The following is a 44026-nucleotide window of genomic DNA, read 5'->3' as shown; positions in this document are numbered from 1 at the left end:
TATTTAGCGGGCAAGATGCCCGCACTACAAGAGTTTCATCATTCAACTTTGTACCTCATAAGATCAGAAACCGCTGTATACAAAATGTATTAATAAAGTTACTTTTAATTTGTGAATATTTGTGTTTTGACATAACACATTTTTTATGATATTTTACGCTGTGTAGTTATGTAAAATATCTTATTAGTAAGTAAGATTTGTATTAAGTTTATTAAAGTATGCCTACATTACAAAAATTTGATAATTAATGTTTGTATTTTATAAGATATGTAACTACTGTATTTTATTAAAAAATTTACTATAGTAAATACTAAAGATACGTAAATATCAAATAAGATGTGTTATGAGTATAAAATAATTTGTGAATCTGAAAAATTAAAAATTAGTTATGATATATTTTATTATTTAACTGCGTTACGCTGACGCTAACACACCCTACTTTTTAGCTATAAATTAAAATAGTTCTTCCTTATCGAAATCATAATAACATATATCTAATCACAAGTCAATAGTTTTATAATTTTATTTTTGGAATGTTTAGCGAGTGGAATGTATAATTGTTTGTATGTATTACTATTCACTCCTTCTGTTAACTATTGCAACATTTTAAAAATAAATGACAATAGAATAAGATTACTATTGAGTCTTGCTAGTTTTTGTAAAAATATTTTTGTATTAAGTCCTGAAAGATTTGTGAATGTTATCAAAATTTAAAGAGTAGATAACAATCTTTCTGGATTGCAATACAGAAGAATTGTTGTAGTTACAATTTAGTTAATTTTTGCAGCAATCTTTAACAACAATGAATAGATTGTTAATTTTTTGACTGCTGCTGATTATGGATGTGATGATAGTTAATTAGGATAAAAAAATCATGTTTTTATTCACTAACGTCATTGTTAGCATTATTAAAAGTTTTTAATTGACGAAAAGAATGTAATTTTTCAAAAAACTTATTACTATCAAAACTTAAAGGATCAACTTTTCTACCTGCCACATCTACAGCACGATGAGTAGTAATTCTATCATCTGGGACTTGACTTTGAGCAATTAACCAAGCCAAAGAATCATATTGAGCCTCAGTATAACCGCTATGTTGATTGATATTATTCTTTCCCCAAGCATCAGGAGGAGTTTCTAGAGAGACATGATAAGCAAAATTATTCACAGATGGTGGTAAACTAGGATTAGTCTGAACAGTTTCCACGCCATTAACACCTTTAAATACTGAATTACCAGCCCCAAAAGCGCGTTTTTCTGGAGGAACTAAATAAACAACCGTTCCCTGTAAAGTAATTAAAGCGTGATAACTAGCTTGAACACTTTGATCATCATGAGGAGTTTGAAAAAAATTAATGGCGCTAGAAGCCGAATTACTGGTTTCATGAAGGACTATAATAGCTTGATGATTGAGAGGTAGACCATGAATATCTGTGGTATAGCGATCGCCATAATTGCTAGGATCAACCTGAAACTGTTTAAAATCCGGTTTATATTTGCTAAATTCCTTAGTAGTTGTGTATACAAGATTAACTTGATGATTGTTGACTGAAGATGGTGTGAAATTTCTTTTCCTTTCCCTCATGGTTAATACTGACTGTAACTGCGGTGGTAGATATTGATTCCAGGATTTATCTGGCAAATTTCGTGAATTTGTCTGATTTTGCGGATTTCTTGCCCCACCAATGAATAGTGCCAAAATTAACGCAGCCAACATCAGAAAAATCAGTAAAACTCTAGTCGCCCAAGCTCCAAATTTCATATTTTTCAATACTGATAATATAGCTAATATTACTTCTGGTAGTTTTGCGCCCTTGCTTCTTTGCGCCTTTGCGCGAAACATAGCCATCAAAATCTGAGAAGATCATAAAATAAGTCTAAGATAACAAAACCAACATTATTTTTTTAACACAATTATGACCCATCCCTTTCTCAAACATCTACATAGTCCAGAACGTCCCGTAATCGTTTTTGACGGTGCTATGGGAACAAACCTACAAAGCCAGAACCTCACGGCTGAAGACTTTGGGGGGGCGCAATATGAAGGTTGTAACGAATACCTAGTTCATAGTAAACCGGAAGCCGTCGCCAAAGTTCACCGTGATTTTCTGGCAGCTGGCGCTGATGTCATTGAAACTGATACCTTTGGTTCTATGTCCATAGTCCTAGCAGAATACGACCTAGCAGACCAGGCTTATTATCTCACCAAAACTGCCGCCGAACTAGCCAAAAGCGTCGCTGCGGAATTTTCCACCCCAGAAAAACCTAGATTTGTCGCTGGTTCTATTGGACCGACAACCAAACTCCCCACCTTGGGGCATATTGATTTTGACACAATGAAAGCCTCCTTTGCGGAACAAGCAGAAGCCTTGTTCGATGGTGGTGTGGATTTATTCCTAGTAGAAACCTGCCAAGACGTGCTGCAAATTAAAGCTGCATTAAATGGAATTGAGGAAGTTTTTGCCAAAAAAGGGGAAAGAAGACCATTAATGGTGTCTGTCACCATGGAAAGCATGGGAACAATGCTGGTAGGTACAGAAATCAACGCCGTTCTCACGATTTTAGAACCTTACCCCATTGATATTCTGGGTTTAAATTGCGCCACCGGTCCCGACTTGATGAAACCACATATCAAGTATTTATCAGAACATTCCCCATTCGTAGTTTCCTGTATTCCCAACGCAGGTTTACCGGAAAACGTCGGTGGTCAAGCACATTACCGATTAACACCCGTTGAATTACGGATGTCGTTGATGCACTTTATCGAAGACTTAGGTGTCCAAGTGATTGGGGGTTGCTGTGGGACACGGCCAGCACACATTCAACAATTGGCGGAAATTGCCAAGGAGTTAAAACCGAAAGTTAGACAGCCGAGTTTAGAACCAGCAGCCGCATCAATTTATACCACTCAGTCCTACAACCAAGATAATTCTTTCTTGATTATTGGTGAACGTCTTAACGCCAGTGGTTCTAAAAAATGCCGTGATTTACTTAACGCCGAAGACTGGGATGGTTTAGTCTCAATGGCGCGGAGTCAAGTCAAAGAAGGCGCACATATCCTAGATGTTAACGTTGACTATGTGGGACGGGACGGCGTGCGTGATATGCACGAATTGGTTTCTCGTATTGTGAATAATGTTACACTACCTTTGATGCTTGATTCCACCGAATGGGAAAAAATGGAAGCGGGGTTAAAAGTCGCTGGTGGTAAGTGTTTACTCAATTCTACTAATTACGAAGACGGTGAACCACGATTTTTAAAAGTGCTAGAATTAGCAAAAAAATACGGTGCAGGTGTAATTATTGGCACAATTGATGAAGATGGCATGGCCCGGACTGCGGACAAAAAATTTCAAATTGCCCAACGTGCTTACCGTCAAGCTGTAGAATATGGTATTCCGCCCACAGAAATATTTTTTGATACTTTAGCCCTACCTATTTCCACTGGGATTGAAGAAGATCGGGAAAATGGTAAGGCGACAATAGAATCAATTCGTCGGATTCGCCAAGATTTGCCCGGAAGTCATGTCGTCTTGGGTGTTTCTAATATTTCCTTTGGCTTAAATCCAGCAGCGCGGATGGTACTAAATTCCATGTTTTTGCATGAAGCCATGAATGCGGGCATGGATGCAGCAATTGTCAGCGCGAGTAAAATTTTACCACTTACTAAAATCGAACCTCAACATCAAGAAGTTTGTCGTCAGTTAATTTACGATGAACGCAGATTTGATGGTAATGTCTGCGTTTATGATCCTTTAGGAGAATTAACAACAATTTTTGCAGGAGTCAAAACTAAACGTAATACGGGAATTGATGAAAATTTACCAATTGAAGAACGTTTGAAACGGCACATTATTGACGGTGAACGTATTGGTTTAGAAACCCAATTGACAAAAGCTTTAGAACAATATCCTCCCCTAGAAATCATCAATACTTTCTTATTAGACGGGATGAAAGTTGTGGGTGAATTGTTCGGTTCTGGACAAATGCAATTACCTTTTGTGTTACAATCAGCGGAGACTATGAAAGCTGCGGTTGCCTATCTAGAACCGTTCATGGAAAAATCGGAATCCGGTAATAATGCTAAGGGAACTTTTGTGATTGCTACTGTCAAAGGTGATGTGCATGATATTGGTAAAAACCTGGTAGATATCATTTTATCTAACAATGGTTATAAAGTGATTAATCTGGGCATTAAACAATCTGTAGAAAACATCATTCAAGCTTACGAACAGTATCAACCTGATTGTATTGCCATGAGTGGATTATTAGTAAAATCCACCGCTTTTATGAAGGAGAATTTACAGACTTTTAATGAAAAGGGTATTACTGTACCAGTGATTTTAGGTGGCGCTGCTTTAACTCCTAAGTTTGTTTATCAAGATTGCCAAAATACTTACCAAGGTAAGGTAATTTACGGTAAGGATGCCTTTTCTGATTTGCATTTTATGGATAAACTCATGCCAGCCAAAATAGCTGGTAATTGGGATGATCTCCAAGGGTTTTTGGATGAAGTTAACGAGGAAAATGGCCATGAATCTGTTGGGGAAAAGGGCGGGCAAGATGCCCACCCCACAGTAAATGATGTTGATATTAAAAAAGAGGCTGATACGCGGCGTTCTGATTTTGTGGCTGTAGATATTGAACGTCCAAAACCACCTTTTTGGGGAACGCAGTTTTTACAACCTGATGATATTTCTTTGGAGGAATTATTTTGGTATTTGGATTTGCAAGCTTTGGTGGCGGGACAATGGCAATTCCGTAAACCCAAGGAACAATCTAAGGAAGAATATCAAGGGTTTTTAGCTGATAAAGTTTACCCGGTTTTAGAGGAGTGGAAAGGGCGAATTATTGAGGAAAATTTATTGCACCCTCATGTGATTTATGGGTATTTTCCTTGTCAGTCTGTGGGGAATAGTTTATTGATTTATGAAACGAACCACGGAGGCACAGAGGACACGGAGGTAAGGGTTAGTTTTGAGTTTCCCCGTCAGAAGTCTTTGAATCGCTTGTGTATTGCAGATTTCTTTGCACCCAAGGAGTCGGGAATAATTGATGTTTTCCCTATGCAAGCGGTGACTGTGGGGGAAGTGTCCACGGAATTTGCTCAAAAGCTGTTTGCTAATAATCAATACACTGATTATTTGTATTTTCATGGTATTGCTGTGCAGGTGGCGGAGGCTTTGGCTGAATGGACTCACGCGAGAATCCGCCGGGAGTTGGGTTTTGGTGATTCTGAACCGGATAATATTCGGGATATTCTGGCGCAGCGTTATCAGGGTTCTCGGTATAGTTTCGGCTATCCGGCTTGTCCAAATATTCAAGACCAGTTTCAGCAGTTACGGTTGTTGGAGGTGGAAAGAATGAAGATGTACATGGATGAAAGTGAACAACTTTATCCTGAACAGTCTACAACGGCGATTATTGCTTATCACCCAGCAGCGAAGTATTTTACGGCTTAGTCTCACTTAATCACCCCCTCTGAAATAGAGGGGGGATTCAATACAGACTATGTTATATTTCATAAGGTGTCTGCCAGTTGGGAAATCAAACAGCTAACTGCTTGCGCGATCGCCTGTTTTGAGGATTTTAGCATTTTTGGTATTAATTAACCAATGACCACTGACCAGTAACGTGAATCTTGTCTAGATTGGGCGTTTAAATTCAATATATTCATGAGCATTTCGACTTCCGTATTGAGTGATTTACTCAAGTCACTTCCCTATCTGCGACCCCAGTTATATTTTAAGGCTTCACTAACGGCGCTCTCCCATGCCATAGAAGATCAGGTTTTGGCGGCTAATTTAGACCAACCCTTGATCATTGCTAGTTTCCAGAAAGAGCGATTCTATCGTCAAGAAGCCCATCGTTATCAACGACTTGGGGAAAAAAGTAAGCAAGTATATGTATTATCTGCACCAGAGACCGAGTTTGCTCAAGCTGCTGATGACTATGAAAAGATAGCTTTTGAGCCTGATGATGGGTTAACTCAAGAATGGCATTTAGTAGTGGTTGCTGATAACTATTCTAGCTGTTTGATCTGCCGTGAAAGTCTTGGTTCTCAGTCCAAAAATCAACATATCCCAGAGATGATTCCTAGTTTGGATATGGATACAGCGCGAAGATTTGAGGGAATTTGGACATCGGAAAAAGGAACGTGCCTCAAGGCCGCCCAATTGTTATTAAATAGAATTAAGGTGTATCGGCCGGATTTAGCGCGGAAGGTTGATCGAGTCAAGCAGCGGTTTAGAATTGGTGAATCATTCAACAAGTCAGGAGTTAATTCCAGCCATGAATATGCTTGTGATATTGATACAGATCCCTTTGTGCAAAGGTTGGTAACATATCTTCAAGCTAGTCAGTATAAACTACATAAAGCTTACCGTTCAATTGCGGCTCAAGCTCGGAAAGAAAGGTTAGTAAATTCCATTAGTACAGCAATTAGGCGATCGCTTGATCCACGGGAAATTCTGGAAGTTGCGGCTCAAGAGTTGGGTCAACAGTTACAAACCTGTCGGTGTCTAATTTATCGCGCCCAATCTACAGATGGTAAAGCCATAATTGAGCATGAATTTTTAAATTCTGATGTCACATCTGTACTAGGTCAAAGTTGGGAGTTACAACATAATCCTCTATTTCAGCAGGTAGTAGAGCGGGGGGAGGGAGTATATGTAGTTGATACACAAACAGATAGTCAATTTAAGAAATCAGCGACTTTATCGAAAATTGTCCGGCAGTTTGGGGTGCGTTCTTGGTTAATAGAACCTGTATTATATCAAGGAAGACTTCTGGGAATTGTGGAGTTACATCATTGTCATTTTCCCGCCCATGAATGGCAACCAGGGGAGGTAGATTTAGTACAAGCCATAGCGACTCAAATCGGTGCAGCGCTGATTCAAGCCGAATCTTTTGCAAATTTAGAAGAACTTAACCAACAATTAGAAGCTTTAGACCGAACCCGGAGGAATTTAATTGCTATTACAGGCCATGAACTTCGCACCCCGCTATCTACCATCCAAGTTTGCTTAGAAAGCTTGGCGGTAGAACCAGATATGCCACGGGAATTGCAACAGGTGATGTTGAATACCGCGCTTTCTGATTCGGAAAGAATGCGGAAACTGGTACAAGACTTTTTAACCCTTTCTAACCTAGAAAGTGGCCGGGTAGAATGGCATCCTGAATCATTAACCATCCAAGAATGTGTAGATTTAGCGCTGAGTCGTTTACGGACGCGCTCTAGCCAAGAAAAGCTACCGCAAATTAAAATCCAAATTCCCCAAAATTTGCCTTTAGTCAGGGCTGACGGTGATTGGTTGGTGGAAGTATTAGCCAAACTTATAGATAATGCTTGTAAATTTACTCCGGCTTCAGGAAAGATTACTATTAATGCCATTAGCACCCTTCAGGAGACCCTAGAAGTCATCATATCGGACACAGGCAGGGGAATTGAACCTAACTGCCTAGAAATCGTCTTTGACCGCTTTTACCAGGAGGAAGGGGCATTACGCCGGACGACAGGTGGAACTGGATTGGGTTTAGCAATTTGTCGGCAAATTGTCAATGGCTGGGGCGGAAAAATTTGGGCCCAGTCCGCAGGTAAAGACCAAGGTAGTCAGTTGCATTTTACAATTCCTATTGTGCTGGGTAGTTAGGAGCAGTTAATAACTAAAGTGACTAAAAACTGTTACAGTCTATAACGGAATCGCAACATAAGTCGAGTTCCGATGTTAGTATGCCCTAAAAACCTACAAGAGATAGATTATGGCAACTCTGACTGGCAAAACCCCAATCTTTGGTGGCAGCACTGGTGGTCTACTCACCAAAGCGGAAGTAGAAGAAAAGTACGCTATCACCTGGACTAGCCCCAAGGAGCAAGTGTTTGAAATGCCCACTGGTGGCGCGGCTAAGATGGTAAAAGGCGAAAACCTGCTATACATTGCTCGCAAAGAGTATGGTATTGCTTTAGGCGCGCAACTTCGCAAGTTCAAAATCACCGATTACAAGGTTTACCGCATTTTACCAAGTGGCGAAACCACTATGATTCACCCTGCTGATGGTGTCTTCCCTGAAAAGGTAAATGCTGGACGTTCTATGGTTCGTCACGTACCCCGCAGAATCGGTCAAAACCCCAATCCCGCACAAATCAAGTTCAGCGGTAAAGCTACTCACGATGTTTAATCCTTAGTGGGTAATGGGTAATGGGGAGAAAATTTTGCCCCCTTACCCATGACAAAAAACTTGTTTACGAATTTTTAATTGTTAATTGCCAATTATTTATGATATTCCCCGATTTCGAGCAGTTTGTGAAGCTGACTAGCCAAGGTAATTTTGTTCCCTTGTATCAAGAATGGATCGCCGACTTAGATACGCCTGTATCTGCTTGGTATAAAGTTTGTGCAGATCAACCTTATAGCTTTTTGCTGGAATCGGTGGAAGGTGGGGAAAAGTTAGGACGTTATAGTTTATTAGGTTGTGATCCTTTGTGGATTTTGGAAGCCAGGGGTGATCAAACTACGCAAATACATCGAGATGGTTCTCAACAAGTTTTTACAGGTGATCCCTTTGCAGTTTTATCTGAATGTTTAGCACCTTATCATCCAGTAAAATTACCAGAGCTACCTTCAGGAATTGGCGGTTTATTTGGGTTTTGGGGCTATGAATTAATAAATTGGATTGAGCCGCGTGTACCAATTCATGCTCAAGATCAGCGTAATATCCCTGATGGATTATGGATGCAGGTAGACCAGTTATTGATTTTTGACCAGGTAAAACGGAAAATTTGGGCGATCGCCTACGCGGATTTACGTAATTCAGATGATTTAAAGGTAGCATATCAAGAGGCGAGCGATCGCATTCAGGAAATGGTCAGAAAGCTATCTTTACCTCTATCACCAGAAAAGACCAAATTATCTTGGACAGCACCTAGAAACGGGGCTAAAGGGGGAATAGACGAATATACGAGTAACTTTACCCGCCCAGAATTTTGCGCTAGTGTGGAAAAAGCGAAAGCATACATTAAAGCTGGGGATATTTTTCAAGTAGTCATTTCTCAACGTTTATCCACAGAATATACAGGTGATCCCTTTGCTTTGTATCGTTCTTTACGTCAAATCAATCCTTCACCTTACATGGCCTATTTTAACTTCCAGAACTGGCAAATTATCGGTTCTAGTCCCGAAATCATGGTGAAAGCTGAACGCAATGATCAAGGGGAAATTATCGCTACAGTGCGTCCCATTGCGGGAACTCGACCTAGAGGAAATAACAGCCAGGAAGATGCGGCTTTTGCGGAAGATTTACTTCAAGACCCCAAGGAAATCGCCGAACACGTGATGTTAATAGATTTAGGACGCAATGATTTAGGGCGGGTATGCAGTAGCGGTAGTGTGAAAGTTGATGAATTAATGATCATTGAACGCTACTCTCATGTGATGCACATTGTCAGTAATGTAATGGGTAAATTAGCACCTGGTAAAACGGCTTGGGATTTACTTAAAGCGTGTTTTCCTGCGGGAACTGTCAGCGGTGCGCCCAAAATCCGCGCTATGGAAATTATTAATCAGTTAGAACCGAGTCGCAGAGGTGTGTATTCCGGTGTATATGGATATTATGATTTTGAAGGACAATTGAATACTGCGATCGCTATTAGAACTATGGTATTACATAATCAAACTGTAACTGTCCAAGCGGGTGCAGGTTTGGTAGCTGACTCGGAACCGGAAAGGGAATATGAGGAAACTCTGAATAAAGCGAGGGGGATGTTGGAAGCCATTCGTTGTTTACGATGAGTTTATTCATTTTCTTCTCTCACAGAGACGCAGAGAGTAGTTCATAATTCGTCTTGTCCAGCTTCGTTTTGCTTATACAACGAGGATAGTTCTTCCTCTTCGGTATCTAGCTTACCAGGTTTTTCGATGCTTGTCAATACTTCTTACTCTTAAACCGTGAAACTATTTTCTTGACTTATTGAGGTTAGAGGGAAAGAATTAAATTGAGTATATTTAATTCATGGGAATTTAAGAGGTACTTTTCTGTAAAAACTTTATTTCTGATTTCTTCTAAGCTATAACTTCTAAACACAACAAATGGAAATTCTCGATAATTATGACCTATTGGTAAAATATTTCCCACAGGATATAATGAACGAATATAAATAGATAAAATATCTTTAAAACGTTTATCTTCTGGTTCTTCTATGTTACTTTCAAAATAATCCTTCATCACTTCTCCACTGATAAAAGCAAATAAAGGTAAAGCATAATATTGGTCATTTTGTTGAGTTTTTTGGACAAAATTTTGAGTTTTTGGAGGTGCATTTTTGAGTTTTTCTATTAATTCTATAGCATTTCTAACCGCATAAGTGAGACTTTCTGGATAGTTTTTATTTCTACTAATACTTTGCAAATTTTTCCATAATTCAGTATTAGCATATTTTTCAATATCTAATAACCGCATTTGATAAGACTCTTCAATTTTTTTAGTCGGTACTATTAACATACCTCCACTAATATAACCTAATTCCAAAGGTTTAAAATCCAGTAATTTATCAAAAGTTTTCGCAAATTCTAAAAAGTTGTTGTTAAAATTTTCTCTAATAGTTAAATAACTTGCTTCTGTATTTTTTTCTATTACGAAATCTCCATCTTTCATTAATGATTCTAAACCGGTAAATGCTTGTTTTAATGATGAATGACTTTTATTTCTATTAAATTCTTTTTTGAGTTGAGAAATTAAATTTTCTATTTGACTAGAAAAACTCTCCCCCGCAGCAAAAACCGATTTTCCCCCAATGGGAATAAGAATATATGGTTTCCTACCAATAATACCATAGCCTTGGATTCTCGTCATAATAGATGCTTTAAGAATGAGTAAAATATTTAATAAACTTAAAGCACTTTCTTGTACAGAAATTTGAGGTTCATCTTGGTAATAAGTAGCACGTTCAGCTAAATAGAAATTAAGATATTTGTCTTGATTATCTATGATATCATTTCCTCGACCTCGATAAATGACTTGAATTATTTCCATGAGGTTTTTTTCAATTTCAAATTTAGGAATTTCTACTAAAATATGTGTTGCTTTGGGAAAGGATAAACCACGACTTGCTGAAGCAGTCATAAATACAACTTTGACGGTTTCTTGATATTGTTTAATTTCCTGTTTTTCCTGTTCAGAAATGTTTGCGTGTATTTCTAAATAATGGGTATTTTTTACAAAGTTTCCCGGTTGTAATTTTTTCTGAATTTCATCAATTATTTCTGCTAATTTGGGTTTATTTTGGATGTAAACTATAATTTGTGATATTTCCGGGTTTTGGAATAAAGTTTGAATGTCGTTAATAATTTTTTCTTGGACTATTTTTTCTAGCTGCGATAGAGATTTATCTTTAAGTTTGGTATTATTGATAAATTTACGAGATTCAATAATAATTTGATAGTTGATGGTTAAACTTTTCGCAGGATAGGTATTAGTATTAATGATGATAGATGGTAAGTTGTTAAATGTGAAATGTTCCACAGATAAAGGTTGAATATTTGACTCTGTTTTGCGAAAAAAGATTTTATTTGGTTCGGGGATACTGTCTTGTAAATGTTGACAAATGACATTTTTATCAACGATAGAAGCATCAGCAACGATAATTTTTGTATTGAAACCATTTTCAGGTTTTGTAAGTTGATAATTTTTGACTATTTTGTGAATACCTGATAAAAATTCTACTCCTCCTTCATCCCCAGTAATTTCATCTATCATAATAAATAGATGTTTGATGCGACGAGAAATTTTCTGCATTTTTTCAGGAAAAACGGTATTTTCTCTAGTATTATATGCGTCACGAAATATTTTTTCTAAGTGTTGTAAAGTATCTCCATAGTCGGTTTTTTTCAATGACTGAGTGGAACTAGTCGCAATAATTTGATTATGTGCTTCACTTTTAATGAGATGATATAAACCTTCACACACACTATTTAAAACTCCTTTGGTTTTTTGGCCAATATCCTGAAAAGTATCATCACTAATATGTTCTAGTCTGTTTTTTCTTCTTGACGTTCTTTCAATATTTTCTATGCTGAGAAAATCAACTGGTCCTAAAGTAAAATCATTTTCATAGATGTTAGATGTATATGCTACAGAATATTTACCAAAGTTATCTTGAATCAAATTACTATCACTATTGATAGCGAAAATTCTATCATCAACTAATTTTCCAGTGTGTTTATCTTTGAATTTTTCAATAATATCTAAATTGACTTGTTTTCGAGGACTAACATAGAATAATAAAAAACCTTCATCTTGATGTTGTTTGAGAAAATCTACTATGGCAGTGGTTTTTCCAATTCCTGGGTTTCCTGTGAGGAAGATATAGGTATTTTCTGAGAGTAAATATCGTTTAATTAGTTGGTTATGTGCTTGTCTAAAGTTGGAATTTTCGGGTAAATTTAAACTAGTAATTAGTTCTGGAGGTACGGGAGAAACAGAGTTATAAAAATCTGTGATGGTTTCTCTATGTGGTGGTAAAATGTTAATTTTATCTGGGGTAATTTCTAAAAGTGATTGAACTAGTTTTTTACCTTCATGGAAACTATAGAAAGCATTGCGTTTAATTTTATCTAAAACTCGACGACGTACTGATTTTAATTCTTTTCCTTTTTCTTCCTGGGTATAAATTTGATAACAAGTTTGGAAAATGTGCAGATTTTGTGCTGGAATAGAAATAGTGTTAAATGAGCGATCGCTATATCCTATAGCATTACATACTAATTTGGATATATCTGGAATTATCGTATTTTCTTGAAGAAATTGACAAAAACTATAAATATAACCAGCAGCTTGAATTAATTTCGCACTTTCTTTATCATGATATTTAAAAGCAGTAAAATATTCCTGTAACGCTGGAGAAAAATCAAGATTTAAAGGTTCTGTATCAATGCGTAAACTAGAAAATACACTTTTAGAACGAATATAATTAACATCTTTTAATAAGATACTTCTAATAATTTCCACATAGTCAATATTTTCCATATCTTCATCTGTGTGAATAGCAAATACTGATAAGTCAAGACATAAAATACGATATTGACGTTTATATTTTAAGACAATTAAACTATCAGCATTGAGAAATTCTCCTTTTTTTTGATATTTATTAATATCTGAAGCAGTAATTTCTACATTTTCTCCTAAATTTTGCAACTGAGACAGAACATTTTTAAACCATTGTTGACTATTAATTTCATAAGTACCAATACTATTATCACCATTAAAGCAACATTGATAATATAAAATTTCCACATTTTTTAATTTACTCTTTTCATACCATCCTAAAGACTTCAGATATTCTCGAAAGAAGTTTAAACCACACAAAAAACCTTTTTGTAAGAAAAATTGACACCATTTTTCTGCTAATTCTCGATTTAATTTACTGACAACTTTATCAATAATGCGTTTTTTCATTTGAGAAAACTTGAGATTTTCCAATTCTTGACGATATAAATTACCAAACCCATTTTTGATATTATTTTGTTGAATATAAGATAAAATACCAATATTAAATCCTACTTCAAATAATCTTCCTAAATTATCTCCTATTTTTGCTGTCATGATTTTACCTTTGGTTAATAATTGTGTACATTACGCTTTTTTATTCATTTGGTTTATTTAATATTTTCTTAACGTGAGTTAAAAAAGCAAGAGAATTAAAATTTCCCTTATTGCGACTGTGGGGAAATAAAGCAGCTTGACTTACTGATTCATCCCCAATTAAATTTTGATAAGGATCTAATTTTAATTGAATAGTACCTGATTTTTCATAGCGAGAAAAATGAAATAAAGTTAAACATTGCAAAATTTCATTTTTTAATTGATTATTATTATCGTCATCATAGATTAATCCCTTTCTGATATCTTCATCATCTAAAATACCATCATACATATTTAATAATGTCGCATAAGACATCACTCCATGATAATTTACATCATTCGCAACTTGTAAACCATTAAACAAATTAAAAAATATCACAGATTGTTTGTTTTTGTCCTCAGCTACACTGGTAAGTTCTAAAGTATCTTGAATATATAATGATGTGGATGTGATCTGAGTTTTCATTTTCACAACATAGTATTTTTCAAAAAACATGGGATAAATTTTAATATCAGGTTTGTCTTTCATGAATGCGGTAATTACATTTTTGGACATGAAAAATAGTTCTTCATCTTTCACACTTTGGGTAATATGTAATGTGCTACTATAGGGAACTTTCGCTATATAAATAAAGTGTCTGTACCCTTTTTGATAAAGTTTACTGACATTATCAACTATTACGGTAGGATATTCAAACATCTTTTCATGATCATCAAAATTTTCTGAAAAAGTTTTAAAAAGTTGAAATTTCACACTTTTATCTTGCATTTGTAAGGTAATAATTTCTCCCATTAAATTAGATTTTTTCTCTTTCATTCCCCATTTACTATCACTTTCTCGACTGGAAACTACGATAATTGCTAGTTTATCAATCTCTTTAAATTCAAAATTATCTGTTGGTACAAATTGGAATTTTTTAGGAACAACTGAATATAATGAATTGAGAACATTAGGAATTTTAAACTTAGCTTTATTATCAGTAATTACTATTCCCTGTTCATTACTACGGTATCCATCGTTAAATAAATGTGATAAGACCTTAGTTAAGTCAACAATGAATTTTTCAATAATCACATCATTATCCGTCTTTTGTTTAAGATGTATTCTTAACAAAGGAATAAATATTTTACTTTGTTTTTCTAAAATCACATGAAGACAAATATACGCTAATAAACTGTAGGTAATTTTGTAAATTATTTCTTGATGAGATTCTAATTTGGGAGTTTCTAAACGATGGGGAAAAATGAGTAATTTACGATGTACTAAGTTTTTGTTATAAAAATCTTGACATTTTTTATCTTCCCTCCCTAAAAATATCGCTGGTAAAATTTTAATACCTGGAGGAATATAATATTCCATATTAAAGGTTTCCTTATCTTCTGTTTCCAGAAAATGAAGTTCACTAATATTGATATTCCCAGTAAGTGTAAAAAATAGGTTTGTTTGCGTGGTTGCATTTCCTACATTGATATATTTTAAACAATCTTTAAAGTTTTTCCTCAATGCTTCTTTAAATATGGTTTCTCTTTCAACTATAGTATCAATGTCAGTTTCTAAAATACTGTTTTTGACAGAAATATGTACAGGATATTCTCTACCTATAAATGATGTTTCTCTTTTGATTAAATTTATTAAAACTTTCTTGAGAACATTAATTTTATTCTGAGTTTTATACTCATTAAAACCTTTACACAAATTTCTCAATAATTTCTTTTTTGCTTCCTCATCATTACCTTGTAAAGTTGATAAAATCATGTTTACTTTTAATAAAGGATCATATTCTAACTCTTTTCGAGGATCATAATCTACTGCGGTAGGATCTTGACGAGATGCAAATATGAAATAATATAAAAATGCGATTTTCAGGACTTTATACGCAAAACCACTTCTTTCTGAGTCATTTCCAATTGCTTGTTGATGTTCTTTACTATCTGGATCTAAAATATCGAGATTATAGTCAAAAACTTTTTTACCACCATAAGCCTGTACTTTACCATCAAATTTTAATTTTAACCCAAAGGTAAATTCTATTTTCTCTTTACTAGGATCTTCTGTTTCTCCTAAAAAACCTTCAATCTTGGGAATAATTGGTAATATATCATACGCTTCACTGCGAGAAAACATACTTTGATAATTAACTAATGTTCCTGCATAATTAACTTCATATTCTCCATCTGCTTTATTACTATCGTTAATATAGTCTTCTAATAAGTACAGTCTTCTAATTAAATCCTGTAAATATATCTTACCTTTAAAGTTGTCATCACTAGCATTTTCATCAATATTTTCTAAGAGAAATTCTAAATATTTAATTTTAGTTAATTTTTTTAATTTCCCTAATGTTTCTTGGTTGACTAGATTTTGTACACTGTAAATATCTGAGTTGGAATTTTTAGCTAAGTTGTCAATAATATCTTGTAATTCTTCTCTATCTTGTGAATTTATATCAGCAAAGTTGACATCAATATAATTATTAATTCCTGTTAATAATGTTGCAAAAAAATCACGAGGTTTATCTACAGAAATTTTGACTTTATGTGCTTTTAATAGTTGTTTATTTGGACTATTTTTGTTTCTTTTGACTGTTAATCTTTGTTTTTGGAGATTTTTCGCAGGAAGAAATGGATAGGTAAAATCTAAAAGGGTTTCTTTGGTTTTTTCATCTTTATTATATTGTCCTTTAAATGTCTGTAAATCTGTTAGTAATTGTTGAATAAATTGAAATCTATTTATTAATTGATTTGCTGGATTTTTCTGAATTGCTGTGGTTAAATGTTGCTGAATATAACCAGTAATTTCTTTAATTCTCTCAATAAATAAATCTTGGGAATTGGCGCTAAAATTCAGAGTAGCACTACGTACTGATCTTTCGTTTCCTAATGGATTAGCTGGGTTTAATTTAATTACTTCATTAACTACTTGATTAATATTAATTAGTACCCGTCTGTTATCAGTAGATATTTGAAATATCTGTTGATTTTCAATAACTTTTAATATCTTGTCCAATAAATCAGTATAATCAACATTAGCTAGGTCTGAATTTGTGATGATTCTATTCATTTATGCCCCCTGGTTTCGTCCTCAACATTACACTTATTAAATTATAAACCTTTAAGTCTTGTCAAGTCAATACATAATACCAAGAAAAATCCCCGACTTCGGTGAGAGGTCGGGTATCTGTTACACCAAAGCTGCTACCTTCCCCAACAAACCCTGAAATAAGCGTAAACCGTCGCTATTACCTAAGACTTGATCTGCTGCTCTTTCTGGATGTGGCATCATTCCTAATACATTACCTTGAAGATTGCAAATCCCCGCAATATTGTTAAGTGAACCGTTGGGATTTTCTTGATAACGAAATAAAACTTGTCCATTGGTTTCAATTTCTGCTAAAGTGGTTTCGTCACTGTAAAATCGCCCCTCTCCGTGGGCAATGGGTAAAGTTATCACTTCTCCTTGCGTATAACCATGAGTCCAAGGTAAATTATTACGCTCTACCTTCAGGGGAGAGCGATCGCAAATAAAGTGCAAGTCTTGATTTCTCGTCAATGCCCCAGGTAACAAACCAGACTCAGTTAATATTTGAAAACCATTACAAATACCGATGACAAACTTACCTTGTTGTGCATGATCAATCACTTGCTGCATAACTGGAGAGAAGCGAGCAATCGCACCACAACGTAAATAATCCCCGTAACTAAAGCCACCAGGAACAATTACCACATCTATATCAGTAATGTCTGTTTCTTGGTGCCAGATCATACGAGTTGGTTGTCCTAACAAGTCTCTAGTAACATAGGCAACATCACGATCGCAATTAGAACCTGGAAAAACTAAAATACCGAATTTCATAATTAGTCAGTGATCAGTAGTGAATTAATTACCAAATTACAATTTCAAAATGCTCCCGTTTGTGATTCCACTTCAATCAAATCAAAGCGATAATTTTCGATCACGGGATTTGATAGCATTTCGTAACAAATTTGATTTAAGTCTCGACGCGCTTTCATTTCATCTGGTGCGACAATAATTAACTCAATGTATTTACCAATTCTCACCTGTTCCACATTATCATATCCCATTTGTGTGAGGCCAGATTGTACAGCCACACCAGCGGGATCTAATACTGAATTTCTCAAGGTAACAAAAATTTTAGCTAAATATTTTCTTTGCATGAGGCCTTTGCTAAAAGCTGGGATCACTATACTATAACTTTTATGTTGCAACTGAGTGAAAATATAATTAGGATTTAGCAATCTAGGGGTAATTGATCAATTACCCCTACCATAGATACAAATTGAACAACCCATGAGAAACATTCGCACCCGTAGTCAAGAAAGGATTTTAAACCTGTTAAAAAATATTAAACACAGCATTTCTGCCCAGGATATTTACGTAGAATTACGTAATTTTAATCAAAGTCTGGGTTTAGCAACGGTTTACCGTTCCCTAGAAGCACTGAAACTAGAAGGCTTAGTACAGGTAAGAACTTTAGCAAATGGTGAAGCCCTTTATAGCTTAGTACAACGGGATAAACATCACCTAACTTGCTTACAATGCGGTATTTCCATACCCATTGATCAATGTCCTGTCCACGAACTAGAAAGACAATTACAAACCAGTCATGAATTTAAAGTTTTTTATCACACCTTAGAGTTTTTTGGACTGTGTAAGCAATGTAAGAGTAAAGCTGGATTTTCATAACTAAAATTACTTAATTAAGCCGAACCAGTTGTAACTGCGTCTGGAATTTTCGATTTCCGTGGTCGTGGTCGCCAAGTCCCCTGAGTAAAGTTTTGTATGATCAAGCACTGCAAATATCTCCAGCTAAGAACTGACAGAAACCTGACTCAAATATAAAACTGGGGTAATTTTGTTCAAAATGAGAATAATAGCTCGATGTGTTGTAAAATTGGGTTAGGCCTAAATCATGCTGGATTTGTCTTAGTCATCTATAGCTGAAAAGTAAATTCAGCAAGATAGCTATGGAGATGATTGTGGAAAAACAAAAGTTAAATACAAATAAATGATATTATGAAAGTAGGCGATCGCGTGCGTGTTAAAGAATCAGTAGTGGTTTATCACCATCCCGAACATAAAGGTCAGGCTGTTGATATCCAAGGTACAGAAGGGGAAGTAGCCGCCATTGTCACCCAATGGAACGGGAGGCCTGTCAGTGCTAACTTCCCAATTTTGGTGCAGTTTAGCAAAAAATTCAAAGCTCATTTACGCGATTTTGAACTAGAAATTATCTAAGTCACCAATTAGCGGCGACAAAACCAGGCCATAATATTTAGTTCGCCGCGCATCTTAGCTAAGTCTTGACGGTTTTGGGCTGCGGTTGTATAGTACCATTCACAATGCTTTTTAAAGTCAGAACGGGTATTAACTTCATGATAAAATTCCCGCACTGTTTGATGAACAGCAAATACTTCCTCAAATTCGGGTTGAGGTGAGGGAGCAATGTGTGGTAATTCTTTACTCATAAGGTCATGGGGGATAGGTGATTGTTAAATCCAGCCGCGTAGCCAATAAATAAAAATACCCAGATACTCTTTTAAAGCAACTGTAAATTGATGCAAATTGTCAGTATCGGGTAGTAATTTGAGAATAGCAGATTTGGGTGTGCTAGTAAGTTCTTGTAAATCATCTTGACTGACAATAAAGTCCGTGGGTGTGGGAATGACATCAATACCTTGACGCTGAAAAATTTTCAAAGCCCGTGGAGTGTGCATTGCAGAAGTTATTAATAATACTTTCTTAATTTGACGTTCTGCCAATATTTTACGGACATTAACCGCATTCTGATATGTATTCAGAGAATCTGGCTCTTGGATAATTACCGCAGAGGGGACACCAATAGATGTAAGAATAGTTGCCATATCTGCTGATTCTGGAGAACCACTACCACGCCAGTTAATACGACCCGCGCTGAGGATAATTATAGGGGCTTTTTTCTGAAAATAGAGTTGAGCAGCATAAATAATGCGATCGCCAGCTTCACTTAAATCTACCATTGGACGCGGCCAACTTGCTGATTTAGTTCCTCCACCCAAGACCACTATAGCTTCAGCCTGGGGAACTTGAGAAGAAGGGATATTTTGCCATTCTAGACTGCGTATCATGTACTTTGCCACCCAAGCATTACCACAAAGCAGTAAGATAGCTAAAGATAGAGAAATGGCTATAGTCGCAATGCGGGGACGTTTCCGCAAAGTCACCAAAGCTATGATTAAACTCACACTAGCCAATCCCAAAGGGTAAAAAAATAGTGGTAATAATTTAGACAGATATAAAAACATATTTATTTTCTTTGTTTCATCCTAGCGTCAACTTAGTGACACTAATAGTATACTGCTTGAGGATTTAGTATTATATTTGTTATCCAGATAGGATCAAACCATGACAGGGCAAAAATATCAATATCAATTTGGTGGTAGTCTTCCTCCCAATGCACCCACCTATGTTACACGCAAAGCAGATAAGGATTTATATCAAGCTGTCAAAGCCGGAGAATTTTGTTTTGTATTGAACTCTCGACAAATGGGAAAATCAAGTTTGCGAGTTCGCACCATGCAAAGATTACAACTTGAAGAAATTGCTTGTGTGGCTATTGATTTAACTACCATTGGCACATCAGGGCTAAATTCTGAACAATGGTATAATGGCATTATTAATTATATTTCTGAAAGTTTAAAATTAGAGAATAAATTTGATTTAGATGCTTTGTGGGAAGAAAATAAACGACTTTCTAACATGCAGGTTTTTGGTAAATTTATTGATCGAGTTTTAAAATTAGTTCCTACACAAATAGTAATTTTTATTGATGAAATTGATAGTATCCTCAGTTTGAATTTTCACGTTGATGATTTCTTTGCCTTAATTCGTGCCTTTTTTAACCTCAGAGTTGATAATCCTGAATATAACCGCATTACCTTTGTATTATTGGGAGTTGCTACACCATCAGAATTAATTCAAGATAAAAAACGGACTCCTTTTAATATTGGTAAAGGTATTGAATTAACAGGATTTACTTTTAAAGAATCTCAACCCTTATTACAGGGATTAAGTGTTAAGACAAATCAACCTGAAGAGTTATTAGAATTAATTTTAAACTGGACTGGTGGACAACCTTTTTTAACTCAGGAAATTTGCGATTTAGTTTTAAATTCTCCTCAATTATCGGAAAATAAAGCAGAATGGTTAGAAAATATAATTAGAACTAAGATTATTAAACAAACGCAGGATAATCATCACCATTTTGGCACTATTAAACAGCGGATTTTAAGTGATGAACAAATAGCAGGTGAATTATTAGATATTTATCAAAGAATTTATCAACAAGGACAGTTAGTTATTCAAAATACTTTAGAGGAAAGAAAGTTACAACTGTCGGGTTTGGTGGTGAAAAGAAATAATCACTTACAGATTTATAATCCTATTTATCGAGAAGTTTTTAATCAACAATGGATTGATAATCAATTAGCTGATTTACGTCCGTATTCTGAGTCTTTCAATGATTGGGTAAAATCAGATTATTCGCATAAGCACCTGTTAAAAGGTAAGGTATTAAAAGAAGCTACAGTTTGGGCAAAAGATAAAAGATTAAGCTCTTTAGATAAACAGTATTTAGATGATTCTCAAAAATTAGAATATAAAAGAAATATTAAGAATATATTTGTGGTTTTCACAAGTGTTGCCACAGGGGTGATAGTTGGACTTATAGGTGCATTTAGTTGGTATCAGTATAAATATGCTTTTTGTTCTATTGGAGAAAGAATAGAAGGGAGTGATAAATGTGTTAGAAATATTAAAACTAGTGGTGAACAATCTAAAATATTTATTGATGATATAAATTTTCATCTGGATAAGGGAAGCGAATATTTTAAAAAAGGAGATTATCAAAATGCAGAGAAATTTTTTTATTTAGCTAAAGAGGCTAATCCTAATGACCCAATTCCCCAAATATATTTGAATAATACTAAAGCCAGGTTAGCAAGTCAAGCAGGGAAAGGAAAAGCTTTAAAACTGGCAGTTGTAGCTGGAATTGATTTTTACAAATTTACGGCCGAAGAAATTTTTAGAGGTGTAGCTGATGCTCAAGATGAATTTAATAAAAGTGGAGGAAAAAATGGCAGATTGCTAGAGATAGTTATTGCAAATGATGGTAATGAACCACAAATATCAAAAAAATTAGCAGAAAAGTTAGTTAGTGAGTCAGATATTTTAGGAATTATTGGACATCATGCAAGTGAGAGTAGTGAGGTAGCAATACCCATTTACAGACGAAAAGGATTAGCAATAGTATCTCCTTCAAGTTCTAGCCACAAATTGAAAGACGATGTATTTTTTCGAGTTATTCAAACTACAACAGAAGCAGCCAAACTTTATGCAAAGTATATCAAAAATACTTTACATTCAGATAGTATAGCAATTTTTTACGATCAGAAAAGTGTTTATGGTCAAAGTTTGCAAGAAGATTTTATAAAAGCTTTTGATGATTTAGGAGGAAAAGTTGATATTAATAATACTTCTGTTTTTGATCGGGAACAAACAAGTCCAACAGATATTGATGCAGAAATTAATAATATCATCTCAAACCAAATAAAAACAGTTTTTTTAATATCTGGTGTAAAAACAATTTCAGGATTAAGAGCTTTTGCAAGAGCGAGTCAGGAAAAAACAAAAAAACTGAACATAGAAAACCTGAACATAATATTCCCTATGTCTGTTTTTGAACAGCTAACTTTAGATATAGGAGGTGATGCTGTTGAGGGTGCAAGTTTGTCCACACCTTGTGTAAACAAAACATCTTTATATATGAAAGGTGCAATAAAAAGATGGCAACAAAAAAATATTTATTGGCGTACCATGACTGGATATGATGCAACCCAAGCATTCATTGGAGCTATTAATAAATCATCGAATGAACCGACAAGATCAGAAATTCTCAAGAATTTGAAAACTCTGACACTCCCTGTTGAAAAAACCTCTGGCTATGGATTAAATTGGTCAAAGGAAAATGGCTATTTGTATCAATCTAATATTAATAGTTCATATTGTATGTATAAGATTGAAAATGGTCAATTTAAAGAAGTTTTGGTTAAGTAGTCTACCGGAAACTTATCCAAGTTATTTCACATTAGCGAAAATCATTGATTTTGTTGGGTTTCACTGCGTTCAACCCAACCTACTGATCTGAAAGTTGAGCGAGATAAATCCAAATATCTTCTAAATCTTTCTCTGCTAGTTTTGAAATCCGAAAGCGATTCATTCAGATATTTCTCCTTGTAGACGTTCCCGACCTCGTGCTTTAATTGAATTTATGAGAGTAGATAAGTTATTTTCATCGTATTCTGTGTATTCACCATTTTGAAGTTGTTGAATACCTGCGGCTATATCCTGTTTTAAGGATTCAATATTTTGTGTTTTCTGGTGTTCAGTTAGTCGAGATTGTTGAATTTTTTCAACTAAGATTTGGTATTCTTCTTGAGAAAGTGAAAGGATAATTTGAGTGAGAGAGTCAAGAAGTCGTGTATTGATTGTAGTAATGGGTTGGTTCATAAGGCAATAATAACCTGATTATCTCCATACTATACTATAAAACCTATAGCAGTAGAATGTCAGAAATATACCCCTTAATTTTCGCAATCGCAGATAAATAATATGTAATACTAAATTAGTGGAACACTATTGTTAAGTTGATGGACGAGAAAATATGTACACAGCAGTAATTAAATATTCTGGTGATTGGTGGTTAGGTTGGATTGAAGAAATTCCTGGTATAAATTGTCAAGAAGCAACAAGAGAAGAATTATTAGAAAGTTTACGAATTACACTTTTAGAAGCATTAGAATTTAACCGTCAAGATGCACTAGAAGCTGCGGGTAATGATTATGTTGAGGAAGCTATCACAATATGAAACGTGGTGATTTATTACGCCATTTACAAGAGCATGGGTGTGAGTTTATACGTGAGGGTTCTCGACACTCTTGGTGGTGGAATCCTGAAAAAAATAGGAGGTCAGCTATTCCTCGACATCAAGAAATTGATGATATTCTAGCGAAAAAGATTTGTAAAGATTTAGGCGTACCTTTTACTAGGTAAAATTTGCCTATCAACTATTTGAATCTACCTTAGTAATGATGGTAAATACAATGTTGGGTTTTGTTTTTTGTATACCAAAAGTAAGATATAATTTATGACTGATAAACTAATTTTCCCTCTAATATGGTTTTCAACTTTCTTGGTAAATTTTTAGGTAAAACCCCACAACCCAAACCCACAGAAATCACAGGTTTAATCAAAATCTCAGGATGTGAAAATCCTAAACGCTGTGGTGATATAATTTTTGTTCACGGTTTAGGTGGCCACGCAAGGTCAACCTGGCACCCTCAAGAATTAGCAAATGATGATAACTTTTGGTTAACATGGCTGGCACAAGAAAGACCAGATTTAGGGATTTGGTCTTTTGGTTATAATGCTGCACCCTTTGAATGGAAAGGTGCAACAATGCCACTTTTTGATCGTGCTAGTAATTTATTAGAATATTTGGCAGTTAATGATATTGGCAAATATCCAATTATATTTATCACTCATAGTATGGGTGGTTTATTAGTCAAAGAAATGCTGCGAAATGCTCAAACTTTTAACAAAACAGCAGTTATTAAACAAACTAAAGGTATTGTATTTTTATCCACTCCTCACACAGGTTCTCATTTAGCTAATTTCGTAAAAAACATTGGGATTTTTACGCGCAATACTATTAGTGTTGATGAATTACAATCCCATCTTCCCCAATTGCGTCAACTCAATGAATGGTATCGGCAAAATGTTGATTTAATGGCAATTACCACAAAAGTTTATTTTGAAACTAAAGCAATTTTAGGAATTTTAGTTGTAGATCCAGATAGTGCTAACCCAGGTATTAAAGATGTTCAACCTACCGCAACAGATGATGATCATATTTCTATTACCAAGCCAAAATCACCAGATAATTTAGTTTATAAAGGTGTGAGTCGGTTTATTAAAGAACAGTTATTAACTATTTCTGAAAAACCAGCAAATACTTCGTCTTATCTTTATATCCAACGTCCAGAAATTGAAAATAAATGTTATCAAAATATCCAGCAACCAGGAGCATTAATTCGCATTAAATCTCCCCATAAAATGGGTAAAACACAGTTAATTAGTCGCATTTTTACTCATGCTAAAGAAAAAGAATATCGCACCGTTTCTATTAATTTATGGAGTCCAGAAATATTAACTGACCTCGATACTTTTTTACGGAGTTTTTGTACAACTCTTAGTTTAGAATTAGGACTCGAAGAACAAATAGACCAATATTGGCATAAACGTTTAAGTAGTCAAATAAACTGCACTAATTACTTAAAAAAAAATCTGTTGCAAGTTATTGATAGTCCTTTAGTATTAGGATTAGATAATATTGATGAAATTTTCCCTTATCCTGAAATTACGCAACAATTTTCTGCTTTATTAAGAGCTTGGCACGAAAACGCCAAAACAGAAGAAATTTGGCAAAAACTACGTTTAGTAATTGCCCATTCTCAAGATGTTTATGTTTCTGTAAATGTTAATCAATCTCCTTTTAATGTTGGTTTATCCGTTGAAATAGGAGAATTTAACAACACACAAATAAAAGAATTAGTCCAACGATATGGTTTAAATTGGTCAGAGACAGAAATCAACGAATTAAAATCAATGATTAATGGCCACCCTTATTTATTAACAACCGCCCTGGAAAAAATTACCCAAGATAATTTAACTTTATCCCAATTTCTCAAAATAGCTCCCACTAATCAAAGTCCATACAGCGGTTTTTTAAAATCCTATCTTTTAGAATTAGAAAAAGATGTCCTCTTAAAAAGAGCAATGCAACAAGTAATTAACAGTAATATTCCTATTCCAATAGATTCTAAACAAGCCTTTAAATTACGCAGTTTAGGTTTAATTGAATTTAAAGGAAATGAAGTACAATGTCTTTGTAATTTATATCGGCTTTATTTTTCCAGTCGTCTTTAAACGACCTTTGCTATGAGACTCTGAACTCATTCAGAGCCGGTGATTGGGACTGGTGTAAGATATAGTCACCACTCATTACTTTTCCCAAAATCGAAAATTGAAAGTTGTAGAAGCACGACGGAAACGCCGAGTAGGTTTTCTTATGCGTCTTTTCGCACCCCTATCACTAGACTGTTCGGTATCTTCTTGTAAGACATCTTCTGGTAACTGAGTTTGTAAAGCTTCCTGACTGCGCCACCAAGCAATTATCCAGCCACCACCAACACCAGCAATACCGCCGAACAAAATACTCATGGGTGCTGAATAACCTAAGAAAAGACAACCCAGCATAAAAACTAACCAATATTTCAAACCAGCATCAATACCATCATTAGAGGCTACAGTAGTAGCCTGGGGGTTATTCTCATTTGCAAAAGTAATCCACCCCAAGGTGACACCACCCAGGATACCTATAAATAGACACAGAGGTACTGAAGCACCAGCCATTCTGGAGACAATGAATAAAAACAACCCGAATAGTAATTGAGACAGGAAGTTAGGTGAAGATGAGAAAATATCGCCGAGAAAATTATTTTTTGGTGCCATAAAATTAAGATTTAGGAGTCAGGAGAAAGAATAATTATATCTCGTTATCTCGTTTATCTCGTTCCCAGTCTCTGACTGGGAATGCTATCACGGAGGCTCTGCCTCTATGATTGTATTATGAAAAAGCAGAGCCTTTATAATTCATTGATAATTCATTCCCATACAGAGTATAGGAAAGAAGAATCTCATACCCATAGGGAGTATGGGTACAAAGAATGGGATAAGTCGGTTTTGCTTGTGTAGACGCGGTTAAAAACCGCCCTTTTAATCTAGAGAAAAATTAAATCAATCCTGATAATTGTGTGTCTAATGGTAGAGTTGTATCTACAACCGTTATATAAGGTTGTTCTTGATTTGTAAATGGTTGAGATTGGTTAATTTGGGATGTTAATAAATCAGCAGTAGCATCAGCAATATCACCAGTGCGATGCAGCAGCCTTTGTGTTAAAACTTCTACTGGTGCGGTACAATTGATGATATATAAAGGTAATTGATGCTCTGTAGCTTGAGAAATGGCTGCTGCTCGCAAATCCTGACGATCATATTTAGCATCTAAAATTACAGTCCAGCCTTGATTAGCTAGTATAATTCCCAGTGCTAACAATCGGCCATAAGTTTTTTGTGTCATTTCTGGTGTATAAATTTCATCCCCACCTCTTGCTAACAAAGAAATTCCCGCCAAATGCTTACGCACAGCATCAGAACGGAGATGAACCGCATTGAGTTTCCGGGCTAAATACTTAGCTGTGGTACTTTTTCCAGCACCAGATAACCCGGACATCAAAATCAGTTTTCCCTGTTGGGGTTTAGTATATTCCCAAGCTTGATGATAATATGCAGATGCGGTTTTTGCTGCTTCTTCCTTCACAACATCGGGTACACTAGGATCATCTAACAAAAATGAATTTACCTTAGCCCGCACATAAGCCTGACGGCTTAAATATAAAGGTAATACCTGTAAACCTTCCCAGTCTCCAGTTTGCTCCACATAAGCATTTAAAAAAGCATTTCCTAAATCCTTACGTCCTCTGGCTTCAATATCCATGACAGTAAAAGCTACATCATACATCACATCAACGAAGCGAAAAGGCTCGTTAAATTCTATACAGTCAAACAACATGATTTTATCATGCCAGAGAGCAATATTTCTGAGGTGTAAATCCCCATGACCTTCGCAAATATAATGATTGTCAATTCGGCTTTTAAATAATTCTGGATTTTGGACAAAGAAATTATCCGTATATTGTTTTGTTTCCTCAAACTGCGCTTGTGTCTGGGGTCCACCAATATATTTTTCAGCTTGCTGGTAATTTTCATCAATAGCCAAACGCACTTGTGAGACTTCCCCAAAACTGCGAATGTAGTCATTAGTGTGTGCTTCAGCATGGTATTGAGCCACAACCCGTCCTAATTCTTCTAAGTTGCTTTCCTGTAAGTTCCCAGCAGCGAAAAGTTCACTAAATAGGGATTCTTGGGGAAATTGACGCATCTTGATCGTATATTCTACAGCTTCTCCCGTTCCTCCGAGATGGTATTTTTCACCCGCGCAAGTTAAAGGGATCACTTCTAAATATAATTCACCAGCACCGCGTTGATTTAAGCGCAACTCCTCCTCACAAAAATGTTTTCTTTTTTCTAAGGTGGAAAAGTCTAAAAAACCGAAATTAGCTGGTTTTTTCAGCTTATAAGCATAATCTCCAGTTAAGAGGACATAAGAAATATGGGTTTGAATTAGTTGAATTGGTTCGGTTACACCATGAGGATAAAATCCAGGTTGTAACATTTGTTCAATTAAAGCGGGAAGATTTGTTTCTGTCATTTTTATTGGTAATAGGTAATAGGTAATAGGTAAGTAGGTTAACACAATAAAACCAAACTGTGTAAAGAAATGTAAAATCGCTGAAAACCTCTTTACTCTTGCCTCTTTTCCACAAAAAAACCAGGTTTAACCCTGGTCTTCTTAGTTATTATTATCTAAATTCTAGCCTTTAGTGCCGGCGAAAAAACTTAAATGGTAAGGTGTACCTTTAGCTGGGTGAATCTGAACTTCACGAATTACAGTTGTACCAGTCCATTCTAATTCAGGAATGCTTAATTCCACTTCTGTTTGATTAGGAGCAGCTTGCTTGAGTAAACGTTCTACAACTTTAGCATCAAGAACTAAAGAAATTGATTCAGTTCCCTTGTGACCGTACAAATTAGCGGGAATTAAACCAGAACGGCGCAAAGCTCTGGGTTTGCTACCTTCTGGACGGGTTTTAGATTCGAGTGTGATAGCCATACTATTTTTAGTTGTTAGTTGCTAGATGTTAGATGTTAGATGTTAGTTGCTAGTTGTTAGTTGTTAGCAGTCAATTCTCATTTATATCACTACTGACCACTGACCACTGACCACTGACCACTAACTAAACCGGAGTACCATTTGGATGTAACAGAGCGCGTTTTGGACCGTGAATAGGGTCTTCTACAATGATAGTCTGATCACGACTTGCTCCCAAAGAAACGATCGCAATGGGGACATCCATCAATTCTGCTAAGAATCTTAGATAGTCTAGTGCTTGCGGTGGTAACTCTTCGAGGGTACGACAGTGACTTGTTGACATTTGCCATCCTGGCAAGGTTTTATAAATAGGACGACAACGGGCGAACATCCGGGCGCTAGTGGGGAAGTGTTCGCAACGTTCACCATCAATTTCATAAGCTACACAAACATTAATTTCCTCTAATTCATCGAGAACATCAAGTTTAGTAATAGCAATACAATCCATGCCGTTAATGCGAACTGCATAGCGTCCAATGACAGCATCAAACCAACCACAACGACGTTTGCGCCCCGTAGTTGTGCCAAATTCCGCACCGCGATCGCCTAATAAGTCGCCAATTTCGCCATGTAGTTCCGTAGGGAATGGACCTTCCCCGACCCTTGTAGTGTAGGCTTTGGATACACCAATCACCCGATCTATCATTGTCGGACCTAACCCACTACCAACGCAAGCCCCGCCCGCCACTGGATTAGAGGATGTAACATAGGGATAAGTCCCGTGATCCAAGTCAAGTAAAGTCCCCTGTGCGCCCTCAAACAAGATATTTCGTCGTCTTAAAATCGCGTCATAGATTTGTAACGAAGTATCAACGACAAAAGGACGCAAACGTTCAGCATAACCTAAATACTCCTCAATTACCACTTGGGGATCAAGGGGTGGCAGATTATACAGCTTTTCTAAAATGGTATTTTTATAGTTGATCGTCCACTTTAATTGCTCACGCAGTCCATCGGTATCCATCAAGTCTAACATCCTGATGCCTGTCCGTTCGGATTTATCAGCGTAGGTCGGTCCAATACCTCTACCAGTTGTCCCGATTTTATGATTTCCCCGTACTTCCTCCGCAGCCTTATCAATCATCCGATGATAAGGCATGGTGACATGAGCCGTTTGTGAAATCAACAAGTTAGCTGTGGAAATATTTAATTGTTCTAGTTGATCCAGTTCTTTGATTAAAACCTGTGGATCTATGACTGTTCCACAGCCAATAATACATTCAGTTTTTGGATATAAAATACCAGAGGGAATTAAGTGCAGCTTAAAGGTCTGACCTTGGACTACGATTGTATGCCCAGCGTTAACTCCTCCTTGGTAACGTACCACCACATCTGCGGAGCGGCTGAGTAAGTCAGTTATTTTACCTTTTCCTTCATCGCCCCACTGGGCACCTATGACAATGACGTTAGCCAAGAGATTATATTAAAGGGTAAAGTTTCCACAAATCACCATTTTTAACAGATTTTTTATTTTTTGTCAAGGATTGGAATAACTTTTGCTTTGGGGTAAAATAAGGAGTTATACAAATTTATCGAATAGGTTGGGTTAAAATAATACAGGACATTTTATAAATAAATTCACCAACCCAGGAAGAAAAGCTGATGCAAATCATCCGTCTACCGGTACTTTCAGACAATTATATATTTTTACTGCATGATCCACAACAGAATATCGCGGCTGTTGTTGATCCGGCCGAAGCGCAACCCGTATTAGACGAATTAACAAAGTTAACAGCTAATTTAGTGGCAATTTTTAATACTCACCATCATGGTGATCATGTGGGTGGAAATACACAATTGATGAAAAAATTTCCCCAAGTGACAGTTTATGGAGGTGCCGAAGATAGAGGACGGATTCCCGGACAGCAGGTATTTTTACAAGAAGGGGATCACGTTCAATTGGGCAACCGTACTGCTAATGTGTTGTTTGTTCCTGGCCATACCCGCGCTCATATTGCTTACTATTTTCCCCCAGAAAGCCCAAGAGAGCCAGGAGAATTGTTTTGTGGTGATACATTGTTTGCTGGTGGTTGTGGTCGTTTATTTGAAGGTACACCGGGGCAAATGGTAGATTCTTTAAGTAAACTGAGGGCTTTACCTGATGATACTCGCCTTTGGTGCGCCCATGAATACACTTTAAATAATTTGCGGTTTGCTGTGACTGTAGAGCCAGAAAATGGGGACTTGCAAAAACGCTACCAAGATGTTAAAATTCTACGGGAGACTAATGAAGCCACCGTACCATCACTTTTGGGAATCGAAAAACTCACAAATCCTTTTTTGCGTTGGGATAAACCATCTCTACAAGCAACAGCGAAAAGTAACGAAGGAGTTCAAACCTTTGCCCGGATTCGAGGCATGAAGGATAATTTTTAGTCTGTACTGCATTTAATTTGTATAATGATAGCGGGCAGGATACCCGCACCACAGGATTTAGCCATATACTGACAATTTCCCATGTATAGCGGTTTTTGGTTGAGTGCAGTACAAGAACCCCAGCAATGGAAGAGGGAGCTAGGCTTAGGAAACACTATAGACCGCAATTTTAATTTTCAAATTCAAATATTTTGAAAATATTTTTAATATTTATGGGATTTAGTATTGCGATCGCTCCCCAAATTTCGCTAAAATCTATAGACTGTGGGTATGTCAAAAATCCTTCGTGGTCAAGCTACAATCTTGTCAGCCACACTGATGACATCCAAATAACTAAGATATTACAAAGAAAAGCGAAAAACAATGGCGAAACGTGTGCAATTGGTTTTAACAAAAGATGTCAGTAAACTGGGAAAAATCGGCGACTTAGTAGAAGTAGCTCCCGGTTATGCTCGTAACTATCTGATTCCTCAGAGTTTAGCAGATCGGGCGACACCGGGTATTCTCAAACAAGTAGAACGCAAACGGGAAAAAGAACGCCAAAGACAATTAGAACTCAAACAACAAGCAACGGAACAAAAAGCAACTTTAGAAAAAGTTGGTAGCTTAAAAATTGCCAAGCAAGTTGGGGAAAACGAAGCTATTTTCGGTACTGTTACTACCCAAGATGTAGCAGATGCTATTTTAAAAGCGGCTAATCTAGAAATAGATCGTCGTGGTATTACCATTCCTGATATTAGCCAATTGGGTACTTATAAAGCGGAAATTAAACTCTATTCTGAAGTGACAGCAGAAATTAACATTGAAGTCGTCTCTAACTAACGGATTTCAATTTTAGATTTTAGATTTTAGATTTTAGATTTTAGATAGACTCCAGTAATTTGGGGGCTTGTCAGTGGATTTTGGATTTACGATTTTGGATTTTGGATTGACTCCACCCTCAAGTGTGGAGCTTGGGGATTTTAGATTAGCAATTTTGGATTAGTTCTGCCCTGAAATTGTAGGGGGCAACGGCCGTTGACCCTTACTTGTACCGAAAATTCCCAATCTAAAATCTAAAATCTAAAATCTAAAATTTCTTAGTCAGGTTTGGATTTTAGATTCAGACCATACATGAATTTTCAATCTTTAATCCAAAATTTAAAATCCAAAATCCAAAATCCAAAATCCAAAATCCAAAATCCAAAATTGAGGAGATCCAGATAGCTAAAACAGTTAAGAGTTCCCTATTCCCTAATCTGATTATGGCTAGGCCTCACAGGCTATCAGCAAACCCTAAATACAAACTATAAAAAAAGCAATAAACCTAATGGCCGAGGAACTGAGTTTTGGTGATAGTAGTAATCGTTTACCACCGCAAAATATCGAAGCAGAGGAGGCGATTCTAGGGGGTATTTTACTAGATCCCGAAGCAATTGGTCGAGTGAGCGATCGCTTAGTCCCCGAAGCCTTTTATATTAGCGCCCATACAATAATCTATCAGGCCGCTTTGCGTCTTCATACGCAACAAAAACCCACAGATTTGCTTTCTATCACCAGTTGGTTAACAGACAATGATCAACTAACAAGAATTGGTGGCAGAAATAAATTAGCCACATTAGTAGACCGCACAGTTTCAGCGGTGAATATTGATGCTTTAGCAGGGTTAGTCATGGAAAAATACCTGCGACGACAATTAATTAAAGCAGGTAATGAAATTGTACATTTGGGTTATGAAACAGAAACAGAATTACCAATTGTTCTAGATCAAGCCGAACAAAAAGTTTTTAATGTCACCCAAGAAAAACCCCAATCAGGATTAGTTCATATTGGTGATACATTAATTAATACTTTCCAAGATATTGAAACTCGTCATCAAGGTATTGCTTTACCAGGAATACCCTGTGGTTTTTATGATTTAGATGCTATGACTAGCGGTTTTCAGCGTTCCGATTTAATTATCGTAGCTGGGAGGCCGTCAATGGGAAAATGTCTCAGTTATGATTCAGAAATCGTCTTAGCAGATGGACAAATTGCCACAATTGAAGAATTATATCAGCAACGGCAATGTTCATTATTAACATTAAATGATGATTGGAAATTTACCTTTACCCAACCATCTGCATTTGTAGATGATGGAATTAAACCAGTTTTTCGCATCACAACTCGCTTAGGACGGGCAATTGAAACCACAATTACTCACCCATTTTTAACTATTAAAGGTTGGCAAAGATTAGAAAACTTACAAGTAGGAAATAAGATTGCCATCCCTCGCAAAATAGATGTGTTTGGAACAGAAACTATCCGCGAGTGTGAAGTCAAATTATTAGGTTATTTAATTGGTGATGGTGGTTTAACTAATAGCACTCCTAGATTTACAAACAGCAACCCATTATTGCAAACAGATTTTTCTGAAGCAGTAACTGAATTTGGTGGTTTGTCAATAACAAGGGAAGATTACCCAGGACAACAGACACCTTCATTATGTGTTGGATTAGAAAAATTAGGTTTATCGGATAAAGATGCTCATAATAAAACTATCCCAAACATTTTCTTTAAATTAGAAAAATCACAATTATCATTGTTTCTAAATCGTCTTTTTGCCACTGATGGTTGGGCTACTGTGCTTAATAGTGGTCAATCACAATTAGGTTATTGTACAGTCAGCGAAAGACTAGGAAGACAAATTCAACATCTGTTGTTAAGATTTGGTATTATTGCTGCTTTGAAAAAGCGGTCTGTGAAATATAATAATACCCGTAGACCAGCATGGCAATTAGATATTACTGATGCCATATCTATCAAAAACTTCATTGCAGAAATTGGCATTTTTGGCAAAGAAGCAGCATTAGCAAAAGTTACAGCAGCAATATCTCAAAAAAGATATCAAACCAATCGTGACTTAATACCTGTAGAAATTTGGGAACAATTAGCAAATAGTGATGTATATTGGGATGAAATCGTTTCCATTGAATCAGTTGGTAACAAACAAGTTTATGATTTAACAATTCCCGAAACACATAATTTTGTCGCTAATGATATTTGTGTTCACAATACCGCCTTTTGTCTTAACCTTGCTCATAATATTGCTGCTGGTTATAAACTACCGGTGGCTGTTTTTAGTTTAGAAATGTCCAAGGAACAACTAGTACAAAGACTATTAGCTAGTGAAGCGGGAATTGAAAGCAGTTATTTAAGAAGTGGTCGCATTAGTCAAACGCAATGGGAACCGTTAAGCCGTGCTATTGATAAGCTTTCAGAAACACCAATGTTTATTGATGATACGGCAAATATTACAGTTACACAAATACGAAGTCAAGCCCGAAGACTGCAAGCAGAACAAAATGGAAATTTAGGATTAATAGTCATTGATTACTTGCAATTAATGGAAGGAGCAGGTGATAATCGTGTGCAAGAATTATCAAGAATTACCCGTTCTTTAAAAGGTTTAGCGAGGGAATTGTCTGTACCAGTTATTGCTTTATCACAGTTAAGTCGGGGGGTGGAAGCAAGAACTAATAAACGGCCAATGTTATCTGATTTAAGAGAATCGGGATCAATCGAACAAGATGCGGATATAGTAATGATGTTATACCGTGATGAATATTATTCACCAGATACTCCAGATAGAGGAATTGCAGAAGTAATCATAGCTAAACATCGGAATGGACCGACAGGAACAATCAAATTGTTATTTGATCCTCAATTTACAAAATTTAAAAATCTAGCGAAACAAAACAGTTGGTAATATGTATAAAAAATACTTTATTAGCCTAATATTTCTATTCATCAGTATCCAAATCAGCAGTATTCAAAAACTAGCTGAAGCACAAACAGTAGTTCCAAAAGTTACTAGTAGTAAAGCCCTTTGTCCTGCTCAATTATCATCAACAATTAATACTATTATTAACCAGCCTCAATTTAGTCGAGGACGTTGGGGAATTTTAATTAAAACATTATCATCAAACAAGATTCTTTATAGTCAAGATGCTGAGAAATATTTTATTCCTGCTTCTAATATTAAGCTATTTACCACTGCTGTAGCATTACAGAAATTAGGTTCAGATTTTCGGATTCGTACCTCTATTTATGATGATGGTAATGGTATTTTGCGTGTCGTGGGTAGGGGAGATCCGAGTTTTAAAAACCCTCAATTAAGATTATTAACAAAACAACTCTATCAACAGGGAATTAGAGAAATTAATCAGTTAATTGTTGATGATAGTTATTTTCAAGGTGAAGTAGTTCATTCCAGTTGGGAATGGGAGGATATACAGGCTGATTATGGCGCTCCTGTGAATAGTTTAATATTAAATGAGAACGCTTCTGAATTAATTTTTTTACCCCAAAATATCGGACAACCATTACAACTAAAATGGACTGAACCTACAGAAGCATATCAGTGGAAAATTGAGAATAATACCATTACTACTCAAGCAGATAAACCCGGTTTTGTAGAAATTAACCGTGATTTAAAAGGACAAATTTTAAGGATAAAGGGACAATTAGCGGTTAATTCTCAACCAAAAATTACTGCTATAGCTGTATTTGATCCAATTAGCAATTTTTTAAAACAATTTCGTCATAATTTAATTACAGTAGGAATTACTGTTAAAGAAACTGTAATTAGTAATTTGAATAAAAATGGCAAAGAAATAGCCGCAGTAGAATCTCCACCTTTGTCTGAATTATTAATAGAGACAAATGTAAACAGCAATAATTTGTATGCTGAGGCTTTACTCAGAAGTTTAGCTATCAAAAAACCAAGAGAAATAAATCAAAATACGGCTGATATTGGATTACAAGTCATGAAAGAGACTCTAACTCAATTAGGAGTTGAATCAGAAAGTTATGTAATTGTAGATGGTTCTGGTTTATCGCGCAAGAACTTAACCACTCCCGCAGCTTTAGTACAACTTTTAGAAGCAATTGATAAATTACCTGAAAGAGAAATTTTTCGGGCTTCCTTACCCATTGCAGGTATGACAGGTAGCTTAAAAAATCGCTTGATTAATACTGCTGCTGCGGGAATTGTCCAAGGAAAAACCGGTTCAATGACAGGAGTTTCTACTCTTTCTGGATATGTAAATTCAGCTAATTATGAACCTTTAGTTTTTAGTATTATGGTGAATCAATCTGAACAACCGAGTAAAATTGTGAGAACAGCAATAGATGAAATTGTGGTTTTATTAACCCAATTAAAACAATGTTAAAATAATTTTAAGCAATGCTACCGCGTTTTCTGGCTTCTTTAGAGGAAATACTGACATTTTTGATTCCGGCCTTGATCATTTGTCTTTCTAACAGGGCAAAAAAACGGGTCCTATCACCACCTTTGATTACAGCCTGATTGTGAGCTTCCGCAATAGCCACAGGATAACCGTATCCTTTATTTACCTGTGCCAACATTAACCCTAGTGCTTGATCAAACATAGTTTGATTGGCGACAACCCAAGCAGGGACCTCAATCCGGGCGATTTCTGTACCGACATGGACGTAACAAAAATAAATAATTTGCTCGTCATACAATTCTAAAATTCGTGCATTACTCCGCCATAACGGTCCTCTTTGTCCAGGTTGGAGTTGACTAGTCATGATGGTTGTATCGCGCAAAGTATCAAATTTTTTGCAAGGTACGTATTCTAGTTGGTTAGGGCAATGAGTGATACAATCGGGGACGGGATAGGGACAAGCCAAAAACCGTAAAAAGTTAGTAGATTCCGTGCTGCGAGAGGCACTAAGATAACCCATGAGGGGTATTTGAGCTTGTTGGAGTTTTTGCCAAGCTTCTAAAATAGGTGGTAAAATGCGATCGCGGGCATCCATCGGTAACTGATCTAAAAACCAGTATATTAAAGAACCATCAACCAGAGCTAAAGTTGGCGCTGCTGTTTTCACACTACAGGCCAGTTCAGCTAATACCGTAGCCTCGGAAGCAGTACGCCGATAACCCATCCATTCTTCGGTTCTAATTCCCCATTGACGGGAGATATATAAATCTTCAGGGCGATAAAATACCTCCGGTAAACTATCGAGAAGGGGGTGAAGATTTTGACCATAGTGTAAAACTACCCTGCCGATGTTGAGTAAGTAACAATACGCAATTTCGTGATGATTAGGAGCAATTTGCGAACCATCAGTAGAAATGACAGTATGAATTTTCGGGGGAACAGGAATAGTAATACAGGTTTCTAAAGGTTCAATTGGTGTAGCATTAGCAAAGAGAATCCGATTGTGCCATTTTTGCTGACGTTCAACTAACTCCTGTTGACACTCTACAGCCTGTTTAAAAAATTGCTGTGCTAATTGTAACCGCTGATGACTCGCGGCCACTTCCGAAGTCAAATGTTGACTGAAACCTTGCATTTGTCTTGATATTTTTGTTAAATCAAGCATAGTGTTGGTAGTGGTGCGAAGAGATGTAAATACTATATAATTAACAACTATATGCTAATAATTGGAAAAATGGTGTCATGAAAAAATGGAAATTAACAATGACAATCCTTCTATTCGGAATTATATTATATACTCCAAAAGTGAGTGGTAAGAATTTGGCAAATATTTCCGATTTTAGAATCAAATCATCACTGTTAGCACAAGTTGATAAAAAAGAGGCTATCATCTATTTTCATAGAGGAATTAACCGCCATACATCAGGAGATATCAAAGGAGCAATTGCAGAATATAATCAAGCTTTAAAGTTACGTCCTGATTTTGCTGAAGTTTACTATAAACGAGGAATATCTCGCTATAAATTGGGAGATTTAAAAGGAGCGATTTTAGATTATAATCAAGCAATTAGGCTCAATCCTAATTATGCAGGTGTTTATAATCATCGGGGATTTACTCGTCATGATTTGGGAGATTTCCCAGGGGCTATTAGAGATTTTAACCAAGCGTTAAAGCTAAATCCTAACTTTCCTGAAGCTTACCAAAATCGCGGTATTACTCGCAATGCTTTAGGTGATAAACAGGGAGCAATTAGCGATTTAAAAGTAGCAGCTAACTTATTTCAAAAACAAAAAAGGATCAGTAATTATCAAGAGGTAATTGATCTTATTAATAAGCTCCCAGATTTGTCTAAGAAGTCGGGGAGCTAGATATTGGTTAAATTATAACCAGGTTGCAAAATCGTAAGTAAAATGAGAAAGTGAGATTAGTTGAATGCGGGAATCATTTTTTCCTGCTTCCCGTTCTAATGAAGTATTATAACCCCAATCTGCGAGAAAAAGTTTTACATGATTTAAGTCTGATTGTTGTTGGACTAATTGTAAAGTTTTTAGTCTATCTTCAACAAACCATAAATTAACAGTTTGGGTATTTGCTTTCTTGATTAATTCCCGCAAAGTTGCATATTTTGGGCGTTTTACTTCTTTACCAAAAATATTTTCTGATGGTAAATTAACTCCTTCTTGTTGTAACAATTGCTTGACAAATCGCCCTTCTTTAGTAGTGACAATATATAACTGAACTTGAGTCTCAAGAGTTATTTTCAGTCTTTCAATGACACCAGGATAAAATCTATGTAGACTTAACCAACCATCTAAATCTTTCTCAATCCATTCATCTCGCAAATTATCTAATTGTGTAGAAACTGCTTTTGCTTCTAAGTTATTTGCTACTAAAATTTCGGCGGTAATAGTTGTCCATGATTGCAGGATTTGAGCATCAGAAAAACCTGCAATTAAAGCTTTAATTAAAATAGGCATTTCCCAACCCGTTTCAATTACAGGACGTAAGCGATAGAATCTCAAAGCTAAATCATCTGGTAGTGTATCGTCAACCGGCGACCAAATTTGACAGTAGGTAAGCCATGCTACCTCAAAATATTCAATTAGTCCATCGCAAACCACTCCATCAAAGTCTAAAGCCAAAATCGTGGGACTATTTGCTGTCATTGTTCTGAGGTGAAAAACTGCTTTTGTTAGTTTACCGCACCTTGATAGCCGGATATGTAGCGATTAACCTCTGAAATAGCAAATAAAAAATAAAATTATCAAAAAAAATTATCAAAAATAAAATTATTTTAAAGTTTTTCAGTAACCCTATGGAAATGGAGCAGAATATTGATGTATTAATATTATCAATAAGATATCAAGATGTAAATGGGGGCATCAAAACCATGCAAATCAAGCTAATTTCCGAAAATAAACTGACACAGGAGCCGGAAGAACAGGTTTTTAACCTGCCAGTAGCTATCGGACGAGACATAACTCAACTTCCTGCGGTTATCAATGGTGAAACGGTGTCTCCTGTAATTTTATTAGACTCTCATAAGCAAATTTCTCGCTTTCATGCTCAAATTACCTTAGAAAACAATCAGCTTTATGTAGAAGACAAGAGCGCCAATGGCACTCTTGTTAACGGTCAAAAGCTACTTAATCAACGTCGGACTTTAAACAGTGGGGAGAGACTGGGAATAGGTAACTACACCATTACCGTTATCCTCATTCCATCTGAGGATGAGAATGCTACCATTGTATTTGAGAGTAAGTCCACAATTTTTAACCCCCAATCTGAGATTATTCCTGTATCTAGGGTGCGGAAATTATCAGACTCTCAATCTTCCATCATTTTTAACCCTTATACGGATGCTTTAGAACAGCAAAATCCTAACGCTGTACCCATTCAAACAACCGGTTTTCCGTATAATTTCAACTTTTGGAATGCAGAAAAGGTTTCCCTAGAAGCTATTCGTCGCAGTGGTATTTTAGTCAGAGAAACAGAATATGTGGCCTGCGGGGGAGGAATGGGCAGTTTTGTTTGGGTGGATATGTTGAGAATTGCGGGAGTTAAACCGGAAAATATTAAAGTTTTGAGTGTTCAAGACAAACCTTATAAACGCTATGAAAGCCTACTGAAAAATTGTCAAATTCCCCGACATAAACGAATTCGTTCCGGTTCAGATTCCTGTCCTGATAATATTTGGGGCTGGCCAGGATATGCCTTAAGAGATGCTTGGAGATCCTTCTTTTCTGGACAAGTTGGTGCAGCTTTAGGATTTTTGTGGCAAGTTTTTGCTGAACCTGTTTATGCAGATACCTACACCCCCCGTGGACGAGATGTATTTGAGTCCATGGACCGGGAGAGCGATCGCATTAGTTGGGGTAAAATGTTAGAATATGGCAGTATTCGTAGTCTACGACAAACGGAAGACGGGCGTTATTGTATTGCCTATTCCACTTCCAACAAAGAAGACGGAAATCACCAATTTTTATTAGCTAAATATGTGCATCTCTGCACAGGTTATCCCGCAATCAAACTACTACCAGACCTGGAAAAATATCGTCAAGAATATCCCGAAGAAACAGGAAATTATAAAACAGTAGTTCAAGGTTATGAACCCCATGATCATATTTACCAACAATTAGAAAAAAAAGGCGGTACTATTGTCCTTCGGGGGTCGGGAATTGTAGCCTCACAAATATTAGAAAGGCTCTATGAAGCCCGAAAAATGAAAGATATTCGGGTAATTCATTTAAACCGAGAACCGCGCAAAGGTAATCAATTTGAGCAAGCTAAACGCTACGTAGAAAATGACTGGGAATTTCAACCTTTTAACTGGCCAAAAGGAACTTGGGGCGGTGATATGCGAACAATGCTAGAAGCCGCTGACCCGTTAAGACGACGGGAATTATTACAGGGTTGGGGGGGAACAACCACAGCTAGTCGCAAAAAATGGCGCGACATTGTTCGTCAAGGAATAGCCGACAAATGGTATGAAATTCGTTATGGTTTAGTCACCAAACTAGAACGTAATTCCCAAGGTCAAGTTGTTACTCATGTAGTCACTAACAAAGGTCAAAAAACCCTAACTGCTGATTTTGTGATTGACTGTACAGGATTGATTTCCGATCCTTTAGAAAGTCCATTTTTAAAAGACCTAATACTGCATTACGACCTAGATTTTAACCCAGAAGGACGTTTTCATGTAGAAAACAACTTTGAAATCAAAAAACTGCGAAATAATCGTTCTCGCATATATGGGGCAGGAATTATCACCTTAGGCGGTCCCTACGCCCCCGTAGACACATTTTTAGGACTACAATATGCTGCCCATCGTTCTATCGAGGCTTTGGCGGCTGTAAAAGCTCCAGGAGTCCGCTATATTCAGGGAATTTATTCCCTTTGGCAATGGCTAAAATGGGCATTGAATCAAAAGCCTTAATTTACACATATTATATAGCAGGGAACAGGGAACAGGGAACAGAGTTGAAAGTCCTTTGGTGTATAGTTTTTTAGGTAAATTCTGTATCTCATTCAAGTGCATACCGCTATAGGATAATAAGATCATTATGACTCCAACTTTATTCGGACGTTGGCAAACACGAATTTTTTTGTTAGCAACAGTGGGAATGTTAGTTTCTCTGCCTTTCTATTGGGGATATTTAGGCATTGCTTCCAACTTAGTTTACTTTTGGGTCGTCTTTTATGTAGGTTTATTTGGCATTGCTTGGGATGTCTTGTATGATTTTCTGCAAAAATATCTCTGGGACCATGACTGGCCCGGAATATTTCAACTTTATGCAGGAGTTATAGAAGGGGTATTTCTGGCTTTAATAATTGCCAATATCGGTTTACCTCATATTCCTAAAACCGAATTTGACTTAACCAGATTTATTCAACATTATGGGTTAGTTTGGTTAGCAGTTTATTTATCTGCTTGGGTAGTCATGCGGTTATTATTTCCCCGGTGGCGTTTTCGCGGTGGAGAATGGATTGGTAAATGGCCGAGAATTTCTTAATGACAATTTCTAACAAGACAATTCTTGCCACTTTTCCATCATTCCATTTAACATCTGTTCAAAAAATTTCCTCTTGAGGAAACCGGAATTTACCCCCCTTAGTCCCCTCCCCTTGATAACGGAGGAAACCGGAATCTAGTCCCCTCCCGTTGATAACGGAGGAAACTGGAATTTACCCCCCTCCCCTTGATAAAGGAGGAAACCGGAATCTAGTCCCCTCCCCTTGATAAGGGGAGGGTTAGGGTGGGGTAAGAACCTGATATTGTCCTAAAACAAATAAACATTTTTATGAATCACCAGAACTTTCTCGCTTTCATCACATCCTCAATATTCATGGTGGGATTAACTTTAGGTTGTCGTTCTCAAGCAACCACTACAACCCACATTCCCAGCCTTCAACCCGCTGCCAATGGTAATTTTGCTCCAAATGCTATTCAAGGGCAGAATACCCCTTTAAAGCTGGCTGCTAAAGTGTTCAATGTCCAAGACTCTTTTGTTTTAAAAGGTTTTGATGCTGTAGCCTATTTTCAACAACGAAAACCGATTCCAGGTAATGCTAATTTCACCTATAAATGGCAGGATGTAAATTGGCGATTTTCCACAGCCGAAAACCGCGACTTATTTATTAAAAACCCTGAAAAATACGCTCCTCAATATGGAGGATTTTGTGCTTGGGCTGTCAGTAGAGGATATACTGCACCTATTGACCCTAATGCCTGGAAAATTGTCAACGGTAAGCTGTACTTAAATGTTAATTTAGACACTCAAAAACGCTGGGAAAAAGACATTCCTGGAAATATTCAAAAAGCTGATCAAAATTGGCCTGGTATAGCCAAAAAAATTCGTCGTTAATGAGCATTAGTCCTACTTTAGTAGGACTTACGCACAAGTCACGGAATAATGAACCACGTTCGCGAAGCGTACCGAAGGCATAGGAACGAAGAGAACGAAGAAAAGAGGGTTTGAGAGATATTTTGCGTAAGTCCTGTTGAAGTTACAGTAGCACAAGCATCTTGCTTGTATTTTATTACTTTTCATGTCATCACAAACTCAAACTCATTGTAACTATTCCTATCATATTACAGTTCGCTGTAACAATAGAGAATTTCGCTTAACCCGTTTAGAATGTCGTCAAATATTTCTATATGTCATCAAAAAAGCCATAGAGAAATATAGTTTTAAACTCTATAGCCTCTGTATTATGAGTAATCATATTCATTATTTAATTGAACCACAAAAGGCAGAAGAAATACCCAAAATAATGCACTATATTAACTGGTATTCTGCTATGTGTTTTAATCGAATGTTAAACAGAACTGGACATTTTTGGGAGAAAAGATACCATAGTACAAGTTTTTCTAACAATGATATAACCAGAGCCTTAAATACTATCAGATATATTCATGCTAATCCCCAAGCTGCTGGTATGCAAAATGGTTTTTTCTATGATTTTAGTAATTATGGAGTTTATGAAAGGTTAGGTGATGATGGAATTACCACTTGGCACCCTGCTTTTTTAGCTTTAGGAGAAGATTTAGAGGAATGTAGTCGTAAATATAAAAAGTTCTGTCATCAATATAAATCCCAAGAGAAAAAAGCTAAGAAGTTTTATTGGGGGGATAAATTATTACCTAAATTAACAAATAAAAAAAAGAATGGTCATAAAAATCAGAAAAAAAGTCAACAGAAGCAAACAGATGAAGATGCTAAAAGATTATATGAACTTTGGCGAGAAAATAATCCTGAAATAGTCAAGATTGCGGAAAAGTTTATCTTTGCTAATTGCTACAATCCTCATCATGTTGGGGAGTTTCTGCAAAATTATTCTTATTATTGACAACCTATAAACTAGGTTTTTTAGGTGTTGTCTTATGCCTATTTAATCAATCATTTCTGTATCAGGTAATACTTTATCTATTTTTTGTGGTCGGGTTAAGCAACAGCGCAACCCGACGTTTAGGTTGGGTTTTGTACCTCAACCCAACCTAAAAGCCCGCTTAAGAGGCGACGCTGATGTTGGATTTTGTACCTCAACCCCAAACTACAAATTTACTACAGGTATACTACAAACTGACAGGTAATGAAATCGCCAAAGCCTAATAAATCGGTTGTTTATTTTTTGATAAGAAATACTTATAATCTTGTATAACGCTTATGGGTTATAGTCTAGAGAAGAGAAAAGTAGTCCACGGTACTCCCCTCGGACCCACCCAAGGCAGAAAAGGCAGGTGTCCTACAGGTGCATTTGTACTAAAGGTATAACTCTCGTAACTGAGCCATTCATTATTTTGTCTCCAACCAACGCGCGAGCCTAACTTCCAAAAAGTATCCCAGTCAGGTTCT

Annotated in this window: 34 protein-coding genes; 19 read left to right on the top strand and 15 right to left on the bottom strand. The window is 36.3% G+C overall.

Annotated features, from left to right (window positions below; all coding sequences use genetic code 11):
* Positions 1-880: 880 nt before the first annotated feature.
* Positions 881-1762 carry an N-acetylmuramoyl-L-alanine amidase gene (locus ACIR131C_RS0113845; RefSeq protein WP_035372081.1) on the bottom strand — a complete coding sequence of 294 codons (882 nt, stop codon included), beginning with the start codon at positions 1760-1762 and terminating at the stop codon, positions 881-883.
* Positions 1763-1916: 154 nt separating this feature from the next.
* Between ACIR131C_RS0113845 and metH the strand changes: the two genes are divergently transcribed.
* From metH to trpE, 4 genes are all read left to right on the top strand, one after another.
* Complete coding sequence (metH, locus tag ACIR131C_RS0113840; protein ID WP_028090683.1) at positions 1917-5462, top strand: methionine synthase; 3546 nt, start codon at positions 1917-1919, stop codon at positions 5460-5462.
* A 213-nt stretch (positions 5463-5675) separates the two neighbouring features.
* Complete coding sequence (locus ACIR131C_RS0113835) at positions 5676-7652, top strand: DICT sensory domain-containing protein (protein ID WP_028090682.1); 1977 nt, start codon at positions 5676-5678, stop codon at positions 7650-7652.
* Positions 7653-7758: 106 nt separating this feature from the next.
* On the top strand, positions 7759-8178 hold the full coding sequence (locus ACIR131C_RS0113830) for a photosystem I reaction center subunit II PsaD (protein WP_137907939.1): 420 nt from the start codon (positions 7759-7761) through the stop codon (positions 8176-8178).
* A gap of 98 nt (positions 8179-8276) precedes the next feature.
* Positions 8277-9788 (top strand): anthranilate synthase component I, encoded by a 1512-nt coding sequence (gene trpE, locus ACIR131C_RS0113825; protein WP_028090680.1) that lies wholly within the window; start codon positions 8277-8279, stop codon positions 9786-9788.
* 184 nt (positions 9789-9972) lie between these two features.
* On the opposite strand, the gene ACIR131C_RS0113820 is transcribed toward trpE, so the two are convergent.
* From ACIR131C_RS0113820 to purS, 4 genes are all read right to left on the bottom strand, one after another.
* Positions 9973-13596: a helicase-related protein gene (locus ACIR131C_RS0113820; protein WP_028090679.1), complete on the bottom strand. Its 3624-nt coding sequence runs from the start codon at positions 13594-13596 to the stop codon at positions 9973-9975.
* Between the two features lie 40 nt (positions 13597-13636).
* A complete protein-coding gene (locus ACIR131C_RS0113815; protein WP_028090678.1) occupies positions 13637-16696 on the bottom strand; it encodes a hypothetical protein in 3060 nt (1019 codons plus the stop codon).
* Positions 16697-16816: 120 nt separating this feature from the next.
* A complete protein-coding gene (purQ, locus tag ACIR131C_RS0113810) occupies positions 16817-17488 on the bottom strand; it encodes a phosphoribosylformylglycinamidine synthase subunit PurQ (RefSeq protein WP_028090677.1) in 672 nt (223 codons plus the stop codon).
* Positions 17489-17532: 44 nt separating this feature from the next.
* The gene (gene purS / locus ACIR131C_RS0113805) at positions 17533-17811 is read right to left on the bottom strand and encodes a phosphoribosylformylglycinamidine synthase subunit PurS (protein WP_028083786.1); all 279 of its coding nucleotides are present in this window, start codon (positions 17809-17811) and stop codon (positions 17533-17535) included.
* 133 nt (positions 17812-17944) lie between these two features.
* Between purS and ACIR131C_RS0113800 the strand changes: the two genes are divergently transcribed.
* Together ACIR131C_RS0113800 and ACIR131C_RS0113795 are read left to right on the top strand one after the other, a co-directional pair.
* Complete coding sequence (locus tag ACIR131C_RS0113800; RefSeq protein WP_028090676.1) at positions 17945-18340, top strand: Fur family transcriptional regulator; 396 nt, start codon at positions 17945-17947, stop codon at positions 18338-18340.
* A gap of 330 nt (positions 18341-18670) precedes the next feature.
* A complete protein-coding gene (locus tag ACIR131C_RS0113795; RefSeq protein WP_028083784.1) occupies positions 18671-18892 on the top strand; it encodes a ferredoxin-thioredoxin reductase variable chain in 222 nt (73 codons plus the stop codon).
* A gap of 8 nt (positions 18893-18900) precedes the next feature.
* Here the strand turns inward: ACIR131C_RS0113795 and ACIR131C_RS0113790 are convergent, their stop codons facing one another.
* Together ACIR131C_RS0113790 and ACIR131C_RS0113785 are read right to left on the bottom strand one after the other, a co-directional pair.
* Positions 18901-19122 (bottom strand): hypothetical protein, encoded by a 222-nt coding sequence (locus tag ACIR131C_RS0113790; protein ID WP_028083783.1) that lies wholly within the window; start codon positions 19120-19122, stop codon positions 18901-18903.
* Positions 19123-19146: 24 nt separating this feature from the next.
* On the bottom strand, positions 19147-19938 hold the full coding sequence (locus tag ACIR131C_RS0113785; protein ID WP_028090675.1) for a YdcF family protein: 792 nt from the start codon (positions 19936-19938) through the stop codon (positions 19147-19149).
* Between the two features lie 100 nt (positions 19939-20038).
* On the opposite strand from ACIR131C_RS0113785, the gene ACIR131C_RS23940 reads away from it, so the two are divergent.
* Positions 20039-22747 carry an AAA-like domain-containing protein gene (locus ACIR131C_RS23940; RefSeq protein WP_051347562.1) on the top strand — a complete coding sequence of 903 codons (2709 nt, stop codon included), beginning with the start codon at positions 20039-20041 and terminating at the stop codon, positions 22745-22747.
* 159 nt (positions 22748-22906) lie between these two features.
* On the opposite strand, the gene ACIR131C_RS0113770 is transcribed toward ACIR131C_RS23940, so the two are convergent.
* Entirely contained in the window at positions 22907-23200 is a 294-nt protein-coding gene (locus ACIR131C_RS0113770; protein WP_028090674.1) for a hypothetical protein, read from the bottom strand.
* A 154-nt stretch (positions 23201-23354) separates the two neighbouring features.
* Here ACIR131C_RS0113770 and ACIR131C_RS0113765 point away from each other — a divergent pair, with 154 nt between their 5' ends.
* The 3 genes from ACIR131C_RS0113765 to ACIR131C_RS0113755 all read left to right on the top strand — a co-directional run bounded on the left by ACIR131C_RS0113765 (position 23355) and on the right by ACIR131C_RS0113755 (position 25678).
* Complete coding sequence (locus ACIR131C_RS0113765) at positions 23355-23558, top strand: type II toxin-antitoxin system HicB family antitoxin (RefSeq protein WP_028090673.1); 204 nt, start codon at positions 23355-23357, stop codon at positions 23556-23558.
* Positions 23555-23743 carry a type II toxin-antitoxin system HicA family toxin gene (locus ACIR131C_RS0113760; protein WP_028090672.1) on the top strand — a complete coding sequence of 63 codons (189 nt, stop codon included), beginning with the start codon at positions 23555-23557 and terminating at the stop codon, positions 23741-23743. Before ACIR131C_RS0113765 ends, ACIR131C_RS0113760 begins: the two co-directional genes overlap by 4 nt.
* 123 nt (positions 23744-23866) lie before the next feature.
* Positions 23867-25678, top strand: coding sequence for an AAA-like domain-containing protein (locus ACIR131C_RS0113755; RefSeq protein ID WP_028090671.1), 1812 nt, complete (start codon positions 23867-23869; stop codon positions 25676-25678).
* A gap of 75 nt (positions 25679-25753) precedes the next feature.
* Here the strand turns inward: ACIR131C_RS0113755 and ACIR131C_RS0113750 are convergent, their stop codons facing one another.
* The 4 genes from ACIR131C_RS0113750 to ACIR131C_RS0113735 form a co-directional block, all read right to left on the bottom strand.
* Positions 25754-26263 (bottom strand): hypothetical protein, encoded by a 510-nt coding sequence (locus ACIR131C_RS0113750; RefSeq protein ID WP_028090670.1) that lies wholly within the window; start codon positions 26261-26263, stop codon positions 25754-25756.
* A gap of 280 nt (positions 26264-26543) precedes the next feature.
* On the bottom strand, positions 26544-28082 hold the full coding sequence (locus ACIR131C_RS0113745; RefSeq protein ID WP_028090669.1) for a bifunctional aminoglycoside phosphotransferase/ATP-binding protein: 1539 nt from the start codon (positions 28080-28082) through the stop codon (positions 26544-26546).
* Positions 28083-28244: 162 nt separating this feature from the next.
* On the bottom strand, positions 28245-28544 hold the full coding sequence (rplY, locus tag ACIR131C_RS0113740) for a 50S ribosomal protein L25 (protein ID WP_028090668.1): 300 nt from the start codon (positions 28542-28544) through the stop codon (positions 28245-28247).
* 124 nt (positions 28545-28668) lie between these two features.
* Positions 28669-29997 carry an adenylosuccinate synthase gene (locus tag ACIR131C_RS0113735; RefSeq protein ID WP_028090667.1) on the bottom strand — a complete coding sequence of 443 codons (1329 nt, stop codon included), beginning with the start codon at positions 29995-29997 and terminating at the stop codon, positions 28669-28671.
* 188 nt (positions 29998-30185) lie between these two features.
* On the opposite strand from ACIR131C_RS0113735, the gene gloB reads away from it, so the two are divergent.
* The 4 genes from gloB (at position 30186) to dacB (ending at position 36151) form a co-directional block, all read left to right on the top strand.
* Positions 30186-30959 (top strand): hydroxyacylglutathione hydrolase, encoded by a 774-nt coding sequence (gene gloB, locus ACIR131C_RS0113730; RefSeq protein ID WP_028090666.1) that lies wholly within the window; start codon positions 30186-30188, stop codon positions 30957-30959.
* A 363-nt stretch (positions 30960-31322) separates the two neighbouring features.
* Positions 31323-31781 carry a 50S ribosomal protein L9 gene (gene rplI, locus ACIR131C_RS0113720; RefSeq protein WP_028090665.1) on the top strand — a complete coding sequence of 153 codons (459 nt, stop codon included), beginning with the start codon at positions 31323-31325 and terminating at the stop codon, positions 31779-31781.
* A 487-nt stretch (positions 31782-32268) separates the two neighbouring features.
* The gene (gene dnaB, locus ACIR131C_RS0113715) at positions 32269-34686 is read left to right on the top strand and encodes a replicative DNA helicase (RefSeq protein ID WP_028090664.1); all 2418 of its coding nucleotides are present in this window, start codon (positions 32269-32271) and stop codon (positions 34684-34686) included.
* 1 nt (position 34687) lies between these two features.
* Entirely contained in the window at positions 34688-36151 is a 1464-nt protein-coding gene (gene dacB / locus ACIR131C_RS0113710; RefSeq protein WP_028090663.1) for a D-alanyl-D-alanine carboxypeptidase/D-alanyl-D-alanine endopeptidase, read from the top strand.
* Between the two features lie 7 nt (positions 36152-36158).
* Here dacB and ACIR131C_RS0113705 read toward each other — a convergent pair whose 3' ends face one another.
* Positions 36159-37334, bottom strand: a complete 1176-nt coding sequence (locus ACIR131C_RS0113705; RefSeq protein ID WP_028090662.1) for a DNA double-strand break repair nuclease NurA — start codon at positions 37332-37334, stop codon at positions 36159-36161.
* A gap of 98 nt (positions 37335-37432) precedes the next feature.
* Here ACIR131C_RS0113705 and ACIR131C_RS0113700 point away from each other — a divergent pair, with 98 nt between their 5' ends.
* Complete coding sequence (locus ACIR131C_RS0113700) at positions 37433-38038, top strand: tetratricopeptide repeat protein (protein ID WP_231395463.1); 606 nt, start codon at positions 37433-37435, stop codon at positions 38036-38038.
* Positions 38039-38050: 12 nt separating this feature from the next.
* On the opposite strand, the gene ACIR131C_RS0113695 is transcribed toward ACIR131C_RS0113700, so the two are convergent.
* Positions 38051-38836: an HAD family hydrolase gene (locus ACIR131C_RS0113695; protein ID WP_028090660.1), complete on the bottom strand. Its 786-nt coding sequence runs from the start codon at positions 38834-38836 to the stop codon at positions 38051-38053.
* A gap of 224 nt (positions 38837-39060) precedes the next feature.
* Here ACIR131C_RS0113695 and ACIR131C_RS0113690 point away from each other — a divergent pair, with 224 nt between their 5' ends.
* From ACIR131C_RS0113690 to ACIR131C_RS0113675, 4 genes are all read left to right on the top strand, one after another.
* Complete coding sequence (locus ACIR131C_RS0113690) at positions 39061-41106, top strand: FHA domain-containing protein (RefSeq protein WP_028090659.1); 2046 nt, start codon at positions 39061-39063, stop codon at positions 41104-41106.
* Positions 41107-41233: 127 nt separating this feature from the next.
* On the top strand, positions 41234-41683 hold the full coding sequence (locus tag ACIR131C_RS0113685) for a hypothetical protein (protein ID WP_028090658.1): 450 nt from the start codon (positions 41234-41236) through the stop codon (positions 41681-41683).
* A 288-nt stretch (positions 41684-41971) separates the two neighbouring features.
* Positions 41972-42535, top strand: coding sequence for a YHS domain-containing (seleno)protein (locus ACIR131C_RS0113680; RefSeq protein WP_028083765.1), 564 nt, complete (start codon positions 41972-41974; stop codon positions 42533-42535).
* A gap of 184 nt (positions 42536-42719) precedes the next feature.
* Entirely contained in the window at positions 42720-43520 is an 801-nt protein-coding gene (locus ACIR131C_RS0113675) for a transposase (RefSeq protein WP_028090657.1), read from the top strand.
* A 322-nt stretch (positions 43521-43842) separates the two neighbouring features.
* On the opposite strand, the gene ACIR131C_RS25125 is transcribed toward ACIR131C_RS0113675, so the two are convergent.
* Positions 43843-44026 (bottom strand): GUN4 domain-containing protein (locus ACIR131C_RS25125; protein ID WP_196811765.1); only part of this gene is annotated, 184 nt, incomplete at its 5' end.

It is taken from the genome of Dolichospermum circinale AWQC131C, from assembly GCF_000426905.1.
Taxonomy (GTDB): domain Bacteria; phylum Cyanobacteriota; class Cyanobacteriia; order Cyanobacteriales; family Nostocaceae; genus Dolichospermum; species Dolichospermum circinale.
Note: the sequence above shows the minus strand (reverse complement) of the source record. Positions and strands in the feature narration are given on the sequence as shown.

Bases quoted from the DNA above. Each gene is read 5' to 3' on its own strand.
- ACIR131C_RS0113695 (WP_028090660.1), bottom strand. From the start codon at position 38,836: ATGACAGCAAATAGTCCCACGATTTTGGCTTTAGACTTTGATGGAGTG.
- ACIR131C_RS0113680 (WP_028083765.1), top strand. From the start codon at position 41,972: ATGAATCACCAGAACTTTCTCGCTTTCATCACATCCTCAATATTCATG.
- ACIR131C_RS0113800 (WP_028090676.1), top strand. From the start codon at position 17,945: ATGAGAAACATTCGCACCCGTAGTCAAGAAAGGATTTTAAACCTGTTA.
- purQ (WP_028090677.1), bottom strand. From the start codon at position 17,488: ATGAAATTCGGTATTTTAGTTTTTCCAGGTTCTAATTGCGATCGTGAT.
- dacB (WP_028090663.1), top strand. From the start codon at position 34,688: ATGTATAAAAAATACTTTATTAGCCTAATATTTCTATTCATCAGTATC.
- ACIR131C_RS0113690 (WP_028090659.1), top strand. From the start codon at position 39,061: ATGCAAATCAAGCTAATTTCCGAAAATAAACTGACACAGGAGCCGGAA.
- ACIR131C_RS0113785 (WP_028090675.1), bottom strand. From the start codon at position 19,938: ATGTTTTTATATCTGTCTAAATTATTACCACTATTTTTTTACCCTTTG.
- ACIR131C_RS0113790 (WP_028083783.1), bottom strand. From the start codon at position 19,122: ATGAGTAAAGAATTACCACACATTGCTCCCTCACCTCAACCCGAATTT.
- ACIR131C_RS0113795 (WP_028083784.1), top strand. From the start codon at position 18,671: ATGAAAGTAGGCGATCGCGTGCGTGTTAAAGAATCAGTAGTGGTTTAT.
- rplI (WP_028090665.1), top strand. From the start codon at position 31,323: ATGGCGAAACGTGTGCAATTGGTTTTAACAAAAGATGTCAGTAAACTG.
- ACIR131C_RS0113835 (WP_028090682.1), top strand. From the start codon at position 5,676: ATGAGCATTTCGACTTCCGTATTGAGTGATTTACTCAAGTCACTTCCC.
- rplY (WP_028090668.1), bottom strand. From the start codon at position 28,544: ATGGCTATCACACTCGAATCTAAAACCCGTCCAGAAGGTAGCAAACCC.
- trpE (WP_028090680.1), top strand. From the start codon at position 8,277: ATGATATTCCCCGATTTCGAGCAGTTTGTGAAGCTGACTAGCCAAGGT.
- purS (WP_028083786.1), bottom strand. From the start codon at position 17,811: ATGCAAAGAAAATATTTAGCTAAAATTTTTGTTACCTTGAGAAATTCA.
- ACIR131C_RS0113765 (WP_028090673.1), top strand. From the start codon at position 23,355: ATGTACACAGCAGTAATTAAATATTCTGGTGATTGGTGGTTAGGTTGG.
- dnaB (WP_028090664.1), top strand. From the start codon at position 32,269: ATGGCCGAGGAACTGAGTTTTGGTGATAGTAGTAATCGTTTACCACCG.
- ACIR131C_RS0113760 (WP_028090672.1), top strand. From the start codon at position 23,555: ATGAAACGTGGTGATTTATTACGCCATTTACAAGAGCATGGGTGTGAG.
- ACIR131C_RS0113820 (WP_028090679.1), bottom strand. From the start codon at position 13,596: ATGACAGCAAAAATAGGAGATAATTTAGGAAGATTATTTGAAGTAGGA.
- ACIR131C_RS0113745 (WP_028090669.1), bottom strand. From the start codon at position 28,082: ATGACAGAAACAAATCTTCCCGCTTTAATTGAACAAATGTTACAACCT.
- ACIR131C_RS0113815 (WP_028090678.1), bottom strand. From the start codon at position 16,696: ATGAATAGAATCATCACAAATTCAGACCTAGCTAATGTTGATTATACT.
- metH (WP_028090683.1), top strand. From the start codon at position 1,917: ATGACCCATCCCTTTCTCAAACATCTACATAGTCCAGAACGTCCCGTA.
- ACIR131C_RS0113700 (WP_231395463.1), top strand. From the start codon at position 37,433: ATGACAATCCTTCTATTCGGAATTATATTATATACTCCAAAAGTGAGT.
- ACIR131C_RS23940 (WP_051347562.1), top strand. From the start codon at position 20,039: ATGACAGGGCAAAAATATCAATATCAATTTGGTGGTAGTCTTCCTCCC.
- ACIR131C_RS0113750 (WP_028090670.1), bottom strand. From the start codon at position 26,263: ATGGCACCAAAAAATAATTTTCTCGGCGATATTTTCTCATCTTCACCT.
- ACIR131C_RS0113675 (WP_028090657.1), top strand. From the start codon at position 42,720: ATGTCATCACAAACTCAAACTCATTGTAACTATTCCTATCATATTACA.
- ACIR131C_RS0113770 (WP_028090674.1), bottom strand. From the start codon at position 23,200: ATGAACCAACCCATTACTACAATCAATACACGACTTCTTGACTCTCTC.
- gloB (WP_028090666.1), top strand. From the start codon at position 30,186: ATGCAAATCATCCGTCTACCGGTACTTTCAGACAATTATATATTTTTA.
- ACIR131C_RS0113845 (WP_035372081.1), bottom strand. From the start codon at position 1,762: ATGAAATTTGGAGCTTGGGCGACTAGAGTTTTACTGATTTTTCTGATG.
- ACIR131C_RS0113755 (WP_028090671.1), top strand. From the start codon at position 23,867: ATGGTTTTCAACTTTCTTGGTAAATTTTTAGGTAAAACCCCACAACCC.
- ACIR131C_RS0113705 (WP_028090662.1), bottom strand. From the start codon at position 37,334: ATGCTTGATTTAACAAAAATATCAAGACAAATGCAAGGTTTCAGTCAA.
- ACIR131C_RS0113685 (WP_028090658.1), top strand. From the start codon at position 41,234: ATGACTCCAACTTTATTCGGACGTTGGCAAACACGAATTTTTTTGTTA.